Raw genomic sequence first — 57,671 nt, 5'->3', positions numbered from 1 at the left:
GCTGACCGTCACGGAATGCCATCAGTTGCGCTTTCACGTAATCAGCATGCTGACCAGAGATTTTCGGGAAGCCTGACAGTGCAGTACCGTTACCGCGAGGGCCGTGACATGCGATACAAGCCGCGATACCACGCTCTTGGTCACCAGCCATATACAGCTCTCTACCGATTTCGATAGAAGATTCCGGTGTCGTACCCGGCTTCGCTGTTTGTGATGCGTAGTATGCCGCCAAATCTGCCATGTCTTGCTCAGACAGTGCAGCCACCATGCCGGCCATCACGGCATTGTTACGACCTTGCTCTCCGCCAGTCGTCATACCCAGCTTGAACTCTTTGAGCTGCTTAAGAAGGTATTTTTCGTGCTGACCTGCAAGGCTAGGGTTGGCGGGAATGACGCTGTTACCGTCTGCACCGTGACAAGCGGCACAAGTGGCTGATTTTGCTTTACCTGCTTCTGCATCGCCTTGTGCAAAGGCAGTAAAGCTCGCGAATAAAGTGAGTAGTAGCGCTAATCTCTTCATGACATTCCATTTATAATTATCAAGCTTCCAATACCACGATGCCCACGCCATCATGATACAATCATCGAGCAAAAACCGAGCACGGTCATTTTACACAATTTCACATAAAAGTAATCAGTCGACTACATAAAGTCGAGACGGAGTTAACAGTGAATCCTTCACTCAACTATCGAAACACCCACTTTATTACCAGTGCGCCAGATATCAGGGCTTTACCTCATGATACTGGCATCGAGATCGCATTCGCAGGTCGTTCCAATGCTGGTAAATCTAGCTCAATAAACAGGCTTTGTGATCAAAAAAGCTTGGTGAAAACCAGTAAAACGCCAGGTCGCACACAATTAATCAACCTGTTTAAAGTGGATGAGGGATGCCACATTGTTGACTTGCCGGGTTACGGCTACGCGCAAGTGCCGCTGGAAATGAAGCTGAAATGGCAGAAATCTCTGGGCGAATACCTGCAAAAGCGTAACCAGCTTAAAGGCCTCGTCGTGCTGATGGATATCCGCCACCCACTGAAAGAGCTGGATCAGGATTTGATTTTCTGGGCGGTAGACAGCAACTTGCCGGTGCTGGCACTGCTAACCAAGTGTGACAAGCTGAAAAGCGGCGCGCGCAAAGCAGAGCTTTTAAAAGTGCGTGAAGCAGCCAAAGATTTTGGCGGTGATGTAGAAGTCGAGCTTTACTCATCACTAAAGGGTATTGGTGTCGATAAACTGCGTAAAAAGCTGGATGGTTGGTACGCTCCGGCACTCGAAATCCCACAAGAATCTGATCAGCAAGATACTGAAAACGACGACGCTTAATCTGTCAGGACGCTGAAAATAAAGACCCCACCATGTAGGTGGGGTAACGGGAGAGAAATAGGAGGTTTTTTTTAGTCGTTATAAAGCTAGTGTCAGTGATTTTCCCCAACCCCGCAAGTTAGACCCGCCTAAACACCTGTCATATTTGCCTCAAAGATCAGGCACCTGTTCTGTTAAAAATTCCAACACTTTGATTGTTAATCGCTTTATTTTTATTTGCCAAACTTATTTTTTTCATGAAATATCATGAGAATCGTATAAATAACGATCGTTTTCATTCTGGAAGTGAGTTACAGATTTGATTGGATAAAAAAAGACCGAATCGATCGCTCAATTCGGTCAGAAATAACGTGTGAGTTGCCTGTCGTAAGTTGGATTGCAGACAGCTCTGACACATCAAGAACAAGAAGCAGTGGTCATTATAACGCCAACGCCCTCAAATTAAAGTATTTACTCTAATAAACAGTAACAAAATACAAATACATCAATAGAAATTCAGCTAAGACAATGTATTTAAAGTAATTAAAGAGAGATATCCAGAAGAGGTGTTGGATAGGAAAAGTACAATAAAAAATGCCCCGGCTGACATTTGTCAACCGGGGCTGCTGAATCAGCTAAATCCAATAACGTGAAACAAAAGGTCTGAAAGATAGAACATCTTACCTCTGTACCCTACGCCTCTTACTGTATATCAAATGGCCGATTAAGAAAACCCTTTACGTAGTTTTTTTTCATCAAATTATAAAAATCAACACCTGATGTATTCATATTGTTTCATTTCAGAAATAAAAAAGCCCGCAGTAGCGGGCTTTTTTCGCGTTAAATTTTAAGTATTTGTGCGAGTCAGGTCGGAATCAACCGCCTGATTTAATGCGCCTGATCCCAGTTTTCGCCGCAACCAGACTCAGCGACCAGCGGAACTTCCAGCAGCGCAGCAGATTCCATTAACTTACAAACCTGTTGCTCAATGTCAGAAAGGTGTTCGGTATCTACTTCCAGCACCAATTCATCGTGAACCTGCATGATGAGCGCCACACGACCCTCAGGTTGGGTTTGAATCCAGGCATCCACCAAAATCATCGCGCGTTTGATGATATCTGCTGCCGTTCCCTGCATAGGAGCATTGATTGCAGCGCGCTCTGCCCCTTTGCGACGCATGGCATTACTGGATTTGATTTCCGGCAGGTGAAGACGGCGGCCAAAGATAGTTTCTACATAGCCCTGCTCCGCAGCCTGCAGTCGGGTGGTTTCCATGTACTGGCGCACACCAGGGTAGCGCTCGAAGTAGCGTTCCATGTATTGCTGCGCTTCACCACGTGGAATGCCGAGCTGTTTTGCCAAGCCAAACGCACTCATGCCATAGATAAGGCCAAAGTTAATGGCTTTAGCACGACGACGCATTTCTGAGGTCACATCACTGATATCAATCCCCATCACTTCCGCAGCCGTTGCCGCATGGATGTCTTTGCCGTGTCGGAAAGCATCAATCAGCGCTTCATCACCAGACAGGTGCGCCATGATACGAAGTTCGATTTGCGAGTAGTCGACTGCCAGAATGGTCTTACCTGCCGGTGCGATAAACGCCTGACGGATACGACGGCCTTCTTCATTGCGGATAGGAATGTTCTGAAGGTTCGGATCGGTTGATGACAAGCGACCCGTTGCCGTTACTGCCTGATGATAAGAAGTGTGCACACGGCCAGTAGCTGGTTTCACCATCTTCGGCAGTTTATCGGTGTAGGTGGATTTCAGCTTTGCCAGTCCACGGTATTCCAGAATGCGTTTTGGCAGCGGGTAATCCAGCGCCAGCTCCTGAAGCACTTCTTCGTTAGTAGAAGGGGTACCTGATGGCGTCTTCTTCAACACAGGAAGACCCATTTTCTCGAACAGGATCGCCTGAAGCTGCTTGGGTGAACTCAGGTTAAATTCTTCACCGGCAATCTCATAAGTTTCCTTTTCGAGCTCGTCCAAGCGAGTCGCAATTTCCTGAGATTGCTTCGCCAGCATTTCCGCACTGATCAACACACCATGGCGCTCAATACGCGACAGTACTGGCACCAACGGCATTTCATACTGTTCGAAAATAACTTTCAGTTTCTCGTCATTGTCGAGCTGCGCCATCAGGGCATTGTGTAAACGCAGGGTGACATCAGCATCTTCTGCTGCGTAAGGAGCCGCCTGATCCATTTCAATCTGATTGAACGTCAGCTGCTTCTTGCCCTTACCGGCAATCTCTTCAAAGCTGATGCACTTGTGCTGCAGGTAGCGAAGTGCCAGGCTATCCATGTCATGCTTACCTGCCACGCTGTTGAACACGTAAGATTCCAACATGGTGTCGTAAGCAATACCGCGCATCGCGATATCGTAACGTGCCAGCACGCTCGCATCGTATTTCAGGTTCTGGCCAACTTTCAGCGCACCGGCATCTTCGAGCCAGGCTTTCATTTCTGCCAGCACCCAGTCTCTGTCGAGCTGTTTCGGCGCATCCAGATAATCATGAGTCAGCGGCAGGTAAGCCGCTTCACCTTCAGCAACGGCGAAGGAAATGCCTACCAGGTTGGCTTCCATGTAGTCCAGGCTGTCGGTTTCGGTATCGAAAGCCACGACATTGGTTTTCTTCAGCTTCTCCATCCAGCGCTGGAAGTCTTCTTGTGTCAGGATGGTTTCGTATTGGCTGCGATCAATCGCAGCGGCTTCGAATGTCGCTTCTGCTTTGGCAGACGATTTCGCTGATGAAGCGCCAGAAGCTGCGCGCTCTGCGACGGCATCAACACCTGCACTGCCACTTTGGGCTTCTGCCAGCCAGCGCTTGAAGTTCAGTTCTGTGAAAAGCTCAACCAACTTGTCGTTATCTGCCGCGCGGTTAATCAGTTCTTCCGGCTTAAACGGCAGCTCACAATCAAGCTTAATAGTCGCAAGCTGATAAGAGAGGTAAGCATTCTCTTTGTTATCTTCTAGCTTCTTCGCCATGGTTTTTGAGCCACGGAAGCTAAGGTCTACAATCTTATCAAGGTTGTCATACAGCGCATCCAGACCACCGATACCGGCGATCAACGCCGTGGCGGTTTTCTCACCCACACCCGGTACGCCCGGAATGTTATCGACTTTATCGCCCATCAACGCGAGGTAATCGATGATGTGCTCTGGGCCAAAACCGTATTTGTCATGAACGCCTTGTGGCGTCATGATCACGTTGGTCATGGTGTTGATCAGGGTGACGTTTTCATCCACCAACTGCGCCATGTCTTTATCACCGGTGCTGATAAGGATTGGCATGCCTGCCTTAGAACCTTGCACAGCCAGTGTGCCGATAACGTCATCCGCTTCAACGCCTTCAATCACCAGCATCGGGAAACCCATGGCTTCAATGATTTGATGCAGCGGAGCAATTTGGCTGCGCAGATCATCCGGCATTGGCGGACGGTGCGCTTTGTATTCCGCATACATGTCGTCACGGAAGGTCTTGCCTTTGGCGTCGAAAATCACCGCCACATGAGATTGCGGATACTGTTTCACCAAGCTGCGCAGCATGTTCACCACGCCATAAACGGCACCTGTTGGCTCGCCATTGGCATTGGTCAGGTTTGGAGAAGCGTGGTACGCGCGGTAGAGATAAGAAGAGCCGTCGACCAGGATCAACGGGTTATCAGAAGTCGTCGCCATAACGTTATAAGCTAACCGGAAAATGATTGATGGGTAAGGATGCCACGAGTTCCGGAGTCTGTTAACCCGAGATTTCGCTCTTCGGCTCAGGAATGCCAAGGTGATCGCTTTGGATTTACAACATTATTCTTCTCTACTTAGCCGACCTTCCCCACCCTGTGCATAAGCCTTATACACAGCTCATTCACTAAAAATCGCTGTGGATAAGTTTGTTGGTATTTATTTTCAGGTCTGTAGATCAAATTCGGAATGCCATAAGGGAAAGAAATTTACCTTATAATTTTTAGACACTTAACCTTAAGTCATTGATCGTGATCAGGATCGATCGCCGATCATCGACTGTGGAAAAAGAAATTAGTGGCATGATCGAGTTATCCAGAAAAATTTTCTTTTATCGATCTGTAAGGATGTGATCCGGTTAGATTCAAATCCCTACCAGTTTGCTCATAAACTAGCCTAGCATTGATGAGCTGACAGGCTAGGAATGAGTGTTGATTGCCTGTCCCGAATTTATAATGAGGACGCATTTATGAAGAAAGTGGCAGTCATTCTGGCTGGTTGTGGGGTTTACGACGGCGCAGAGATCCATGAATCTGTTTTATCCCTGTTGGCCATTGAACAGGCGGGGGCTTCCTGGCATTGCTTCGCGCCGGATGTTGATCAACACCATGTGATTAATCACGCCGCGGGTGAGGAATCCGGTGAAACACGCAATGTTCTGGTAGAGGCGGCGCGCATTGCCCGCGGTGAAGTAACGCCACTCAGCGAACTTAATGTGAATGAGTTTGATGCCCTGTTGCTACCCGGCGGATTTGGCGTTGCTAAGAACCTGAGCACCTTTGCCACCAGCGACGAAGAAATGGAGATCGAGAAAGAAGTGCTGCGCGTGTGTAAGGCATTCGCCATCGCAGAAAAACCGGCGGGCTATGTCTGTATCTCTCCCGTCTTGATCCCGAAAGTGTATGGCCCCGGTGCGAAAGGGACTATCGGTAACGATCCGCAGACCGCAGCGGCTTTCAACGCCATGGGCGGTGAACACATTGATTGCCCAGTGGATGACTTCGTGCTGGATCAAAGCCGTCGCCTACTCTCAACACCGGCATACATGCTGGCAACCTCTGTCAGTCAGGCAAATGCGGGGATCGCTAAGCTGGTCAGTAAGCTGGTTGAACTGGCGTAGGGTTTAGCTAGGATAAAAAAGAAAAAAGCGACGCTTTTGAGCAAAAGCGTCGCCTGCATCAGGGTCAACTGCACAACGTAAGCAGTTTCATGCAAAAAACATATACTGGAAGCAATGTGAGCAATGTCGTGTGTCCGAAAGTAAGTTTCCCACTTGCCCTCGAACAAGACAAATAATAATCATTCTCATTACCATTTAGCAAGCAGTATTTTTGTTGTTTTTTACCTTCATGCCACAGGTGTGATTTTCTTCACAAAATGAAGGCGATATTGCCCCAATGCCTCTTTCTTCTCCAGATGTTCAATCTGGTAGTGGTTGTTAAGCAGCAAACACAGCATGCCTGCAAAGCAGTTCCGGGACTTCACTCTGAGACTGGTATAGCCATGTTTTGCCACCCAACGTTCCTGCGCATGTAACAGCGCCTGTGCAATACCGCGGCGGCGACCAGTTTTGGTCACGCCACCCAGCCAACTGTAAAAACATTCATCATCTAACTGATAGCCAACTTTGACACCGCAAAGCTCTCCGTCAATATCAGCAACCAATACCAATGAAGGCTTGTCACCGATACGTTTTTTTAGTGACTCGAGGGATTCCTGATGGGCAAATTCATCAATCTGGCTGAGCACGTTCACAGCTTCCGCCAGCGTGCCTTCTCGAATGATCATGGGATAGTCCTTGAAATGATTAGCGCCAAGACGCTCGTGTTTCGATTATAGCGCTTGAAGTTAAGACATAAAAAAAGCCGGTCTTTCGACCGGCTCTCTTTCCCTCAATATTCTGCGTTGATTTCGCTGTTAAACCAGTTTGGTTTCAACCGCTTCGTTCACACGGGTAATACGGCTGACAATATAGTTCAGCAGCACACCGTACATAGGAACGAACAAGCCAAGACTAATCACCAGTTTAAATGCGTAATCGACTAGCGCGATTTCCACCCAGTTCTCCGCCATAAAGGCATCCGGACTGTTGTAGAAAGCAATCGCAAAGAACGCCAGGGTATCAATCGCATTGCCAAACAGCGTTGAACAACTTGGTGCTACCCACCATTGCTTGGTTTGGCGCAGACGGTTGAAAACATGGATATCGAGGATTTGTCCCAGCAGATAAGCCATAAAGCTTGCTGCAGCGATACGCGCAACGAACAGATTAAACTCAGTCAGATGACCCAGCCCTTGATATTCGCCTTGGTAGAAAAGGACCGACAGCACATAGGAGATCAGTAACGACGGTACCATGACCGCGAAAATGATCCGGCGCGCAAGGCCCGCACCAAAGATGCGAACGGTTAGATCGGTTGCCAGAAAAATGAACGGGAAAGTAAACGCACCCCAAGTGGTGTGAAACCCGAAAACGGTAAATGGCAGCTGAACCAGGTAGTTACTGGATGCAATGATAACCAGGTGGAAAACCACCAGGAAAGAGAGGGCTTTGCGCTGTTGCGCGGGCGTAAAAGTGCTCATTGTGAACCTTTTTGTCATTGGGGGTGAGGGAACCCAAATTACCAACTCACCAGATTCTGTGATCTGGCTCCTAAGAAGGTGGCGAATTATACATCAATTCCAGCGAATGCCAACTGCTTCAAATTAGTCGGTTTCTAATGCGGCTTAGCCAAGCTGTTTCGACAGCCAGGTATTCAGAAAGGTAAGCTCTTCATCACCCTCTGCGCCCAGCCTTTCCAGCCAAACACTGGCGCTGTAATGTTCGGCACGCAGCATAAATGGCACGCCTTCAAAGTCGATAAGCCAGCTCAGTAAATCCGCGTCGGTTTGTTTTTCCGTGACCTTAGCGTCAATCAGTTGGCAAAACGCCATCAGATGTTGCTCGGCGTTATCAAAATCCAGCGCATCTGCAGCCAGCACCAACCGACCTGCTTCGCTGTCATGGTGGGAAAGACGGAAAGTAGGGTTATCCATAACTCGGCTCGTCGTCATTAAGGGTGATATGGTCTTCAATCACATCGAGGAATACGTTGCCGTATTTTTCGAGCTTGCGCTGACCGACACCGTTCACCGCCAGCAGCTCACCTTGTGAGGTTGGGATCATCTCTGCCATCTCAATCAAGGTGGCATCGTTGAAGACCACGTATGGTGGAATGTCTTCTTCATCCGCAATCGCTTTACGGAGCTTGCGAAGCTTGGCGAACAGTTTCTTGTCGTAGTTGCGCTTACCAAGCTTGTCAGCTTTGCTACGTGGCGACAGCCCTAATCTCGGTACTGCAAGCTCAAGAGAAATTTCCCCACGAAGCACCGGGCGCGCCTCTTCGGTCAATTGCAGCACAGAGCTTCTAGCGATGTTCTGCACAAGATAACCACGGTGGATAAGCTGACGGAAAATGCTGACCCAGTATTCATGGCTGAACGCTTTCCCCAGACCATAGGTGCTGAGCTTCTCGTGTCCGTATTCCTTGATACGCTGATTCTGCATCCCGCGCAGCACTTCGACCGTGTAGCCCACACCGAAGTTCTGGTTTACGCGGTACACACAGGACAGGGCTTTTTGCGCTTGCTCAGTACCATCAAACAGCGTCGGCGGGTCAAGGCAGATATCGCAGTTGCCGCAAGGCTTCTCGCGATACTCACCAAAGTAATTCAGCAGCACCAGACGGCGGCATGTCAGCGCTTCGGCAAACGCGCCCATGGCATTGAGCTTGTGGCTTTCCACCAGCTTTTGCGGACCATCCGGCTTTTCTTCCAAGCAGCGGTGCAGCCAGCCAATGTCTGACGGGTCATAGAGCATCACCGCTTCTGCTGGCAGGCCATCACGCCCGGCACGGCCGGTTTCCTGATAATAGGATTCGATATTGCGCGGGATGTCGTAGTGCACCACAAAACGCACATTGGGTTTGTTGATGCCCATGCCGAAAGCGACGGTCGCAACGACTATCTGTACATCGTCTCGCTGAAACGCTTCCTGCACCCAGGCGCGCTGCTCGTTCGTCATGCCTGCATGATAAGCTGCGGCGCGGATATTACTGCCAATCAGCTTTTCTGCCACCTGCTCGACACGTTTACGGCTGTTGCAGTAAACAATGCCGCTCTGACCGGACTGGGTTGCCAGAAACTGGGTCAATTGTGCCAGAGGCTTGTGCTTTTCCACCAAGGTGTAGCGGATATTCGGGCGGTCAAAACTACCAAGATAAATATGCGGGTCATTGAGGGCCAGACGCTGGCAGATATCCTGTCGCGTGGTGTCATCAGCCGTCGCAGTCAGCGCCATCACAGGCACATCGAGGAAATGCTGCTTCAGGCTGCCAAGTTGCGCGTATTCAGGGCGAAAATCGTGTCCCCACTGACTAATACAGTGCGCTTCATCGACCGCAATCAGGCCAAGGTTTACCGACTGCAGGCGCTCGATAAAATCACGCATCAGAATGCGCTCTGGCGATACGTACAACAGCTTGAGCGAGCCATTGCGCAGCGATTGCCACGTGGCCGATTGCTCGTCTGGATTCATCGAAGAGTTGAGACATGCTGCCTGCACGCCATTCGCCAGCAATTGGTCGACCTGATCTTTCATCAAGGAGATCAACGGCGAGATCACGACGGTGAGGCCATCGCGCACCAAGGCAGGAATTTGATAACAGAGGCTCTTGCCACCGCCTGTTGGCATGATCACCAATGAGTCACGCCCGCCAACTGCGGCATCAATGATTTCTTTCTGACCGTCGCGGTAACTGTGATAGCCGAACACTTCCTGCAGAACAGTTTCGTCGTGCGCCAGTGGTGGTGTCATTTCGGCCGAATCGGTAACGGTCATAGAGCCTCTCATCATTTAATAGCCGCTCATTCTAAACGCAGCGGAGCATGGATAAAAGGTCAACGACGACGAACTGTCAGTTCAATTTTTCTCAACAGAAAAGGTGTGCTTCAAAAAGGGAAGTCCATATACTGGCCAAAGCAGCAAAAACTTTTATATATGATGTGGATGCCAGGGTCTGTTGACCTTTGGTGATGATTTTTGCAGCAGTTTGTGGCGACTTTATGCAAGGCAGAGGCTTCGACGTGTAGTGGCCTACATGAGAAGCCGATAACGCAGGAGAAAGTCGCCACAAACGCTGCCCGAAGGGTTCTGCCATAAGCGTTTTATGCTTTGTTGAGGTGTATTTGCTTAGAATAACTAGGCGGCACACACCTCGCCGCGCCTAAAACGCTTATGACTAGAACAAAATTTAACCACCAAAGGTCAACAGACCCTAGTCATTCACCGGAAAAATCCACGTCAGACCCTTACTTTTCGCTGCATGCACCGCCATCAGGCGGTTTTTGCTCTTTAGCGTTTTTAGATGTAGAGATTTCGCAGTGAATGATGCGCAACAAACCCGCCGCGGCGTGATGCTGGCACTTGGCGCCTACACCATGTGGGGCGTCGCTCCGCTTTATTTTAAGGCTCTGACCGATGTGCCACCAATGGAAGTGTTGGTGCACCGCGTGATTTGGTCTTTCTTCTTCCTTGCCCTCATTCTTCATGCAAGCGGTGGGCTTGCGCGCGTCAAGTTGCTGCTGAAAGACAAAAAACGTCTTGGCCTTCTGACCATTACTGCCGTGGTGATTGCTGCTAACTGGCTGATTTTTATCTGGGCGGTAAAAAATGACCTGATGCTCGATGCCAGTCTCGGCTACTACATCAACCCGCTTATCAATGTGGTGCTTGGTATGGTCTTCCTTGGTGAGCGCTTTAGAAAGCTACAATGGGTTGCCGTAACCTTGGCATTTCTCGGCGTGGCCATTCAGGTCATCACCTTTGGCTCTCTGCCTTGGGTCGCACTGGTACTGGCGTGTAGTTTCGGCTGCTACGGCCTGCTGCGTAAGAAGATAAACGTCGATGCCGCAACCGGCCTTTTCATCGAAACTCTGGTGTTGATGCCTGTGTCGCTGATTTACCTGATGTTTATCGCCAGCAGCACCACCTCAGACATGATGCAAAACAGCTGGGGATTAAACCTCCTTCTTATCGCTGCCGGTGTAGTGACGACACTGCCACTGCTTTGCTTTAACGGCGCGGCGACGAAATTGCGTCTTTCAACCTTGGGCTTTTTCCAGTACATCGGCCCAACCATCATGTTCATGTTGGCCGTTGGCCTCTACAACGAACCGTTCACGACAGATAAAGCGACCACTTTTGCCTTTATCTGGACCGCGCTGGCAATCTTTACCTTTGATGCTGTCCGGAACCGAAGCAAGCAACGCAGCAAATAAGCTCTCAATACGGCACCGGCAGGTGCCGTTTTCCTTTACGCCCACCAAATCCTCTATCTTGCTGCCATAGCGGAAAAAATCAGCTTTTCTGCCTCGATAATCCGACACTCTTCTCTTCCTTTTGCGGACTATACTCAAAGTCCAACTCTTGGGCGTTAAAAGGAATTACAATGAAAAAGCACCCTACCCCTTTTCTTTCCGCACTGGCACTCAGCCTTGCACTCGCATTTCCTGCTGCCGCCACCACTCAGGGTGAAGCCGCTGACGCCGTTGCGCCGGAGCTTGCGACCGGTAGCGTGATGCGCAAGGCCGTGAAAGGTAAAGAGTGGATGGTGGCCTCTGCCAACCCACACGCCAGTAAAGCCGGTGAAGCCATGTTGCGTGCAGGCGGTAATGCTATTGACGCCATGGTGGCAGTACAAACTGTCCTCGGCTTGGTTGAGCCCCAGAGCTCAGGTATCGGTGGCGGTGCACTGCTGCTGTATTGGGATAGTGATGCGCAGGCGCTCACCACCTTTGATGGACGCGAAACCGCGCCAAAAGATGCGACACCTACCCTGTTCCAAAATGAAAATGGCGAGCCGCTGAAATTCTATGATGCTGTGGTCGGTGGACGCTCTGTGGGCACGCCGGGCACATTACGCCTGATGCACGATACCCACGCCAAATTTGGTAATCTTTCGTGGCGCGCCGTGCTGACGCCGGCCATTGAACTGGCAGAGAGTGGCTTTGAAGTCTCACCACGTTTGGCGGGCCTGATTGAAGGCGATGCCGAAAGACTGCGCCGCTACCCGTCAACCTATCAGTACTTCTTTGACGACAATGGTAATCCGCTCACTGTCGGTCACCGTCTGGTGAATCAGGAGTATGCCGATACTTTAAAACTGGTCGCTCAGGACATTGATAACTTCTACGAAGGTGAGATTGCCGCTGACATCGTGGCGACAGTGCAAAACGCCGCGGGCAACCCGGGCATTCTGAGCAAAGAAGATCTGGCAGATTACCGCATTGTGGAGCGCCAGCCTGTTTGTGCGCCTTACCACCAGTACCGTATTTGTGGCATGGGTCCACCAACATCCGGCGGTATTACAGTGGGGCAAATTCTGGGGGTACTCAGTCACTTCCCGATGAAGTCACTGGGTAAAGACAATCCGGAAAGCTGGCGCTTGATTGGGGATGCCTCTCGGATGGCGTTTGCAGACCGCGGTCGCTACATCGCCGACAGCGATTTTGTGCCGGTTCCAACCGAAGGCCTGCTGGCTCCGGAATACCTCAAAGCCCGCGCAGCGCTGATCCCAGCCGAAGGCGCAATGAAAGAAGTTAGCCCAGGTGAGCCCAAGTTCAGTCACGCCAGCGTTGCGCCAAAACTTGCCGATGACGAGTCTATTGAGTTGCCTTCCACCAGCCATTTCTCGATTGTCGATAAAGATGGCAACATCGTATCCATCACCACCACCATCGAGAACGGGTTTGGCTCACGCCTGATGACACGAGGCTTCTTGCTCAACAACGAGCTCACAGATTTCTCATTCAAAACCCACGCTAACGGGTATCCGATTGCTAACCGTGTTGAACCGGGCAAACGCCCCCGCTCATCCATGTCGCCAACTATCGTGATGCGCGATGGCAAGCCATACATGGCCGTTGGCTCACCGGGCGGCAGCCGCATCATCGGCTACGTGGCGAAAACCTTGGTCGCGCACCTTGATTGGGGACTCGACATCCAATCTGCCATCGACCTGCCTCACCTTGTAAACCGTTTTGGCACCTACGATCTTGAAGCCGGGACGGATGCAGAAAGTTTCAAGCCAGCGCTTGAAGCAATGGGATATGAAGTCAATATTCGTGACTTAACCTCGGGTATACACGGTATTGTTATCGATAGCGGCACCTTGGTAGGCGGAGCTGACCCAAGGCGCGAAGGTTTAGTTGTGGCGGAATAACGCCAGGAGCAAAAGAATGTTGCGTAAAGTGAATATGATTGCGCTGTGCACCCTACTGGGTGCAGCGAGTATCCCGGCGCAGGCAACCGATTTGGATAGCCTGCTTGGCAGTGCAGAGAAACAAGCGTCTAACCTGCTGGAAGGCGTGAGCAGCGAAACAGCCAGCAACCCGCTGACTGAACTGCTTTCCACTGATCTCGGTGTTGACGACAAGCAAGCTGCAGGTGGTGCGGGTGCACTGCTGGCAATGGCTTACGAAACACTGGGTGAAAGCCAAAGCAGCGAACTGCTGAAAATGGTACCGGGTATGGATTCACTGACCAGCATGATCCCGGGTGATTTAGGCAGCAATCTGTCGAACATGGAGTCAGTAGACAAAGTGTTCAACATGCTAGGAATGGACTCAGGTATGGTGCAGAAATTCGCACCTGTGATCTTGAAGCACCTGACAGGCGCTGGCGCGAGTGAATCACTCATCAGCGATCTGGCTAGTGCCTGGGGCACTCCAGCTTAATCCAACATATCGACACGCCAAAAAACAAAAGGGTGGCTCAAAGCCACCCTTTCTTTTTTAAAAAACGAATTACATTGCTTCAAGCTTGGCGTATTGGGTCACCAACCATTTGATGCCTTCCCCGTTAAACGCCACCTGCACACGGCTCTGCTGACCACTGCCTTCAAAGTTGATGATGGTGCCTTCACCGAATTTCGGGTGCTGCACACGCTGACCAAGCGAGAATCCGGTCTGGTTAAAGTTCTCTTGGGTCTGGGTTTGCGAGAAACGCCCCGTTGCTGCAGCAGGACGAGACACTTTCGCGCGCATTCGCACTTCTTCGAGGCAATCTTCCGGCAGTTCGCGGATAAATCGTGACGCTTTGTGGAACATGTCTTTGCCATAAACTCGGCGCATTTCCGCGTGAGTGATGTAGAGCTTTTTCATCGCACGAGTCATGCCGACATAACAAAGGCGGCGCTCTTCTTCCAAACGTCCGGCTTCTTCTGCCGACATCTGGCTTGGGAACATGCCTTCTTCCACACCTACCATGAACACCATGGGGAATTCAAGGCCTTTGGCACTGTGCAATGTCATTAGCTGTGCCGCATCGTCAAACTCATCAGCCTGACCTTCACCGGCTTCAAGCGCGGCATGAGAAAGGAACGCCGACAGTGGCGACATTTCTTCCTGCACCTCTTCCGGCACTTCAAACTGACGAGTAGCGGTGACCAGTTCTTCAAGGTTATCAATACGTGCCTGCGCTTTTTCACCTTTCTCCGCTTCGTACATAGCGCGAAGGCCGGAGTGCTGAATCACGTAGTCCGTTTGCTGGAATAGCGCCATTTCACGGGTGTCGTCTTCCAGTGCATTCACCAGCTCGACAAAACGGCGCAGTGAGTTTGCAGCGCGGCCTGCCAGCACCTGTTCTTCAAGCAGCTGGTTACTTGCTTCCCACATGGTTGCACCACGGTCGCGCGCAGCAAGACGGATGGTTTCTAGCGTGCGATCACCAAGGCCACGCGCTGGCGTATTCACCACGCGCTCAAAAGCCGCGTCATCAAAACGGTTACCAATCATGCGAAGGTACGCCAGCGCATCTTTGATTTCCTGACGTTCGAAGAATCGCATACCACCATAAATGCGGTACGGCAGACCCGCCTGGATCAAGGCCTCTTCAAGCACACGGGATTGGGCGTTGTTTCGGTATAAAATCGCCGTGTCATTCAGCGCGCCGCCTTCGTCCTGCCAGGCTTTGATTTTGCCCACTACGAAGCGGGCTTCATCCAACTCGTTAAACGCACTGTATACAGAAATTAATTCACCTTCCTGACCTTCCGTCCACAGGCTCTTACCCATGCGTTCGGCGTTGTTTTCAATCAGGTGGTTAGACGCTTTCAGGATGTTGCCAGTCGAGCGGTAATTCTGCTCAAGACGGATGGTTTCAGCGCCAGGGAAGTCCTGCAGGAAGCGGGAGATGTTCTCGATTTTCGCGCCGCGCCAACCGTAGATGGACTGATCATCATCACCTACGATCATCACTTTGGCACTGTTGCCCGCCATCATACGCAGCCAGGCATATTGGATGTTGTTGGTATCCTGGAACTCGTCCACCAGAATATGCTGGAAACGCGCTTGATAGTGCTCACGGATATGCTCTTTATCACGCAGCAGCTCGTGGCAACGCAGCAGCAATTCCGCAAAATCCACCAGGCCTGCACGGTCACACGCTTCCTGATAAGCAGCGTAAACACGCAGCCAGGTTTTCTCTACCGGATCAAACTGGGCATCGATGTGATGCGGACGCAGGCCTTCGTCTTTCTTGGCGTTGATATACCAAGACGCTTGACGCGCAGGCCAATGTTTTTCATCCAGATTCTGCGCTTTGATCAGGCGGCGAAGCAGACGCTGTTGATCGTCTGAGTCCAGGATCTGAAAGTCCTGCGGCAGGTTTGCATCCAGATGGTGGGCGCGGAGAATACGGTGACACAAACCGTGGAAAGTGCCGCACCAAAGACCGGAGGCCGTCCCATGCATTAACTGCTCAATACGCCCGCGCATTTCTGCGGCGGCTTTGTTGGTAAAGGTTACCGCCATCACCGAAAACGGCGAGGCATACTCAACCTGCATTAACCAGGCAATACGATGAACCAGCACACGTGTTTTACCACTTCCTGCGCCCGCCAGAACCAGATAGTTGCCAAGCTGAGCAGCCACTGCCTCGCGTTGTTTGTCATTCAGACCGTCAATCAGGTGGGATACGTCCATCGTTCATTCACTGGTTATTTATACACTGGTTGAGGATTATACCCATAAACCGTCGTGAGTTGCAGGTCTCCTTATCGCACTGCGCTTGTTTTTGAATCTGTAACGGCTTCTGCCTCTTTCTGACTTCATGAATCGCTTTAACGTCTACCGTTTCAAGACAAAAAAACACCTGAAAATTAAAATAATAAAATCATACACATAGCGATAATTTTGTTTATTTGAAGAAAAATAAGCTTAAAAAATAACCGTAATAACGAAAGTTTTTATGCCAGAGACCTATCCTTTTGGAAGAGCACTGAATAACCAACAGTGCCATCAGGGACTACCTGAATAACCTATTGATTATCTTGATGACAAAAGTCTGTAAAGAGAGGAACCATCATGAAAAAGACCAATTTTGCTGTCGCTGCTGCTGTTACCAGTCTTCTTGCTGTAGGTGCTACTACCCTGACAGCTGCTCCCGCTCAAGCAGCAGAAAAAGAAAAATGCTACGGCGTGGTGAAAGCCGGTAAAAACGACTGTGCAACGAACAACAGCTCTTGTGCAGGCACCTCAACCAAAGATGCACAAACCGACGCATTCGTCGTTGTTCCAAAAGGTCTGTGTGAGCGTCTGGTTGGCGGTTCAACCACTTCGTCTTAATTGGCACTAAAGGGTTCAGGTATGGAAAAGGTATCTCCTTGGGTGGGCGTTGGACTGAGACAGCCACACCACGATCACTTTCTTAATCATTCCCCGGATATCGGATGGTTAGAAGTACACAGTGAGAACTTTTTCCTGCCGCACTCAAAAGCCTTTGAGGCGCTGCACACCCTGCGGCGCCACTATGACGTCAGTTGCCACGGTGTGGGTTTGTCACTGGGATCTGTCGATCCGGTGAATAAACACCACCTTGGCAAGCTGAAACAACTGGTCGACACCATCGACCCCCTCTTTGTTTCCGACCACTTAAGCTGGAGCTCGGTTGACAGCGAGTACTTCAATGACCTGCTGCCTCTGCCCTACACAGAAGAAGCACTGGAGGTGTTTTGCCGTAATGTCGACGAGACGCAAGATTACCTGAGCCGCCAGATGTTGGTCGAAAACCCATCGAGCTACTTAAGCTTCAGTCACTCCACCATTCCTGAGTGGGAGTTTCTCGCCGAAGTGGCGAGGCGCACTGGCTGTGGTTTATTACTCGATCTGAATAACATTCATGTCAGCGCCTTCAATCATGGCTTTGATACCGACACTTACCTCGCGGCAATTAATCCTGAGTGGGTACAGGAAATTCATCTGGCTGGCTTTACCGTGAAGCAGTTGGACGAAGGGGAAATCTGGATTGATACCCACAGCCAACCCGTGTCTGAGCCTGTGTGGTCGCTGTATGAAAAGTGGATTGCCGAGCATGGCGCGCGCCATACCTTGATTGAATGGGATCGCGATATCCCCACGCCGGACGTTTTACTCGGTGAAGCGGCAAAAGCCGATCGCATCGTCAAAGCCCTCACGCCATCCGTGAAGGAGGCATCATGAGCGCCCCCAGCCTTGCTTCGCTGCAGCATCAATTTCGCGATGCCCTGCATTATGAGTCGCACGATTTACCTGTTGCAGAAGGCGTGACAGAGCCTGAGGCGCTGATACAGGTTTACCGCAACAACTTTGTGATGACCCTGACTGAATGCCTCGAGAACATTTACCCCGTCGCCAATGCTCTGGTGGGTGAAGAGTGCTTTCAGGCCATTGCCCGTCACCACGTACTTGGCACCACCATGGATAACGCCTGCGCCGATCGATATGGCGCCGGGTTTGCTGACACCATTCGCGCGCTGCCCAACATCATCGAAGCCGTGCCGTATCTGGCAGATATCGCTGAGATTGAATGGCATATCCAATGCGTGAACAGAGCGCCATTGCCAGAGGCTTTTCCGGTCGAGGCCTTGTCAGAAGTAACACCGGAAGATTTTCCGCGTATTCAGCTGACGGCTTCTCCCGCATCCGCCGTGATGAAAAGTGACTTTGCTGTCGCCACGCTCTGGCAAGCGGTCAGCAATCAGGATGAGGAGGCATTGAATCAGCTGGATTTGATGCGTCCTGAAGCCCTGCTGGTGCAGAAAGATAACGAAGGGATCAGTGTCACCACTATCAGCGATGAAGAAGCCTCGCTGATCCTCGCTTGTAAAGATTTCGCGTTTGGGGAGATTGACCCCGAGCTTTTGCCTCACATTTCCGGTGCCATGCTACGCGGTGTTTTCAGCAGCTTTGCACTGGCCAGTGATTAACAAGAAAAAGGAAATCGCACATGTTCGCTGTGATCAATAAAATCGACGACTTGATGGAATCTGCGCTGAAGCCTTTGATTCCGGTTCTTCTGCTGGTTAGCCGCCTCTGGGTAGCCTGGGTATTTTTCAAATCCGGTCAAACCAAAGTTGCCAGCTGGGACAGTACCCTGTTCCTGTTTGAATACGAATATCAGGTACCGCTTCTTCCTTGGGAAATGGCGGCCTACCTCGGCACGGCAGCGGAACTCATTTTGCCTATCTTCCTGGCACTTGGTCTTCTCACCCGCCCAGCGGCTTTTGCCCTGTTTGCCTTCAACATTGTTGCCGTGGTGTCTTATCCGGCGCTGTGGCCAAAAGGCTTTTTCGACCACCAGATGTGGGGCGTGATGCTACTTGTCACTATGATTTGGGGTCCTGGCATGGCAGCAGTCGATAACTGGTTGAAGAATCGTAGCTAGTCAAGTAAGAGCAAATCGGAAAGATCGGAAATTTCCACATCCGGCAGTAACGAAGCGCGCCGCTGCAATGTCAGCGGCGTTTTTGTGTCGTTAAACCAACACGCTTTAAAGCCGGCCAGTTTTGCCCCGCGCACATCGGCTTTGAGGTGATCGCCAACATGGAGAATGGTGTCTGCGGGAATATTCAGGATGGATTGCGCCTTGGTAAACAGTGCGCCGTCAGGTTTCGCTGCACCGTCCGGCCCTGCCTGAAGCACCTGCTTGAATAGCGGCGTCAGGCCCAGCTTGTCACAATCAACATTCCCGTTGGTGATCGCCACCATTGGATAGCGCTCAGCCAATTCACTCATGATCTGCATCGCGTCTTCCGGAACCGTAAAATTACTGCGCTCATGAAGGAAAAACGCTACACCATCATCAGCCAGAGATTTGGCGTTAGCCTCACTCAGGCCACAGCGTAAAGCCGCTAAGGTAAGTTGGGCTCGACGGATTTCAGTGACAAAACCCACCAGCGAGGCATCATCTGCAATCACTTCTGCGCGCATCACCTGCCACTGCGGCCAGTCAAAATTAGTCATCGCCGGGCAGCGCGCTTCCAGCCAATCCAGCAACATTTGCTCTGCACGGATAATCACCACCCGGTTGTCATACAGGGTGTCATCCAAATCAAAGGTCATGGCAGAGATAGGTTGCCAGCGGCGATAGAACTTCATGCGCGCTCCTTGCAGTGAGTAGTGCGGTTAGTCGTCGTTTTTACGCTTACGCGCCCTGGGATGCGCGGCGTCGTACACTTTAGCCAAGTGCTGGAAATCGAGGTGGGTATAAACCTGAGTGGTGGAGAGATCTGCATGACCCAGAAGCTCCTGCACCGCCCTCAAATCACCGGAAGATTCCAACATGTGGGTAGCAAAACTATGACGCAATTTGTGAGGATTGATATGGCTGCTGACCGCCTGTTTCTGTCCCCATTCCGCCATACGCTTTTGTACGCTGCGCGGAGAGATACGGTTTCCCAGTTTCGACAGGAAAAGGGCATCTTCCGGCCCTTTAAGCAGTTGGTTACGCACTTTCAGCCAGTTGAACAGCCACTCTTTCGCCATACCGGTAAAAGGCACAACTCGCTCTTTGTCGCCTTTACCGATCACACGCAGGTCGCCCTTTCGCATCGCCACATCGCGAACGTTGAGGCCAATCAGCTCAGACAGACGAAGTCCTGCGCCGTACATCAGCTCCATCATGGCGCGATCGCGCACGGCTAATGGATCGTCGGCATCCACCGACAGCAACTGATTCACTTCATCGACATCAAGGTTTTTTGGCAGCGTGCGACCTTGCTTGGGCGCTGCGACGCCTTTCGCGGGATTCGCCGCCAGTGCGCCGTCTGACACCATAAAATCAAAGAAGCTGCGAAGGGCAGACAGGCGAAGCGCAATACTGCCCGCTTTCAGACGTTCGCGCTTGGCTTGGGCTGCAATCTGGCGCACCCATGCGGCATCGACATCCTGCCATTTGGTCACGCCTGCCCCCACCAGAAACTCAGCACTGGCGGTCAGTTGTTGGCGGTAATTGTTTTCGGTGTGGCGGCTTAAGCCCCGCTCGCGGATCATGTAATCAAAGAATCGCGCCAGCGGTTTTTCGATGCTGGCAGGCAAACTCATTCGTTCGCCTGCCACTTAGTGAGGAGGATGGCGATGTGCTCGGCAATTTGTTCGACGAACAGAGTATCCATGCTTGGCTGGAAGTGACCGCCATCTTGGCTGGCAAAAGTCAGAAAGCCCAGTTCTTTGCCTTTAAACACAGGAACCAACGCATAAGAGCCAAGCTCAGGTGCCTGAGTGACGAACTGGTCGCCGTCGACTTTGCGCAATCTGCCCAGATAGATTCGCTGGCCACAGAAATGCGCCGCTTTAACCGCATCCACACTCTTGCGGTTTAACTGGTGGTGTCCACCGTCATAGAGACGAAGGCTCACCACCAGGTGCAGTGAGTTGGCAAGTTCCAGCAAGGCTTTATGAATATCATCTTCACTTTCTGCCGCAAACAACGCCTTATGCGCGTGGGAGAAAGCACGAAACAGGTTTTCATTGCCTGCCGCGATACTCATCAGTTGGGTAATGTCTTCTTCAAGCTCGGCCACACGCTCACGCAAACGGCCAAGTTGGATTTCGACCAGAGATACCGCACCACGCTCAGTATGAGGCACTCTTAATTGCGCCGCCAGTTGAGGTTGGCGGTGGAAGAAGTCTGGATTGTCTTTCAGAAAAGCGGCCACGGCTTCTTCGGTCAATGCCTCAGCCAGTGGCCCTTCGAGCTTGGAAAGCTCCGTCATACTGTTATCTGTCCATCGTATACGTGTGAAGCCGGACCCGTCATGTAGAGCGGATGCCCTACGCCTTTCCAGCGGATTTTCAGATCGCCGCCCGGCAACTGCACTTTCACCGACTCATCAAGCAAACCCTGCAAAATGCCCACAGCGACTGCTGCACAAGCACCGCTGCCACACGCCTGGGTTTCGCCCGCACCGCGCTCGTAAACGCGAAGACGGATTTCATTGCGCGATACCACCTGCATAAAGCCAGCATTAACACGCTCAGGGAAACGCTCGTGGGATTCCACCAACGGACCCAGGCCTTCCACGTCATAGGTATCGATGTCATCGACCACAGTGACGCAATGCGGATTGCCCATACTGACCGCGCCCACAAACAGGGTTTTATCTTCTACACGTAAAATATAGGTTTTTTCTTCAGCATTTGCGCGGAAGGGGATTTTAGACGGTGCCCAGATAGGCTCACCCATGTTGGCAGTAACCAGCTCGTCACTGTCCATCTTGAGTATCATCTTGCCGCCTTTGGTGCTGACCTGAATTTGGTTTTTGTTGGTCAGCCCTTTCATTCGCACAAAACGGGCAAAGCAGCGCGCACCATTGCCGCACTGCTCCACTTCGCTGCTGTCAGCATTAAATATCCGGTAATGGAAATCACTTTCCGGATCATACGGTGGCTCAACCACCAACAGCTGATCAAACCCCACGCCGGTATTTCTGTCCGCCAGACGGCGGATCATATCCGGAGAGAAGTATGCATTTTGCGTCACGCAATCAACGACCATAAAGTCGTTGCCGAGACCATGCATTTTGGAAAATTGTATCTGCATCCGGATCCTTTTACTCAGGCAGTACCTGTTCTAACTCCCACAGTGATGCCAGCGGCTCACGCTGACGCACCAGGTGGGATTGGTCGCCATCTACCATCACTTCTGCTGCGCGGCAGCGGGTGTTGTAGTTAGACGACATCACAAAGCCATAAGCACCAGATGAACGCACCGCCAGCAGGTCGCCCGCTTCAAGCGCCAGCGCGCGGTCTTTACCAAGGTAATCGCCGGTTTCGCACACAGGCCCAACCAAATCATAAGTTTTGGCTTCACCCTGGCGTGGCTGTACAGGAACAATATCCTGCCAAGCTTGGTAAAGCGCTGGACGCAGTAAGTCGTTCATCGCCGCATCAATGATGGCGAAATTCTTTTCTTCGTTGTGCTTGAGGAACTCAACCTTGGTCAGCAGCACACCGGCATTGGCGGCTATCGCACGGCCCGGCTCAAACACCAGCTCGATATCCTGATGGTTCGACAAACGGTCAAGCAAGGCTTTCGCATAGTCAGACGGCTCTGGCGGTTTCTCATCGCTGTAAGTCACGCCGAGACCACCACCTACATCAAGGTGATCGATAGAGATGCCATCCTGTCCCAGCGCATCAATCAGCGCCAGCAGGCGATCGGTCGACTCGATAAACGGAGCCAGCTCTGTCAGCTGTGAACCAATGTGACAGTCAATACCATGCACAGAAAGGTGTGGCAGGCTGTTCGCGTATTGGTAAACCTCACGGGCTCTGTCAAACGCGATGCCGAATTTGTTTTCTTTCAGACCGGTAGAAATATACGGGTGGGTTTTGGCATCCACGTCCGGGTTGATACGCAGGCTGATTGGCGCCACTTTACCCAGCTCGCCCGCCACTTTGTTCAAGCGGTCCAGCTCGGCTTCTGATTCGACGTTGAAGCATTTAATACCGAGCTCCAGCGCACGCGCCATCTCCGGTTCGGTTTTACCTACGCCAGAGAACACCACTTTTTTCGGATCGCCGCCAGCCGCTAATACGCGCTCCAGTTCACCCTGTGAAACGATGTCAAAACCTGAGCCCAGACGCGCCAATACATTCAGTACGCCAAGGTTACTGTTTGCCTTCACGGCATAACAAATCAGGTGCGGATGGTCACCCACGGCTTTATCAAACGCATGCCAGTGACGCTCCAGCGTCGCACGCGAGTAAACGTAAAGCGGTGTGCCGTATTGCTCTGCAAGCTGCGCCAGTGGCAGATTTTCTGCCCACAGTTGCCCGTCATCCTGATAATTGAAGTAGTCCAACGTTGTCCTTCCCTGTCCAAAGTTTTATGGCTGAGTGGATTCCTGAGTATCCTGCGGCGTTTCCGGATTTGCCTGCTCATTTTGCGCAGGTGCATCTTCTGGAAAGTAGAGAGGTCCTTGCTGACCGCATGCCGAAATCAGGGCTACTGTTGCCAGCGCGGCAAGTTTCAGGGTTAATCGCATCATTTCTGCCAGTGATCTAAAAGTTAATGCCCTCTATAATCGCATCAACGCACTGAAAAGCAATAGGACGACTGAGAATGAACACAAGCCAATACCATGAACTGGTTGACGAGCAATGGATGGCGATTGAAGACGGCATCGACGAGAGTGGCGCGGATATCGATTACGAAACGAATGGTAATGTTCTGACACTGGATTTTGAAGACCGCAGCCAGATCATCATCAACCGTCAGGAACCGATGAAAGAGATCTGGTTGGCATCACGCTCAGGCGGCTTCCATTTCAGCTACCAGGAAGGCCAATGGCTGTGCAGCAAGAGTGGCATGGAATTTATGGATATGGTGAAGCAAGAATGTTCCAAACACGCTGGCGAGAGTGTGGACTGGTAACAAGCTGCTTGATTTAAAGTGTATTGAGAGGGGCTGACAGCATGTGTTGTCAGCCTTTTTTCTGAAATCGGGATTGATCAGCGGGACGCGTATTGGGCGGCGTCAGTATTCGCATCAGCACGTTGCCACTGACGCTCACTCTTGTAGGGGATGACCTGCGCACGACCATCAGCTTGATGGATGATGTCGTAGAACTGTGGCAGGTTGAAATTCACACCTTTACCGGCAAAGTTAGCGGTTTCCTGCGAAGAGGTATAGAAGCGGTTTACGCCCTGCACCATCTCTTCTTTGTCACCGCTGCACTGGCGGTACACTTCCACGCGGTTGTTTTCATCCAGCACATAGATATGGAACCCATCATCGCAATCTTCAAAGAAGAACTGGATAAGACCTTCACTGGCGTAAGCATCGACCACTTCCGGCGGATGGATATCAGCGTCTTTGTCCAATACCACAACCGGTGAACCGTGAACCTTATTGGTCGAAATCGAACGGTAGAACTCGACGGAGTTTTCCAGCTTCTGCACTGACACACCGCGGCGCTCGAAGAACAGGCCGAAGGTTTGGTCTGCCACACGAATCGCTTTAAAGCGGCGGCGTTTTTCCTGATCGACCGGTTTCAGGCGCATGTCGATACACTCTGCCACCAGTTGGTAAACCAGGTTACGAATCAAACCACGCATCTTGCCCGCATAACAGAACACATCCACTGACTCAGGTGGAATGGCATCCTGGTGCATCTTACCCAACAGAGTTTTCAGTACGTCGAGAATCGCGTTCTCACCCTTGAAGTTCAGGGTACGCACTTCGTTCCAGCTGTTGCGGTAAACCAAATCGACACTACCAACCAAACACTGCTGCTCAGCGCCGTAGCTGAAAATGTCTGTGTTTTTGAAATCAAAACGCACCGCAGGCTGTTTAAGCTCTGTGGTCGGGTCGTTTTCAAGGTTGATGAACAGCGCCAGTTTACGTACTTCACAAGGGCTCGACAGCGCCTGCAGAGAAGGCTGCGGACGACGTACCGAGAAGGTGTTTCGAAGGTCACTGACCAATTGGTAAAGCTTGTCGATGTCGACATTGCTGTTACGTGCCACTGAATGCAGGCGGCTGGATTCGGTCAACAGACCATTGAAATACGCCCACGCCACCAGCTTTGACAGGTAACGGTTATGTTCGAGCGGCGAGCGGCCGATAATTTCGACAGGCTTCAATGATTGCTTGTAAAGATACCAACCCGGCGGGTTACTGCGCCCTTCTGGCACCTGAATAAAGCTCAGGTCCGCTTCATGCAAGTCCGGTGACAGTTGCGGGTTAAGCAGGGTCACTTTGCCCGGCAATACCTCAAACGCAGCATAAAGCTTACGTGCCAGAATACTGATGTCTTCAGGGCTAATTGCAGAAGTGATGTCATTGCGGCGCGCGAAACGGATAAGGTTTCGGTAGCTCAACATCAAAGCTTCAAGCAGCTCGTTGTGCGCTTCTTTAACCTCCTCCACTTTCCAGTTACGGCGATTGTCCAGACGCGCGATGTCTTCCTGCGTCCAGCCCCATTCACGGGTCAGGATACACAGCACTTCACGGCGCCATGGCACAGAGCCAGGGCCTGGTTCGCGGGTCAGCTTCTCGTGGGTTTTGAGGTAAAAGCAACGGCGCACCAGATCAAGACGGCGGTGGTCATCGATGCGCTCAAGATAGCGGGTGACCTTCTCCAGCATCAGGTAATACGCGTCAGACTGGTAAACGTCCAACATGCCAGAGAAGAAACGGCGTTTGCCGTCAACGCTCAGAAGCTGGGTTCCTGGGTACTCCCAAGAATAAGCTTCAAGCAAAATCGCTTTCAGTACCGACTTATAAGGCGAATCGATACTTTTATACAGTTGCCAGAGACTGGAGCCGAAGTACTCTTCCGCCGGGATGGATGGCAAACCGCCAAAGTCCACCCAGTCTTCGCGTTTTATCGCGCCACTGGCAATCATCTCTCCAACGTAATCTTCGTAGCAACCTTCCATCTCCGGTGGCACCAAATACCAAAGCAGATGTTGGCCGGCGAGATGTACGGCGGAGCGGTAGAATTCATCGAGCAGCAGGTAGTGCTGAGTAGAGCCACAGTTTTCCGTGGTCATCGCCTGTGCCATGTTCTGGCGGAAGCGCTGCTCGCAAATTACAAAGAAGTTCACTTCCACACCCTGAGACATCGCCCAGTCGGAAATCAGTGAACATTTGGCGTCCAGCATGTCACGTTCGTCGTGCGCCACCCAATCCTGCACACAGACCCAGATATCCAGGTCACTGGTGAGGCTTTGACCCATTGACGCGGTACTGCCCATCGAGAACAGGCCTTTAATAGGATGCTCTTGGGAAAATGGCTTAACCGGTGATGGGGTATTCAGTGCGAGGGCGCAATCGTTGACGAAGTCTTGCTGAACGTCTGAAAGGGAGAAATTGCAGATACCATGGACGACGCTACGTTCGAGGTAGCCAGGGACAGCAGGATGATTAAAGTGCAGCAAGGCAGGCAATACGTTAAAGACATTAACGGCCTGAGAGTGCATAGCGCTTCGTGCGCGCTCCAACCTAACGTGGTTGAAGGCATTAAGACGCTCTAATTGCTGATCAACATAGTTTTGCAAGATAAACATCCAAAGTTGCCGACATCCTAGTCAACGTAACGGGAGCTGAATCTAAAAGACTTCAGTGCCCATGGATAAAAACGTGATCAATCTAACAGTTTTTCTTTGGAGCGTAAAGCGAGCAATGACTCATCATTTCTGCTTCACTTTGCTCACTATATGACCAAAACTGTGAGAGAGACAACGCTTTATCTCAAATTTGATTCGAAATAAGGTGAACCACGTTGGGTTTTACCCCTGTGAATCGCCCCAAAAACATGATCCATATCACATCATCATAGCCGAAGCCGCGTGAATTCGCACCTTTTTATCACCGCTATCACCTTAAGTTCTCAAGGAATAACAAGGGGTGGTACGATTAGCGTAAGCAAATCAAATGGACGCAACTATGACTTCAACACCCATCCGCATCGCCACCCGCCAGAGCCCACTTGCCCTGTGGCAGGCTGAATTTGTCAAAGCCGCTCTGGAAGAAACCCACCCGGGTTTGGTTGTGGAGCTGGTTCCTATGGTGACCAAAGGCGACATCATTCTCGACACTCCACTGGCCAAAGTTGGCGGCAAAGGATTGTTCGTGAAAGAGCTGGAGCAAGCAATGTTGGATGGTCGTGCAGACATTGCGGTCCATTCCATGAAAGACGTGCCTGTAGAGTTTCCTGAAGGGCTCGGGCTGGTCACTATCTGTGAGCGTGAAGACCCTCGTGACGCCTTTGTTTCCAACAATTATGCAAGTATCGATGCACTGCCAGAAGGTGCGGTTGTCGGTACATCAAGCCTTCGCCGCCAATGTCAGGTTCGTGCCAAGCGCCCTGATTTGGTGGTGAAAGATCTGCGCGGCAACGTCGGCACCCGTCTGGGTAAGCTCGATAACGGTGAATACGACGCCATTATTCTTGCATCGGCAGGTCTGAAACGTCTCAATCTTCACGACCGTATCCGCAATGAAATTGAACCGGAAGAAATTCTGCCAGCGGTTGGCCAAGGCGCAGTTGGTATTGAGTGCCGTGTGGATGATGAACGCGTCCGTGCGCTGCTGGAACCATTGGCCGATGCCAACACCACTTACCGCGTGCTGTGTGAGCGTGCGATGAACAACCGCCTGATGGGCGGGTGTCAGGTACCGATTGGCAGCTACGCAGAAATCCACGGCGACCAAATCCATCTGCGCGCACTGGTAGGCGAGCCGGATGGCAGCAAAATCGTCAGCGGTGAAGTGACGGGCCCACTTGAAAAAGCGGAAGAGCTGGGAACTGGCCTTGCTGAACAGCTGCTTGAAGATGGTGCGCGCGTGATTCTGGAAAAACTGTATCAGGACGAAGTATGATCGTACTGGTGGTGCGCCCCGCACCTGCCTGCTATGAACTTGCTGAAACGCTGAACCAATCAGGAATAAAGGCGCTTCCCGCGCCTTTATTGTCTTTTTCCGCTGGAAACGATCTTGCCTCTCTGACTCAATGCCTTAATACACTCCCTCCACACAGCGTTGTCGTGGCAGTGAGTCCCCGCGCGATTGAATACGCCCATCAACAACTTCAGGACGAAAACGCCACCTGGCGTGACGATCTGCATTATGTGGCAGTCGGAGAAAAAACAGCACAAGTCTGGAAAGCCAAAAGCGGTGTGGATGCGATTCAGCCATCGACAGAAGACAGCGAAGGCATGGTGTCCTTGTCTGTTTTCGAAAAGCCGGAAAGTCTTCAGGTCGTGATCTTGCGTGGCAACGGCGGACGGGCACTTTTGGGCGATACCCTGACAAATCACGGCGCCAAGGTGCGCTATTTTGAAGCCTATCAACGACATTGGACCAGTGAGTCCCTATCATCACTGGCTATGCAATGGCGGGCGGAAAATGTCGATACCTTGGTCATCACCAGTGGCGAACAACTTTCGCTTTTGTGCCAGACAATCTCAGAGTGTGACCAGCAATGGTTACGAGAATGCCATATACTGGTGCCAAGCAAACGGATTTACAATCAAGCAATTGGCCTTGGTTTTAATGCAATCAGCTGCGTAAACAGCGCCTCCAATCACGCCCTGTTTCACGCGTTAAACGAGATGATTAACTCGGGACATTCGGATGACAGACAACAATAAGACTTCAGGCACGGATAAAGACACGTCGGCGCCAGCATCCCCTACCGGCAAGGAAACGCCATCGTCTTCCAAGCAAAGCGGTAAGCCTTCTGCGACCGACAAATCCGCTGCCAAGTCCACGCCTGCTGATACGCCGGCCAGTGACAAAAACGCGGCAACGCCGCCCCCTGCCACCCAAGAGAAAAAAGGTGGCAACAAACTTTCTGTGGTTGCCATTGTGTTGGTGATTGCCCTCGGCGGCGGCCTGTACTATCACGGCCACCAGCAAAGCCAACAGCTCACAGCCAACATCTCTGCATTGACGGATGAAATTAGCTCACTGAAATCGGCGCTGGCTGACAGCGAAAAGCAAAGCCAGGAAGCCGTGAAAAAAGCCGTGCAGGATACTCAAGTGCTGATTGAACAGCAGGACACCACCATTCAGAGCCTGCAATCAGCGCTGGCTGATGTGAAAGGCCGTCGTCCCAATGACTGGCTGTTAGCAGAAGCGGATTACCTGGTGAATCAGGCCGCACGTAAGCTTTGGCTGGAACACGATGTACTGACAGCCACCACACTGATGCAAAATGCCGATCAGCGCATTGCTGAGCTTAATGACCCGTCGCTGACACCTGTTCGTCAGGCGATGGCAAAAGACATCCAGCAATTGAAAGCCGTGAAGCGCATTGACCGCGACGGTATCGTGCTTCGCCTGAACTCGCTTCAACAGGAAGTCGACAAACTGCCGCTGGCTAACGCCATCATGCCAGAAGCAGAGGAAGTGGCGCCGCAGCAGGTTTCTGGCAATGTCGACGACTGGCAGCAAAACCTGAAAGCCTCTTTCAGTGATTTCGTCGGTCAGTTCATCACCTACCGCAAGCGCGAAGGCGATGTGGTACCACTGCTGACACCGGCACAAACTTTCTACCTGCAGGAAAACCTCAAGGCAAAACTGGATCAGGCGGTAACCTCGGTATATCGCGAGAATGGCCGCCTGTATGCGGAGTCACTGAAAACTGCGAAGGAGTGGGCAGAGCGTTTCTACAATCAAGACGCTGACATTACCAAGAGCTTCGTTGCGACCCTGACCAACCTCAGCCAGCAGACTATTGAAGTCAGCTACCCTGAGGCACTGGAGAGCCAAGCACTGATTAGTGACATGCTGGCTGACCGTCTGCGCCGCGATTTAGCGCCACTGCAAACCGGGGAGAATAACTAATGATTAAAATTCTCCTGCTGGTTATCGCGCTGATTGCAGGCCTGATTGTCGGGCCGGATCTGGCGGGTAATCAGGGTTATGTGCTGATTTCTGCGGCCAACCAAACCATCGAGATGAGTGTATCCACGCTCATTATTCTGGTGGTGTTCGCTTTTGCTGCACTGTTCATCCTTGAATGGCTCATTCGCAAAATCTTCTCGCTTTCAAGCTCCACCCGCGGCTGGTTTTCCGGCCGTAAGAGTAAGAAAGCACGCGCGCTGACCAATGATGGCTTGCTGAAACTGCTAGAAGGTGACTGGAAGCAATCTGAAAAGCTGGTGATGAAAGGTGCAACCCACAGCGATGCCCCTTTACTGAACTACCTGGCGGCAGCAGAAGCAGCGCAAGGCCGTGGCGACGTGGACAGCCGTGACCGTTACTTGCAACAAGCATCGGATTTCGGGACTGATCGTCTGGCAACCTCACTGACCCGCGCCAAGCTGCAATTCCGCCAAGGCCAATATGAAGAAGCGCTCGCGAGCCTTCAAGGGTTGGTCGATGCCAATCCACGCAACCCGATTCTGCTGAATTTACTGAAAGATACCTACCTACAGCTTCAGGACTGGCAAGCTCTGCTGCGTTTGATGCCATCACTGAAACGTGTGAAAGCCGTAACTGAAACGGAAGCAGAAAAGCTGGAACAGAAAGCCGAATGTGGCCTGATGGCTCACATCGCGACACAGAAAGGCAGCGACGGCCTTCTGGCGCACTGGAACAGCCTAAGCCGCGCAGCACGTCAACAACCTAAGCTGATCGCTTGCTTGGTCAAACAGCTGATTTCACGTCATGCCGATTCAGAGGCTTACATCATTCTGCGTGAAAACCTGAAAAAGCATCCTGATGAAACCTTGATTTCTCTGGTGCCTGAACTGAAGCTGCCTGATTACCATCCGGCTATTCTCAAACTTCAGGAGCTGCTGCGCTACAACGAGAATAACCCGGTGACACACAGCGCATTGGGTCAGCTCTACTTCCGTGAAGGAAAATGGACAGAGGCTCGTACTCACTTTGAAAAAGCGTTGGAAATTCGCCCCGATGTGACCGATTACGCTTGGCTAGTCGATACGTTAGAAAAACTTAACGAATCCGGCGCAGCCAACAGCCTTTCCCGCGAAGCCCTCAAGCTTGCGCTGCCTCACAAAGAGTGAAACATTTCGCGCACAAAAAACGCCCAAAAGGGCGTTTTTTTATTCACGATTTTCGCACTCAGACTCAAAAACAACCCAAGTTGTTTCAAGCTGTTAATAATGATTAACTGCTATTTACCAGCCATTGTTAAGACAAAGTAGCTGTTATCAAATAGGGGCGTAACAAATTATATTTTGCCGGTTTCAGTTGTTAATCAATTCGTAGGCTTTCATCAGCCAGAGTGATCAACAAATGGCATCGGCTTTGCCAATCCCTTTTGAAAGTGAGCCCGCCCATCATGGATATGTTACCTTGGATCCTGGTGTCAGGCCTGTTGGTTTCAGTTGTTACTGGTCTACTGACAGTTCTGCTGGTTAAAGGTATGGAGTAATCCTACCCTTTGCACCCCACGCCTCCGCTTCGGAGGCGTTTTGGTTTCTGGCGGAGAGGAATCTGGGTCTGTTGACCTTTGGTGATGGAGACTATCGCATCGCGGCTTTCACATAGACGTCAAAGCGGTTCTTCTTGGTTTCAATTTGAGTCGACGGCGTTTTGCCAGCCAGAAACTCGGCATAATCCGGACGCTTGACCACCACACGTTTGGTCGCCAGTGTATAAGCTGGCTCATACAGACCATCTGCGTCATCATCTGCGCCTACCAGCGACTGGAAAACACGCATCTCTTTTTTCACTAATGCTGACTTTTTCTTGTGCGGGTACATGGGGTCGAGATACACCACATCCGGGCGTTCCAGATTTTCGTCGTTAACAAGCTTCACCAGTGCGTCGTGGCTTGAAGCATGCAGAAGCGACATGCGCTCGCTCACCCAACCGCCGATTTCCGGATCCACTTTGGCACGGGCAAGGCCATCATCCAACAATGCCGCAACCACAGGATGACGCTCAACCATCTGTACCTTACAGCCAAGAGAAGCCAACACAAAAGCATCGCGCCCCAATCCTGCTGTGGCATCCAATACCGTTGGCGTTGCCCCTTTGTTGAGTCCGACTGCTTTAGCAATCGACTGCCCTTTTCCGCCCCCGAATTTACGGCGATGACCAACAGCACCGCCAACCAAATCGACGAAAACCGCGCCGAGCTTTGGCTCGTCCAGCTTTCGAAGCTCCAATTGATTTTCGGTCAGTACCAACGCAAACAGGGCGTTCTCATCGTGGGTCAGTCCCCAACGGTTAGCAATCTGGTTAAGGATGTCAGCGCGTTCTGGCGCTTCGCAGGTTAAAGCTATCTGCACCTGGGTTCTCCGGCGTAATATTCGCCGTGAGTATATAACGAAAGGATGAGGTTTGAGGAGAAATAGAAAGCTGGGCGCGGCCCTTGTAGAGGCTGTTGACCTTTGGTGGTTAAATTTTGTTCTCGCTATAAGCGTTTTAGGCGCGGCGAGGTGTGTGCCGCCTAGTCATTCTAAGCAAATACACCTCAACAAAGCATAAAACGCTTAGAGTACGGGACGCGCAGTCGAACCCTTCGGGCAGCGTTTGTGGGGAATTTCTGCTGCGTTATCGGCTTCTCATGTAGGCTAGCTACATATCGAAGCCTCTGCCTTGCATAAAATCCCCACAAACTGCTGCAAAAATCATCACCAAAGGTCAACAGCCCCTAGAGCGCCGCTTCTTTTTCATCGGCCGCCGCTTCGAGGATAAGCTGCTCCATCGGCTTCGGCACACTGAAATAATAACCTTGGGCATAATCCACACCGAGGGAACGCAGACGCATCAAGATGGCATCATTTTCGACAAACTCTGCCACGGTTTTCTTGCCCATCTGGGTCGCCAATTGGTGAATCGCCCGTACCATCACATAGTCAGTTTCATCTTCAGCAATGTCCCGCACAAACTGACCATCAATCTTGATGATGTCGACTGGAAGGCGCTTGAGATAACCAAATGATGAAAGCCCAGAGCCAAAATCATCCAGCGCAATGGTACAGCCCAGCTGTTTAAGCTTTTTGAAAAGCTCAATCGCATCACTGAGGTTGCCGATCGCCGCCGTTTCCGTGATTTCGAGACTGATAGATGTACTTGGAATGGTGCTGGTTTTCAGCGCCTCAATCAGGAACTGGATAAAACCTTCATCGCTCATGGAGCGGCCGGAAAGGTTAATCGATACCATCCCCACAGAATCGACATATTCAGGGTAACGCTCAAACCACCCCAAAGTTTTCTCAATCACCCGCTTATCAATCAAATGCGCCATGTTATAGCGCTCAGCAGCCGGAATGAATTGCCCCGGCGCCACGTTCTCCCCTTTGGTGTCGCGCATCCGCACCAAGACTTCGAAATAGAGTTTTTCTTTCAGACGGGACGTCACGCTGACAATCGGCTGGGCATAAACTTCAAATCGGTCTTCCGCCAGTGCCGCATGAATTTTGCTGACAAAGGACATTTCCCGCTCATGACGGCGCAGCTCCTGATCATCTGGGCGATAGAGGTGAACCCGGCTGCGGCCATCATGCTTGGCGGCATAACAGGCTGTATCAGCCTGAGCATGCACCTGCTGAGGCGTGCCCGCGGTTTTATCCAGCATGCGGATGCCAACAGAACATCCCAACGCAAGACGGGTATTCTTCCAATAGAAATCAAGCTCACTCAGCGTATCGAGTATTTTCCTGCCCTGATCCAGCGCATCCTGCTCATTGCAGTCATAACAAATCACCGCAAACTCATCACCACCAAGACGTGCCAACGTCGCACCAATAGGCAGCAACTCACGCAGAACCTGCGCCGTTTGTTTGAGCGCTTCATCACCTGCTTCATGACCCACGGTGTCGTTAATCACGCGGAACTGATCCAGGTCGATGTAGAACATGGCGTGCGTGGCACCGTTTTCAGTCAAAGTGCCCAGCACATCAACCAATCTGGCTTCAAAGTAGTTCCGGTTCAGCAAGCCCGTCAGGAAATCATGTTGCGCCTGATAACGAAGCTGTTGCTCCATTCGGCGGTTTTCCGTGATGTCCTCTCCCACTAATAAAAGCTGGGATTGCACCTGGGTCGAGCGGATGCTTTCACGAATCCAACGTTCTTTTCCATCACTGGTACGGTAGCGGATCTCACGGCGACGGATCCCGAACCGCTCCCGATCTTTCCCGTTCAAAAGGCTTCTCGGCGGTAAGCTGCCGTCGGCATAAAAGTCTGTCACTTTGTGCCCGAGCATATGGCGTTTAGAAAAGCCTAGCCACTCCGTGGTGCACTGGTTCACGGATTGAATGCGCGATTGCTGATCAATGGTCAGCAGCATTACAGGCTGCTGTTCATAGAGCATGCGGTATTCCACCTCACTGCGCTGAAGCTTCTGCTCTGCCAGTTTTCGCTGGCTGATATCGCGGGCCTCAAACAGAATTTGCGCGTCGGCATGGCTGTGATCCGGCAAGGCTTTGAGCGCCACGTCCAGAATCACTTCGTTTTGCTGCTCGGACAAAAGACAAACTTCAAAGCGGCTCGCCTGCCCTTCAATCAAGGATTCAAGGTGAAGCTTAAGTCTGTCAGCACTGAGCCACTCCGACCAACGCCACAGTGGCAAGAAGCCGCGATTGCCAAACTCAGGAAACAAACGCTGGAATGCACCGTTGGCAGAAATCACACGCCCTTGATAATCCAGCAAAGCAATGTATTGATGGCTTTGATCAAACACACCTTTGAACAGTGCCCGGCTTTGCGCCAGCGCCCGCTCACCCTGTTTCTGGCGGTTCATGTGCTTGGTGAGAATGCCAATGATCACCATGGCAATAAACATGATGGCGAGGCTACTTAGCACTGCATCTCGGTTGGCTTGCCAAAAAGAAGGAGGCTGGTTGTTGATGGTGGCTTGAGGAAATTGTCTTATGTCGATATGACGCTTTTTGGCGACATCGTATTCAAAGATAAGCTGATTGGCGTCAGAAATAATCTTTGGCATTTCTCCACTGTTTAGCGCTTCAATCAGCAAACCTGCCTGCACCTTTCCATGGTGTTCGCCATCCACCATGATGCCGCCAACAATACCGTAAGGCAGCATAAAACTGTTCGCACCGTAAACCGGCACCGTGGTCGCTTGCGTGACCTTGGTGAGCAAGTCGCCATGCTCCATAAAATCGCCATTGGCATCTTTGAAGAAGGAGACAAACAGAATCACATCGCCCTCTTCCAGCGCAGCGCTCTGCTCAACCAACTGCTCAAAGCTCACTTTGTGCATGCGGCGAATGTCGACACCCAGCTCAGGGGCGCTGTCCAACTGACGTGAGATAGCCTGCCAGTACTGGCGGCTGGAATAAGCATCATCCAGTGCGAGCCAAACACGCTCAGTGTCAGGGTGAAGGTTTTTGATCAACGACACGTTGGCCGGCACGTTAATCAATTCTTCAACACCACCGAGCATATTAATGTTCTGATACGGCTCGAGACTAGCACTGTTCAAACCGGAAAACACCACGGGCACATTGCCAATTTCATCAGAGAGTTCGTTGACTAGCCAGAGCGCGGCATTATCTGTGGTCAGCACGGCATCGTATTGATGCTCTTCAAGGCGGGTAAGATAGAGACGTTTCAGCTCTTCATGATAATCAGGGGATTGGATTCTCTTGGTATCAAGATAGGTATGCTCAACAACAATGTCCTGCCCTTCAACACCCTTCTCGATTCCACGTACAATGGATTCCGTCCAGAAAAAGTCCGGATGGTAGGAATGAATGGCGAGAACCTGATAGGCTGCTAGTGCTGCGCCGCTTTGAAGAAAGAGAACAGTAACAAAAAGCCACTTAAATATTTGGCGCATAGAATGAAGTTGAGCTGTCTTAATTCTGTATCAGTTGTACCACACGGTATTGGGAAGGCTATCAATTGGTCAAGTTTCATGCACGGAAACTGCGGGTAACATGGAGTTTAGTGAATCGCTATGAATGAAATTGCAAAATTAGATGATTTAGATCGCCAAATTCTACGAACCCTGATGGCGGATGCCAAAGTGCCCTACGCGGAGATGGGGAAACGTTTTTCTGTCAGCCCGGCCACAGTGCACGTGCGGGTTGAAAAGATGAAATCGGCGGGCATCATCACCGGCACCGAAGTTTTGGTGAACACCAAAGCACTGGGCTATGACGTGTGCTGTTTTATCGGCATAAATCTCTATGCCGCGCGGGACTACCACTCGGCGCTGGAAAAGCTTCAACAGCTCGATGAAGTGGTGGAAGCTTATTACACTACGGGCGCCTATAACATCTTCGTCAAACTGATGTGCCGTTCAATTGAAGAGTTGCAATACGTGCTGATTGATAAGCTTCAGGCGATTGATGAGGTGCAATCAACAGAAACCCTGATTTCCCTGCAAAATCCGATTAAGCGAAATGTCGCGCCTTAATGAAAAACTCCATCGTCCAGAGACAAAAATGCCAGCAAGTCGCTGGCATTTTTTCATTGGAGGCAGGCTTATTCAGCCTCTTCCTGATTAGGCAGATCAGGAATTTCCATCTGCTGCTCTTCGGCCAGCCAACGTGCTACGTCTTTGGCAAAGTACGTCAGGATGCCGTCTGCACCAGCGCGCTTGAAACACATCAAGGATTCCATCACGGTTTTACGCTCATCAAGCCAACCATTCATGGACGCCGCTTTGTGCATCGCGTACTCGCCAGAAACCTGGTACGCAAACGTCGGCACCTTAAGCTCCGTCTTCACACGGCGAACCACGTCAAGGTAAGGCATGCCAGGTTTGACCATCACCATGTCTGCGCCTTCATTCACGTCCATTGCCACTTCATGGATCGCTTCATCGCTGTTGGCCGGATCCATCTGATAGGTTTTCTTGTCGCCGCCTTTGAGGTTAGCCGCCGAGCCGACCGCATCACGGAATGGGCCGTAGTAAGCCGACGCATACTTCGCCGAGTACGCCATGATTTGGGTGTGAATGTAACCCGCTTCCTCCAGCGCTTCACGGATAGCACCGATGCGGCCGTCCATCATATCTGACGGTGCCACGATATCAGCGCCAGCTTCCGCATGGGACAAGGCCTGCTGGATAAGCACCTGAGTGGTTTCGTCATTAAGCACATAACCGTCTTCGTCGGTCAGACCATCCTGGCCCGACAAGGTGTATGGGTCGAGTGCGACATCAGTGATCACGCCCATTTGTGGTACGTGTTCTTTCAGCAAACGCACGGCGCGCTGCACCAAACCTTCCGGGTTATGCGCCTCGTCAGCAGTGGCTGATTTGAATTCTTTCGGCACAACAGGGAACAAGGCAATCGCAGGTACGCCCAGTTTTGCCAGATATTCTGCTTCGTACAGCATGAGATCGATGGACAAACGCTCAATGCCCGGCATCGACTCTATCGCTTCACGACGGTTTTTCCCCATCAAAATGAACATCGGGTAAATCAGATCGCTGGCGGAAAGCTGGTTTTCCGCCATCAGGCGGCGGCTGAAATCATGCTTGCGCAGACGGCGCATACGACGGGCCGGAAACGCGCCCTGAATGGATACGGTCACGGTATCCTCCTTAATCCAAGTGCTTGAGCTTTGACAGCATCATAGCGGTTACAGTCCAAAGAATCGACGGGTGTTGAGGGTGGTTTGTGTGATCAACTGCTCAGTGTCCTGCTGACGTAATGCAGCAATTTCTGATGCAATATGAGGCAAATAGCAGGGTTCATTTCGACGGGATTTGGGTTTTGGCTTGAGATCCCGCGGCAAAAGATACGGTGCATCGGTTTCAATCATCAGCTTGTCGTCCGGGATGAGTGGCACAATGGCACGCAAGGCTTCACCGCGCCTTTCATCGCACACCCAGCCGGTAATGCCGATATAAAGCCCAGCTTCCAAGCATGCTTTTAGCTCATCCTCAGAGCCCGTAAAGCAGTGCAGCACGGCGCCAGGCAATTTATCGAGGTAAGGCATCAGAATCGCCATAAAGCGCTCATGGGCGTCACGGCAATGAAGAAACACTGGCATGTTAAGCTCAACGGCGAGTTTAAGATGCGCTTCAAACACCGCTTCTTGCTGCGGCCTTGGTGAAAAGTCGCGGTTAAAGTCGAGCCCGCACTCTCCAATGGCTACCACCTGAGGCTCATTGGCTAAAGCGCGGATAGACGGCAGCGTCAAATCGTCCACGGTTTTGGCATCGTGGGGATGAACCCCGGCAGTGGAAAACGCAAAACCCGGCATAGATGCGGCCATAGCGGCAGCCTCTGGGCTGGATTCCAGATCCGTCCCTGTCAGCACCATGGCACTGATACCGGCTTCTTTAGCGCGCGACACAACGTCTTCTCTGTCTTTGTCGAACTGGCTGCTGGTGAGGTTCACCCCAATATCAATCACGCTCAATCCTTTTCATTTTGATATGAATAAGAAAAAAGCCAGTGTATCACTGGCTTTCTGGTTCAGCACTCGCTCAGATTAATCCTGGCTTTGCTCTTCATTCTCTTCGTTTTCCTCGCCGCGCGGTTTGTAGAAGCGGGAGAAGAAAAGACCGACTTCAAACAGCAGACACATAGGGATCGCCAGAAGCGTCTGTGAAATGATGTCTGGTGGTGTCAGCAGCATACCGACCACAAACGCCGCGACGACGATGTATGGGCGCTTCTTGCGCAGATCATCAGGCTCTACCGCACCCGTCCAGGTCAGCAGCAAAATCGCTACCGGGATCTCAAACGCCAGGCCGAAGGCCATAAACAGTGCCAGAATGAAATCCAGATAGCTGGCAATGTCTGTGGCTATCTGAACATCTACCGGGGCAATCGAGGTAAAAAAGCCAAACACCAGCGGGAAAACCACGAAGTAGGCAAATGCCACACCGCAGTAAAACAGCAGTGAGCTGGAGGCTAACAGCGGGAATATCAGGCGCTTTTCATGTTTGTACAGACCCGGGGCAATAAATGCCCAAACCTGATAGAGGATCATCGGCACTGCAACAAACACCGACACCACCAAGGTCAGCTTGATGGGCGTGAAGAAGGGCGAGGCCACATCCGTCGCAATCATGCTGGTACCTTCCGGCAACTGGGAAACCAGTGGCTCGGAAATGAAGGTATAGATGTCGTTGGCAAAGTAAACCAGCGCCAGGAACACCACCAGCACAGCCAGCAATGCACGCAGCAGACGATCTCTCAGCTCGGTAAGATGGCTGATGAGCGGTTGGGTATCTTCAACAGATGACATAGTTTCTCGACAAAAACTGAAGCCCGGATAAAACCTTACTCGGTTTTATCCTTGGTTGGGCTGGAAGCATTGGCAGCGTCTGCAGCAGGCTCACTTTCGCTTTTCGGGGCGTAAGGGCGCTGAACATCTTCCGCTGCTTTTTTTAGCTCATCTACAGACTGTTGCAGATCTGGTGACAGGTTTTGCATACCCATCTGCTCGGCTTTTTTCAGGTTCTCCTGAAGCTCCTGGATTTTCAGCTCTTGTTCGAGCTCATCTCTCACGGAGCCTGCCATTCTACGCGCCGCACCCACCCATCGGGACACATTGCGGATGGCCACAGGTAAACGTTCGGGGCCGAGCACCACCAGACCGACAACGGCGATCAGGATCAGCTCCCAAAAACCGATATCAAACACGGATTATGCCTGCTCTTTGTCTTTCGCTTCGCTTTTTTGAGCTGTGTTGCTGCCTTTCTCTTCCAGTTTTTCCTGGCCGAAATCAGCATCTTTTTTGTCTTCATCAGACATGGCTTTCTTGAAGCCTTTTACCGCCGAACCCAAGTCGCCACCGATGTTACGCAGCTTTTTGGTTCCGAACAGAAGAATAACGATGACTGCTACGATCAGCAGTTGCCAAATACTAATACCACCCATGCTAGTGTTACCTCTGCGTTATGTGGTGAATAAAAAAGTAACCGGAGTTTATCCCCTCAATGTTACAACTTATTTCTTTAATTTCACTTATTAAATGCGCGCCATGCAAATAACCAGCTAAACAGCGCGGTGCCACCGGTCAACTGAGGTAAAAGTTCTACCTGATTGCTATACAGTATGGCAGAAGTCACCAGCAGCGTAGCGCCAACGCCCATCAGGAAACGGGCTCGGTTTTGCTGCTTACGCGCCAGCATAAATTCGCGGTACATGGCATCCATTCGTTGGTTAACCTGACGGCCTTGCTTGAGGCTGTCGTAAACCAGCTCTGGCAGCTCGGGCAGTTTCTCCGCCCAGAACGGCGCTCTTTCTTTGATGGCGTTGATCACAGCCTGAGGGCCTACCTGACGTGACATCCAATCTTCAAGGAACGGCTTAGCGGTATCCCACAAATCCAGTTGCGGATAAAGTTGGCGCCCCAACCCTTCCACATAAAGCAGTGTTTTTTGCAGCAGAACCAACTGAGGCTGAACTTCCATGTTGAAGCGGCGCGCAGTATTAAACAAGTTCAGCAGCACATGCCCAAATGAAATATCGCACAATGGCTTTTCGAAAATTGGCTCACACACGGTACGGATAGCAAATTCGAACTCATCGACATTGGTATCGTGCGGCACCCAGCCTGAATCGACGTGCAGTTCGGCCACTTTGCGGTAGTCACGGTTGAAGAAGGCGAGGAAGTTTTCCGCCAGATAACGCTTATCTTCACGGTTCAGCGTACCAACAATACCGCAATCCAGACCAATCCACTGCGGGTCTTCCGGGTGCTCATAGGAAACGAACACATTGCCCGGGTGCATGTCTGCGTGGAAGAAGCTGTCTCGGAACACCTGGGTGAAGAAGACTTGCACGCCGCGCTCAGCCAGAAGCTTGAGATCGGTACCGTTGGCTTTCAACCCTTCAATATCAGACACCTGAATACCATAGATGCGCTCAGACACCATCAGGCTTGAGCGGCAGTAATCGCTGAACACTTCCGGCACATAGAGAATATGGTCGTTTTCAAAGTTGCGGCGAAGCTGAATCGCATTGGCCGCTTCACGCATCAAGTCCAGCTCGTCGAGCAAGGTCTTTTCATACTCTCGTACCACTTCCACTGGCTTTAACCGTCTTGCTTCCGGCAGGAAACGTGCGACCATACGCGCCATGCGGTACATGAGTTTGATGTCGGCCTGAATGACAGGAAGGATGTCGGGGCGAATCACTTTGAGCACGACTTCCCGGCCGTTTTCCTTCAAGGTCGCAGTGTGGACCTGTGCAATCGAGGCAGATGCCAGCGGGGTTTCGCTGAAATCGTCAAACCAGTTTTCCAGCGGCCCCCCAAGGGCTTTTTCCATTTGCGCTTTGGCAAGCTTGCCATCAAACGGTTCAACCTGATCCTGCAGCAAAGCAAGCTGGTCAGCAATCGCAGGCGGAAAAAGATCTCGGCGGGTCGACATCATCTGGCCGAACTTGATCCACACCGGGCCCAACTCTTGAAGCGCCAAACGCAGGCGCTCACCGAGTTGCTTGTCAGAATGTTGATTCTTCATCCAGAACAGCATTTTGCGCATCAATTGCGGGCCACGGGTTATCGGCTGGTCCGGCAACAGCTCATCCAGCCCGTAACTGAGCTGGACTTGGGTAATTTTGTAGAGGCGGCGGATTTCGCTGGGTGTCATGCGCTCTCCACCTCAGCCAATTTCTTTTCGAACGCTTCAAGTCGGGCTGACAGGCGGGAGGCCTGACTCTGAACATCATCGACTTGATCGGCAAAGTAGGCCACTTCCAGCGCACCCGGGGCCAGTCGCCACTCTTCGACCACCAGCTCACCAACATAGCGCTGGTTACGCTCGGTCATCTGCTTGAGAAATGCCAATCCTTGCTGGGCACCTCGAACCAGGGTGTGAGCAACCACATCTCCGGTGTAATGCGAGAGCCACTCTGCGATATCCGGGTTAAGGCCGTTCAGAAGATTGGAAAATTGCTGGGCGACATCAATATCACCGTCCAGATGCAATTTGTCTTCTTTGATGAGTTTGGTCAGGTTGGCTTTGTCTTTCAGCTGCGGCGCAACGGAAATGGCCAACGCCAAGTCGCAATCTGCGTCACCTTCATAATCCGCCAGTACATCGATTTGCTGACTGAACACAAACACCAACTGCTTGTTGATGTCTGTCAGGCGCACACGCAGCACTTTGCCTTTGAGTCTCGCTAAGCGACGTTGGCTCTCTACATCCTGCTTGAGCAGAGTGTTTAAGCTGGTCTCAACAACGGCGGTGACTAATGGGTCTAATGGCATTCCCAACCCCTTAGAATTTGTAGCCGCGGTGCAAGGCAACAATACCACCGGTCAGGTTGAAGTATTTGGTTTGCTCGAAACCTGCTTCTTCCATCATGCCTTTCAGAGTGTCCTGATCGGGGTGCATGCGGATAGATTCAGCCAAATAACGGTAGCTTTCGCCGTCATTCGCGATGATTTCGCCCATTTTCGGCAACAGATGGAAAGAGTAAGCATCATAGACTTTTGACAGCGGCTCAACGATTGGCTTGGAGAATTCCAGCACCAGCAGACGGCCACCCGGCTTCAGTACGCGGTACATTGAGCGCAGTGCTTTGTCTTTGTCAGTGACGTTACGAAGACCAAAGCCAATGGTGATGCAATCAAAGTGGTTATCAGGGAATGGCAGCTCTTCTGCGTTCGCCTGCACGTAATTCACGTTGCCGACGATACCCAGATCGCGCAGTTTGTCGCGACCGACATTCAACATGGAGTTGTTGATGTCTGCCAACACCACCTGACCTTTCTCACCCACGATGCGGGAGAATTTAGCCGTCAGATCGCCAGTACCGCCAGCTAGGTCGAGGACACGATGGCCTGGGCGCACACCACTGCAATCAATGGTAAAGCGTTTCCAGATACGGTGAATACCCATGGACATCACATCGTTCATGATGTCGTACTTTGCCGCCACATTGTGGAAGACGTTGGCAACCATACCGGCTTTCTCATCTTTAGCGACGGTCTTGAAGCCAAAGTGGGTGGTATTCTGTTCCGCGTCTTGCGTCACGCCCTGTGTCATATCTGTCATTATTAACCCCTGAGTAACACCGGGCTGGAAAAGAAGAAAACGCCCGATATTTTTGCGCTTAGTGTACTTTATACGCAGAGCATGCTCAAAGCGCTTAGTGCGCCAAGTGACTGTCCGTTTAATCCTTTGAGACGGGTAAGGTCACAACATCATCATTCTCTTCCGTCGTATCTCTTTTCAGCATAGCCGGACTGATATCACGCTTCACTTCCACACCCAGCGTTTTAAAGCTCTCGGCCTGACGCAGAATATTGCCACGCCCGCTGGAAAGCTTATTCACGGCGTTTTGATAGCTGTCTGACGCTTTATCGAGCGCCGAACCCATGGCTTCCATGTCCGATACAAACAGACGAATTTTGTCGTAAAGCTTACCGGCCTTTTCTGCAATCACACGGGCATTCTGGTTCTGATGTTCAAAGCGCCACAGATTATTAATGGTACGGAGCGCCACCAGCAGAGTAGTTGGGCTCACCAACATGATGTTGTGGTCCAGCGCTTCTCGGATAAGAGAGGGCTCTGCCTCGATAGCAATCTGGAACGCGGGCTCAACAGGAATAAACATCAGTACATAATCGAGGCTTTGAATGCCATGAAGCTGATGATAGTCCTTGCGGCCAAGGCCTCGGATATGACCGCGAATGGCGGCAATGTGCTCGCGCAGTGCATTGTCTTTATCCACCAGCGATTCGGCGTGGTAATAACGTTCATACGCCACCAGTGCCATCTTGGCATCAATCACCACATCCTTTCCTTGCGGCAGGCGTACGATGACATCCGGCTGGTAGCGTTTACCCTGCTCGTTTTCAAGGCTGACCTGAGTCTCGTATTCATACCCTTCACGAAGGCCGGATTCTTCCAGCACACGGGCAAGAACCACTTCCCCCCAGTTGCCTTGCTGCTTGTTGTCGCCTTTGAGCGCCTGAGTCAGGTTAACCGCTTCTCGGGTCATCACCTCATTAAGCTGTTGGAGGTTTTTAATTTCATGCACCAGAGTGTGGCGCTCTTTGGCCTGTTCGCCAAAGCTGTCACTGACTTGCTTACGGAAACCTTCCAGCTCGTTTTTCAAAGGACTCAAGAGAGATTCAAGACTCTGGCGATTTTGTTCATCCACAGTGCGGGTTTTGTGGTCAAAAACTTTGTTGGCGAGCGCTTCGAACTGAATACGAAGACGCTCCTCCGCGCCTTCCAGCAGTTTGATTTTCTCTTCTGCAGCTTCGAGCTGCTCTTCGGTACGGGTTTGCTGCTCGCGCAAGGTCAGTTCCAGTGCCGCTTTGGTATCACGAAGGTTCTCAACGGTATCGGCCAATTGGGCTTTTTCAGCGCGTAGGGTTTCCATCTGGCGCAGCTTTTCCGCCGCCGCCGCGAGCTTGCCATATTGAGTGCGAAGCTCAGAGCTTAAGCGATCACGTTCCAGATCCATGCCATCAAGCTCATCCTGCAAGGTCTGGTTTTCGCCTTTCAGCCGACCAATCTCAGACTGGCTGTGCTTTTCATCAGCTTCCCGCAATTGCTCATGCAGGGCCTGAAGGTTTTGTTTTGCCATACGATGGTAAAGCGCCGCCAATAACGCCGTGACAACTGCGCCAGCTCCTGCTGCCATCCATACCAGACTGTCTGAAAACAGCGCTTCAAGCTGCATGCCGATACCCTTTTATTTCCAATACGCTAACTGTATTGAAGGCTAATCAGACACTGGATAAATGTCCAGCTTTTCTATTGAGCAGATCTTGCTCTAGACTGCCGCATTCTCTCCCTCATTTTTTATAAGTGATTCTCCTATGAACGACCGCCTTGCGATTGGCTACGGATTGGCTGCGGTGCTCCTTTGGTCGACGTCGCGACGGCTTTTAAAATCACCCTGAGCTATATGACTCCGATCCAGATGCTGGCCGCCGCCAGTGTGGTGTCGGCAATTTCTCTGGCTGCGGTGGCAGGCTTTCAGGGCAAATTGCACCTGTTGACGTCTACCTTTGCCAAACGACCGCTGTATTACCTGCTGCTCGGGCTTATCAACCCGCTGGTTTATTATCTGGTGCTGTTCAAAGCTTATGATTTGTTGCCCGCTTCTCTCGCGCAGCCATTGAACTACAGCTGGGCGATCACCCTGACACTGATGGCAGCGGTATTCCTAGGCCAGAAAATTCGTAAACAGGATTGGATTGCGGCGGCACTGGGTTATGCAGGTGTGGTGGTCATTGCCACCAAAGGAGATATCTTCGGCCTGCAATTCGACAGCCCATTGGGTGTCGGATTGGCGCTGCTTTCCACGGTTTTGTGGGCGGGTTACTGGATTCTGAACGCAAAAAACCAAGCCGACCCGGTGATTGGGCTGCTGCTTGGTTTCTTACTTTCTTTGCCGTTTTCCATTGGACTTAGCCTGTACACCAGCGACTGGAGTGGCATTCCATGGCAAGGCTGGGCGGCGGTGACCTATGTCGGCCTGTTCGAGATGGGCATTACTTTTGTGCTTTGGCTTAATGCCATGAAGCTTGCCACCAATACCGCCAAGATCAGTAACCTGATCTTTATTTCACCTTTTATTTCGCTGATCTTGCTGTCGCAAATTATTGGAGAACAAATTCATCCTACGACCTTAATCGGTCTTGTGATGATTGTTGTCGGTTTGCTGATTCAGCAGCGAAAAGGGAAAGCGAAATAATCAGGCGCTGCGCTGCGCGAGATAGTCGCGCAGCTCATCGACAGAAATACCGTCGTTTGCCAGCTCTTGCGCCAATTCCAGCACACGCTCACCTTTGCGCTCATCAATCACTTTATTGAACTGGTGTACCAGCTCGCGAAGACCACTGATTGGCACCTGACGCGCGGCGCTTTTTACGCGTTCTTCACTCATGCCGCTCAATTCAGTGAGCAATTTACCGAACATCATTTTTCCGGAGATTCTTCTAGCATCTCCAGATGACGAGCTAATTCAATTGTCGACATCGACATAATATTTAACTGCCTGTGTATGTATTTACGAAGGAGTGTGCGAACAGCCTTTGATTTGGCTGGCACCCCGAAATCGGGAAGATCTGAGAAATTCGCACACTAAATATACTTCCCAAGCCAAATAAGCAACAAAAAATACCCGCTAATGAGCAATTAACGGGTAAATGGTGGAATAACGGTTGTCGAGACCGTCGCGCTTTTCGCGTCTTATTAGTGAATTCGCTAAGTTTTACGCTTCTGCGGTATGCCAGCGTTTACCTTTCGACGACCACAACAGCAAAAGGCCTGGAGCCAGCAGCAACATATGAAAGACCAGAAGGTGTGGCTCAGAAAGACCTGCGCGTTGTGTCAGGCTGACCAATACACCTGCACCACTCATCTGGAAAAGACCCAGCAGAGCGGCTGCCGTACCCGCACGTTGACCAAACGGCTCCAGCGCTTTGCCCGCCGCTGAGCCAAGAATCCAGGCGAAACCAAATGATGACAGGAAGACAGGGACCATAAATGCCCAAGCCGCTTGTGTTGTGCTGAGTGCAGCCATCAGGCCACCTGCAAACACTAGCAGCAACATGCCGGCATTCAGGGTTTTACGGCTGCCAAATTTATCCATGACTTTTGGCGCCGTCATGGATGCCGTGATGTTCAGCACCGCATTGACACCAAACCACAGGGTGAATTGCTCCATGGTAAGACCAAGACCATTAATCAGGCGAACCGGCGCTGAGGTGACGTAAGCCAAAATAACCGACATAGCCAACATGCAAAGCACCGCGTGATACACAAACACTGGCTCTTTCAAAACCTGCCAGTAACGCGAAGGGCTCAGCAGTTTGCCGCTGCTGTCCGTGTCTGCTGGACGGGTTTCGCGGAACAGGGTCAATACCAGCACTAAGGCCACCAGCGCATAGGCCATCATAAAGCTGAAATTTGAACGCCAGCCAAACTGCGCCGTCAACCATGCGCCCAAAAGCGGAGCCAGTGCGGGAATGAAACAGATAGCGCCGTTAAGGTAGCTGATCATCTGGCCGCTGCGCTTACCGCCAAAACTGTCACGCACGGCAGCGAATGCACACACAGAAGTTGCACAAGCGCCTGCACCTTGCATCAGACGGGCAAAAAGCAGCGCATCCAGCGAGCTTGCCACCCAGGCAAAGCCCGAGCTCAAGCTGTAAATCACGATACCGGCTATCGCCACTGGACGGCGACCATAACGATCTGCCAAAGGTCCAGCTAGAAGCTGACCAAGACCCAAACTCACCATAAACCAGGAAATGGTGTCCTGAATTCGGGTAGAGGCTACATCAAACTCTGCCGCCATCAGTGGCATCGCAGGCAAGTAAATATCGATTGCCAGTGGGCTGAACAGCACCAGCAGGACCATGAGCGCCACAAGTCGGCTATCAGGCTTGGAAGAAGGGGTAGACATAAAGAACTCCTGATGATTTGAGGCGGAGTGTAGTGGGATTTTGATATGAACAAAAATGGTTTATATTCAGGTCAGACATTCCCATCAGGAATAATGCTTAATGAACCTCAACCAACTGCTGCGTTACGATCTCAGCCTGCTTATCTGTCTTCATGTCTTACTGGAAGAGAGCAACGTCACCCGGGCTGCGCAGCGGCTGCACCTTAGCCAGTCTGCGGTCAGTAAAAACCTTGCCAAGCTTCGCGAACAGTTTGATGATCCCTTGTTCAACCGCACTTCCCGTGGCCTTTACCCAACACCGAAAGCCTTGTCCTTAAAACCGGGACTGAAAAGCCTGCTAGTACACATCGAAGGGTTAACTGTCTCGGATGAATTCAACCCGGCAACCAGCGATCGCCGTTTTCACTTCTCACTGGTCGAAAGTGCCTATCCCCTGCTTCTTCCCCGATTTTTAGGTGAAATCCTCGACGCAGCTCCCTCAATCACGCTGGATACTCAGGCATGGAGCGGGCAAACTTTCGACGCCATGGCACGTGGTGAGGTAGATTTTGGCATTACGGGAAAAGACCTTAACCCTGCTGACGCCATGCTGACGATGATGCCGCCGAAAGGCATCATCTATGAGGAGCTCTATCAGGATGAACAACGGGTGATAGTGAGAAAAGATCACCCCGTGCTAAATGAAGCAAAATGGGATTTGGATACCTACCTGAAACAGCGACACGTTCAGGTCAGGTGTGATGGCAGCGATCGCTGGCTGCTTGATTATAAACTTGCAGAGCGGGGCATTGAACGTGATATCGCCATGTATGTGCCGGATTTCAACAGTGCGGCGAGCCTTTGCACCCATACCGACTTGGTGTTTACCGCGCCGGCGCATTTTGCAGCAGCCGTCGCTAAGCAACTCAATTTACACGTGTTGTCATTGCCAACACCTCTACCGCCCATGGCATATACCCTGTTCTGGCATCAAAGTCAGCAATCCGATCCTGGTCATAGCTGGTTACGGCAGCTGATTATTTCACGTTGTCGACATATGACAGAAATTGCAGCGGCAGATGAAAACAGATAGCTTAGACAACCAAAGACCCCTATACGATCACCCAAATAAGGACGAAGAATGCACGCCATTATTGCGCAGCGCGTCGATGCATTGAGACGCTGGCTGGAAGAACAGGCACTGGACGCTCTGATCATTCCTCACGAAGACGAATTTCTCGGCGAATACATCCCCGAGCACAATGAACGGCTCCACTGGGCGACAGGTTTTACTGGCTCAGCGGGCGCGGCTGTTATCGCGCGAGACAAAGCCGCGATGTTTGTTGATGGCCGCTACACGGTACAGGTACGCAAGCAAGTGCCTGGTGACATCTTCGAATACCGTCATCTGATTGAAGAGCCTGCCCTGCAATGGCTGCAAGATAACCTGCCTAAAGGCAGCAAAGTGGCCGTTGACCCACGCCTTCACAGCGCCAGCTGGCTGGCATCTGCCGAGAAACTGGTCGAGGGTAAGCTGGACTTGGTTTGTGTAGATACCAACCCGGTCGATAATGCATGGCACGATCGTCCTGCCCCCCTGCTGACCGATGCAAGGCTGATGGGTACCAACACTGTGGGTCAAAGCAGCGAAGATAAACGCCGTGAAATCGGTACTGCGATTGCTAAATCCGGCGCTGATGCCGCGCTTTTAAGTCAGCTCGACAGCATCTGTTGGCTTCTGAATATCCGTGGTGGCGATGTATCACGTCTGCCTGTGGTGCTGGCCAGCGCCATCGTCAATGCCAAAGGCGAAGTCACCCTGTTTATCGACCCTGCGCGCCTGCCAGAAGGTTTCTCAACACATGTGGGCGAAGGCGTATCGGTCAAAGCCCCAGAAGCACTGGAGTCGGTTCTGGCTGCACTCTCCGGCCAATCTGTGTTGGTCGACCCGCAAACCAGCAATGCCTGGGCAAGCCAGGTACTGAATCAAAACGGTGCCATTATCGTTCACGCTGCCGACCCATGCATGCTGCCAAAAGCGGCCAAAAACGCGGTAGAAGTCGCGGGTATGAAAGCAAGCCATGTCCGCGATGGCGTGGCAGTCAGTCGCTTCCTTGCCTGGCTGGATAAAGAAGTCGCGGCGGGCAACCTGCCAAACGAAGCTGAGCTTTCAGACAAGCTATACAGCTTCCGTGAACTGGATAAAACACTCGCTGATTTGAGCTTCGATACTATCTCAGCAGCAGGTGGCAATGCAGCTATGTGCCATTACAACCACCTGAATCAGCCTGAGCCGGGCGAGCTTGAACTCAACAATGTCTATCTGGTGGACTCAGGCGGTCAATATCCGGATGGCACGACCGATATTACTCGTACTGTTGCGATTGGTGAGTGCACCGACGAAGTGAAGCAAGCTTTCACTCTGGTACTGAAAGGCCATATCTCTCTAGCAACTGCACGTTTTCCGAAGGGCACCGCTGGTAGCCAACTGGATGCGCTGGCGCGTCAACACCTGTGGGCTAACGGCTTCGACTACGACCATGGCACAGGCCACGGCGTAGGTCACTTCCTGAGTGTCCATGAAGGCCCTCAGCGTATTTCCAAAGCCCCTAGCACAGTAGCACTGCTGCCGGGCATGGTTCTGTCAAATGAGCCAGGTTATTACCGCGCCGATGCCTTTGGCATTCGTATCGAAAACCTGGAGTTGGTGGTAGAAGTGCCAACTCAAGGCGACATGACTGTGCTTGGTTTTGAGTCATTAACCCGCGCGCCAATCGATCGCCGCTTGGTGGACGTATCACTGCTGACTGACACCGAGATTGCCTGGTGGAACGATTACCATCAGAAAGTGTGGCAGGATGTTAGCCCATCACTGGAAGGGGAAGACTTGGCATGGCTTGAGCAGGCGACGGCTCCGCTTTCACGCTAAATCGTTAAACATCAAAGAGAAGAGCGCCGATTGGCGCTCTTTGTTTATACAATAACTCTGTTTATTACCCAGAGTATCCCTGCTCCCAATCCTTCCAAACCACTTCAAAGCCCGCTGCTTTTACTGCATTAGCTACAGCACTCGCGCTACGTTCGTCCGAAACCGAAAACTGCTCCAGTTCAGGCTCATCATCGGCGTAACCACCAGGCTGGGTTTTCGAAGCTGCTGACATCGAAGTGATCCCAAGCGGCAATACTTTATCCCGAAATTCAGGCGACTCTCGGGTCGATAGAGAAAGCTCCACTTCTGAGTTAAGCAACCTATAGGCACAGATAAGTTGAACCAGCTGCCTATCCGTCATCACCGACTTTGGCTGCACAGCACCTTCACAAGGACGGAGCCTTGGAAAGGAAATCGAGTAACGGCTTCGCCAGTAGGTGCGCTCCATGTACTCAAGGTGGCTGGCGACAAAGAAGCAATCAGTTCGCCACTCATCCAGTCCAATCAGAGCCCCAATGCCAATCTTGTCGATCCCTGCCTGGGCAAGCCTATCAGGGGTATCAAGACGGAAAGCAAAATCCGTCTTGTTACCACGCAGATGATGTTCGGCATAGGTCGAGCGATTATAGGTTTCCTGATAGACCATCACTGCATCCAAGCCTAATGCTTTCAATTCAGCATAATCCGCAGTTTCCATCGGCTGGACTTCCATAGCGAGGTAGCTGAAATGCTGCTTAATGGCAGGCACTGAGGTTCGAAAATAGTCCATCCCCACCTTGGTTTGATGCTCACCCGTTACCAAAAGGATGCTGTCGAAGTTCATTGCTTTAATCGCTTCGCACTCGCGCTCAATGTCACCCAACGATAGGGTACGGCGCTTGATACGGTTTTCCATTGAAAAGCCGCAATAGGTACAAGCATTGGCGCAAAGGTTCGACAGATAAAGCGGCACGTAGAAATTGACCGTATAGCCAAAACGGCGGCGTGTGAGTGCGGCAGCTTGCTGCGCCATCGCTTCAAGGAAGGGCTCCGCAGCGGGCGAGATCAACGCTTTGAAGTCCTCCAAATTCCGCTTTGGCTTAGCCAGTGCCCGCTGAACATCCGCTTCCGTTTTGCTGTAAATCGAGAGACGGATATCATCCCAATTGAGCGTCTGCCAATGATCAGAAAAAGCCATATCTCCTCCCGTCACGCCAGCTCATCAAGAAAAGCAGTGAGCGGGCTGGAGGCGACAGCTTGTTTTACCTGACCTGCTAAGCCTGACTCATACGCCATGCGTCCTGCTTCTACGGCTAACTTGAAGGCCTTAGCCATCGCGACAGGGTCGGCTGCCGCAGCAATGGCTGTATTCACCAGCACCGCATCTGCACCTTTTTCCATCGCTTCAGCAGCATGGGAAGGCGCGCCAATCCCGGCATCTACCACGACTGGCACTTTGGCCTGATCGATGATGATGTCGAGAAAGTCCCTTGATGCCAGACCCTTATTGCTGCCAATGGGCGCACCAAGGGGCATCACGGCCGCACAACCGGCTTCTTCCAAATGCTTACAAAGCACAGGATCGGCATGGCAATATGGCAGCACCACAAACCCCTCTTTGACCAGTGCTTCAGCCGCTTTCAAGGTTTCAATCGGGTCAGGCATCAGGTATTTGGGATCAGGATGAATTTCGAGCTTCAGCCAGTTCGTTCCCAGTGCCTCACGGGCAAGTCTTGCCGCAAAATGGCTTCTTTCGCGGTTTTTGCACCCGACGTGTTAGGCAACAGATTCATACCCGACGCAATCAGCGGCGTCAGAATATCATCATCACGCTTTTGGACATCGACACGTTTTAGCGCCATGGTAACTAACTCGGAGCCACTTTCGACGATACTCTCTGCCATCACCTGGGTGCTTGAGAACTTTCCTGTTCCGGTAAACAGGCGTGAGGAAAAAGTTTTATCAGCGATCTTTAACATCATTAACCTCCGGCAATGGCCTGAAACATAGCAATCTGAACACCCTCAGTCAGTGGTGTAGATTGCCACTGGCTACGGGGGATAATTTCACCGTTCAGAGCGATCGCCACCGACTGTTCAGGCAGAGATAATTCACTCACCAATGCCAGCAAATCGCTGGCAGTTTTTGGCGAATAGGCTTCATCATTAAGCCAGATCTGCATGTGAAATCTCCTTATTTAGAAGTGCGCGAGGCTGACAAATGGCGCACTCAGGATCGCGATGAACCAGCATCTTTCTGAGCGAAAATGACAGGCCATCAAACTGATAAAAGTTCGCAGGTAGAGATTCGCCTAGCAGCAGCTTCAGCGCTTCTAAAGCCTGAAAGTTGCCAATAATGCCCACTACTGGCCCCACTACACCTGCACTCTGACAATTCCTCGATTGAGGGTCCTGATGGGAGGGAAATAGGCAGTGATAACAAGGCGAGGAAGAGGTTCTGAAATCGAAAGTCATCAGTTGACCTTGCCAACCAATACCTGCACCCGCAATCAACGGTTTGCCCAGTTTCACACAGGCGGCATTCACCGCCTGCCTGGTTGCCATGTTGTCGCTGCAATCAAGCACGATATCAGCAAGGGAAGCTTCAAGCTCCAACGCCATTCCATCAAGCTGACGAATGACAGGGCGACATTGGATTAGGCTATTCAACGCGTTGAGTTGTTCACTCAGCGCTTTCGCCTTACCTTTACCCAGGTCCTTTTCGCGATAAGCAATTTGCCTCGGCAAGTTTGAACGCTCCAGCACATCGCCATCAGCCAGCACTAACTGTCCGACTCCTGCCCCGGCCAAATACTGCGAAGCCGCAGTTCCAAGACCACCACATCCCACTATCAGTACTTTGGCTTGGGAAAGTTTCAGTTGCGCCTCTTCGCCCCAGTTATCCAACATGATTTGGCGACTGTAACGGTCAAATTCATTGTCTGACAGACTAGCTTTGTTCGACGACGATACGCTCATTTCTTGCCTCCTCTGTCAGCACCTCAGCGAACGATTGAAGCGTTGCCGCCAAGTCACAGGACTGGGTGACCGCCCGAACAACAGCAATCGCATTCACGCCGCTTTGCCAAACTTCTGGGGCTTTAGCGAGATCAATACCACCAATAGCCACTGTCGGTACTTTCCCTGCTACTGTCGCTAAATGCTTCGACAACTGCGCTACGCCCTGGGGAGGCGTCGGCATCTGTTTGGTTGGTGTTGGGAAAATATGGCCGATAGCTAAATAGCTCGGGTTAAGAGACAAGGCTAAATCCAGTTCATCAGACGTTCGGGTGGACACTCCAAGGCGAATACCGGCACGGGCTATCGCATCCAGATCAGCCGATTTCAAATCGTCCTGCCCCAGATGGATCCCATATGCACCGGCATCGAGAGCCTTTTCCCAGTGATCGTTGATAAATACCTGAGCCTGACAGAGACGGCCGCAAGCGACAGCCTCTTTGATCATGGCATCAAGATTAGGATGGTTAGCGTCTTTAACCCTAAGCTGAACAGTACGCACACCAAACGCCAGCAAACGCTTCAACAGGGCAATATCATCAACCACCGGATAGAGAGGGCCAATGCCCCCGTCCATCCGCGGAAACACGGGAGAGGTGTTCATAGCACCTCCTACGCTTTCTGGTGGTAGAGTTCGCTGCCTTTAGCGAGAAATTCCGCCGATTTTTGCTTCATGCCTTCAAGGGGATCTTCCAGCATTTTCACTTCGATGCCTTCGCCTAGCTCAAGGCCTTTTGCGCTTTCTTCTTTTGCAAAAGCGCGAACTTCATGACTGATTTTCATTGAGCAGAATTTAGGGCCACACATGGAGCAGAAGTGCGCCACTTTGCCCGACTCCTGTGGGAGAGTCTCATCGTGATAAGCGCGCGCAGTATCTGGGTCGAGCGCCAGATTGAACTGATCTTCCCAACGGAATTCGAAGCGCGCTTTAGACAGGGCATTGTCACGTACCTGAGCACCAGGATGTCCTTTCGCCAAATCAGCCGCGTGAGCACAGAGCTTGTAGGTAATCAGGCCGACTTTCACGTCATCTTTATTCGGAAGCCCTAAATGTTCTTTCGGTGTCACATAGCAAAGCATGGCACAGCCAAACCAGCCGATCATCGCCGCACCAATACCTGAAGTGATGTGGTCATAGCCAGGAGCAACGTCTGTCGTCAAAGGTCCAAGCGTATAGAAAGGCGCTTCGTGGCAATGCTCTAACTGCTCTTCCATATTTTCTTTGATCATGTGCATTGGCACGTGACCCGGGCCTTCAATCATCACCTGAACATCGTACTCCCAAGCTACCTTGGTCAACTCACCAAGAGTACGAAGTTCTGAGAACTGAGCTTCGTCGTTAGCATCGGCAATAGATCCCGGACGCAGACCATCGCCCAACGACAATGCCACGTCATACTTCGCACAGATTTCACAAATCTCACGGAAGTGGGTGTAGAGGAAACTTTCCTGATGGTGCGCTAAACACCACTTGGCGATGATGGAGCCACCTCGGGAGACAATGCCGGTGACACGCTTAGCGGTCATTGGTACGTAGCGCAGCAGCACACCAGCGTGGATAGTGAAGTAATCAACACCCTGCTCTGCCTGTTCAATAAGAGTGTCGCGCATCACTTCCCACGTCAGGTTTTCAGCGATACCATTTACCTTCTCAAGTGCCTGGTACATAGGAACAGTACCGATTGGCACAGGGCTGTTTCTCAAGATCCACTCGCGGGTTTCATGGATGTTTCGACCGGTCGACAAATCCATGACCGTATCTGCGCCCCAGCGGGTAGACCACACCAACTTCTCGGTTTCCTCTTCAATCGATGAGGTGACTGATGAGTTACCGATATTAGCGTTCACTTTCACCAGAAAATTGCGGCCAATGATCATTGGCTCAGATTCAGGGTGGTTAATATTGGAAGGGATGATCGCGCGGCCTTCCGCAACTTCTTTGCGAACAAATTCCGGCGTAATTTCTTTTGGAAGGTTAGCACCAAAGTTCTGACCCGGATGCTGACGATTCAGTTGCTCATCTGCATATTGCTGGCGACCCATGTTTTCACGAATCGCGATGTACTCCATTTCAGGCGTGATAATGCCCTGACGTGCATAGTGTAGCTGGGTAACACACTGCCCATTTTTAGCTCGACGCACGGACGGTAGATTACCAAAGCGAAGCTCATCCAGCGTGTCATCATCAAACGTGTCTTGGCAAAGTCTGACGTCACACCATCAAGGAGTTCAGTATCACTGCGCTCTTCTATCCAGCGCTCACGCAGCTTTGGTAGACCCGCGTAAATATCAATTTCGTAGTCTGGATCGGTATACACACCTGAGGTGTCGTAAACACGAACTGGCTCATTTTCTTCAAACTGGGGGTTATCTTTAGTGCCACCAATGAGGCTTGGTGCTAGGGAGATTTCACGCATACCCACCCGAATATCTGGACGGGAGCCTTCTACATGAACTTTAAGAGAATTAGGAAAGGGTTGTACCGACAGGTTGTCGATAAAGGCTTTTGCTTCGTTTCTAGCTTGTTTACGGTTCGACATAGCATTACTCCAATATATTTTTGGGAATAAATGCTTGCCGGATTTGCTGAGCAAGAGGTGTGGCGAAACTTATAGATATGACTATCTCTGAACACCACAATTGTTGTTCTCTTGTTCCCTTCGCAGGTATTAGCCTGATCAGGTTCAACGGATCCTGCTTTCGCAGTCTCAGCCAAATGGCACTCCGACAAGTATCAGCGAACGAGTATAGGGAATGCTTTCCGTTATCTCAACCACTCAAAGTGATTAACCGCGCATTAACAACTGAAAGCCTGCCCAAGCAGCAAAGATACAGATAACGACATTCAGCACAACATTCAGGCCCATTTTGAACCACTCACCCTGTTGAAGCAGCAAAACGTTATCCATAGAAAACGTGGAAAAGGTGGTTAGTGCCCCAAGAAAACCTAGCCCGATGAGATGACGCCAAGGACCTGGAGAAAAGACTTCTTGCTCCAAGGCTGCAACTAATAGCCCCATGATAAATGAGCCCACGACATTAACGGTCAAAGTGCCATAAGGAAAGCCGCGCCCTAGCATCACAGCGCATAGCTCGGAGATCAGGTAACGAGAACAGGCACCAAACGCACCACCAATCGCAATATAGAAGAGTAAAGCCGCTTGATTCATGGCGTTAAAACCCATGCTATCGAAAAAACCAAGCTGACATGATACGCCTTAAAGAACGTATTCGCTAAGGCGATTTCCTAGCCAATTCAAATGTTGAACTGAATGAGGGAACAGTAGATACAAAAAAGCCCCAGCATCTCTGATGAGACTTCAAATTTGGCAGGCGGAGGTATTCGACGGGGCTTGCCATCAAGCGGACTGGCGACCCAGCCCCCCCAACAATTGGCTCGCAGAGCCAAAAACCATATATAAAAAAGCCCCAGCATCTCTGCTGAGGCTTCGAATATGGCAGGGGTGGAGGGATTCGAACCCCCAACACGCGGATTTGGAATCCGCTGCTCTGCCAATTGGAGCTACACCCCTATACGCAAGCTATTTTAATGGTTATTAGTTAAATAGCCAGTGTTGATTGGGGAAAGCTAAACCAAGTGGACAGAATTCATACAAGGTTATGATTCTTCAGCAAGATTCTTTTGCTTATACTTGTTAAAGACCAACAAGGCAATCACTGCAGGCCCTGCAACCAAAGCTGCAATTGCACTACATAGCAATGTCATTTGAAGTAAAGCTGACAAATCATTCATCTGGTGATCCCTTTATCCCTGTTAGATAAGCTGATAATACCGCGATGGTATATAAAAATAGTCTCAGTGATAAGAACCACTGGCAAGTATTCCATTCATTGCATAAATAAAAGTGAGAGAAGTTAACAATGATCACTCTGTGTATGCTTTTTAATACATTAGATGTAGGCGTTGTATCCCTATAAATCAAATTATTAGCATTTAACCACTCATTAATTGTGGACAGGTTTGTGTTTTGAGTTCCAGACAGGGAATGTGAAAAGTTCAAGGCAGATAAGCACCGAAAGAAGACTCTTTGTGAATAGGCGCAAAAAGACAACAAACGCAACGCTAGGATAGCTCTACCTTTGAAAGCTTAGTAAGCTGATTGTCTTGGAGTAATTTCAGTGAGTTAACTCGGCGTTTTCAGAAATTGAAGAAGGCTAGTATCTCGCTCTAAAGTGCGAAGCACTTTTCCGGGTCGCACATAGCAAAAACCTCAGCCTTTCGACTGAGGTTTCTCTAAGAAGTGGCGGAGCGGACGGGACTCGAACCCGCGACCCCCGGCGTGACAGGCCGGTATTCTAACCAACTGAACTACCGCTCCACACTTAAATTGGAAGCCTGGCGATGTCCTACTCTCACATGGGGAGACCCCACACTACCATCGGCGCTGTTACGTTTCACTACTGAGTTCGGCATGGAGTCAGGTGGGTCCATAACGCTATGGTCGCCAAGCAAATTCGTTAAAATCTTGGAAAGTGACTTTGTTTGTTCTCGTTCTTACACATTCAATGTTCTCTTCGAGTCCGTCAAAACCCCTTGGGTGTTGTATGGTTAAGCCTCACGGGCAATTAGTATCAGTTAGCTCAACGCCTCGCAG

50 protein-coding genes, 2 tRNA genes, 1 rRNA gene, 4 pseudogenes and 1 riboswitch (1 of these 58 running past the window's edge) are annotated in these 57,671 nt (G+C 51.3%); of the genes and pseudogenes, 18 read left to right on the top strand and 39 right to left on the bottom strand.

Annotated features, from left to right (window positions below):
* A protein-coding gene (locus G5S52_RS19190) for a c-type cytochrome (protein WP_165017514.1) crosses the window boundary here: on the bottom strand, window positions 1-520 show its 5' portion. Its footprint begins 98 nt before the window's first position; the window shows 520 of its 618 coding nt (coding positions 1-520); it begins with the start codon at window positions 518-520; its stop codon lies off the left edge, out of view.
* A gap of 149 nt (window positions 521-669) precedes the next feature.
* Between G5S52_RS19190 and yihA the strand changes: the two genes are divergently transcribed.
* The gene (gene yihA / locus G5S52_RS19185) at window positions 670-1,326 is read left to right on the top strand and encodes a ribosome biogenesis GTP-binding protein YihA/YsxC (RefSeq protein ID WP_046305105.1); all 657 of its coding nucleotides are present in this window, start codon (window positions 670-672) and stop codon (window positions 1,324-1,326) included.
* Between the two features lie 610 nt (window positions 1,327-1,936).
* On the opposite strand, the gene spfP is transcribed toward yihA, so the two are convergent.
* Together spfP and polA are read right to left on the bottom strand one after the other, a co-directional pair.
* Complete coding sequence (gene spfP, locus G5S52_RS24475; RefSeq protein WP_438356882.1) at window positions 1,937-1,984, bottom strand: small protein SpfP; 48 nt, start codon at window positions 1,982-1,984, stop codon at window positions 1,937-1,939.
* Window positions 1,985-2,193: 209 nt separating this feature from the next.
* Window positions 2,194-4,989 carry a DNA polymerase I gene (gene polA / locus G5S52_RS19180; RefSeq protein ID WP_165017511.1) on the bottom strand — a complete coding sequence of 932 codons (2,796 nt, stop codon included), beginning with the start codon at window positions 4,987-4,989 and terminating at the stop codon, window positions 2,194-2,196.
* 529 nt (window positions 4,990-5,518) lie between these two features.
* Between polA and elbB the strand changes: the two genes are divergently transcribed.
* Window positions 5,519-6,169, top strand: a complete 651-nt coding sequence (elbB, locus tag G5S52_RS19175) for an isoprenoid biosynthesis glyoxalase ElbB (protein WP_165017508.1) — start codon at window positions 5,519-5,521, stop codon at window positions 6,167-6,169.
* 227 nt (window positions 6,170-6,396) lie between these two features.
* On the opposite strand, the gene G5S52_RS19170 is transcribed toward elbB, so the two are convergent.
* The 4 genes from G5S52_RS19170 to recQ all read right to left on the bottom strand — a co-directional run bounded on the left by G5S52_RS19170 (window position 6,397) and on the right by recQ (window position 9,928).
* The gene (locus tag G5S52_RS19170) at window positions 6,397-6,837 is read right to left on the bottom strand and encodes a GNAT family N-acetyltransferase (protein WP_165017505.1); all 441 of its coding nucleotides are present in this window, start codon (window positions 6,835-6,837) and stop codon (window positions 6,397-6,399) included.
* A 129-nt stretch (window positions 6,838-6,966) separates the two neighbouring features.
* On the bottom strand, window positions 6,967-7,632 hold the full coding sequence (locus G5S52_RS19165) for a 7-cyano-7-deazaguanine/7-aminomethyl-7-deazaguanine transporter (protein ID WP_002539687.1): 666 nt from the start codon (window positions 7,630-7,632) through the stop codon (window positions 6,967-6,969).
* 144 nt (window positions 7,633-7,776) lie between these two features.
* Window positions 7,777-8,085 carry a DUF3630 family protein gene (locus G5S52_RS19160; RefSeq protein WP_165017502.1) on the bottom strand — a complete coding sequence of 103 codons (309 nt, stop codon included), beginning with the start codon at window positions 8,083-8,085 and terminating at the stop codon, window positions 7,777-7,779.
* Window positions 8,078-9,928: an ATP-dependent DNA helicase RecQ gene (gene recQ / locus G5S52_RS19155; RefSeq protein WP_165017499.1), complete on the bottom strand. Its 1,851-nt coding sequence runs from the start codon at window positions 9,926-9,928 to the stop codon at window positions 8,078-8,080. The genes G5S52_RS19160 and recQ overlap by 8 nt, the downstream gene beginning before the upstream one ends.
* A 542-nt stretch (window positions 9,929-10,470) precedes the next feature.
* On the opposite strand from recQ, the gene rarD reads away from it, so the two are divergent.
* From rarD to G5S52_RS19140, 3 genes are all read left to right on the top strand, one after another.
* Window positions 10,471-11,367, top strand: coding sequence for an EamA family transporter RarD (gene rarD, locus G5S52_RS19150; protein WP_165017496.1), 897 nt, complete (start codon window positions 10,471-10,473; stop codon window positions 11,365-11,367).
* A gap of 170 nt (window positions 11,368-11,537) precedes the next feature.
* Window positions 11,538-13,310, top strand: a complete 1,773-nt coding sequence (gene ggt / locus G5S52_RS19145; protein WP_165017492.1) for a gamma-glutamyltransferase — start codon at window positions 11,538-11,540, stop codon at window positions 13,308-13,310.
* A 16-nt stretch (window positions 13,311-13,326) separates the two neighbouring features.
* Entirely contained in the window at window positions 13,327-13,824 is a 498-nt protein-coding gene (locus G5S52_RS19140) for a DUF2780 domain-containing protein (protein ID WP_165017489.1), read from the top strand.
* Window positions 13,825-13,893: 69 nt separating this feature from the next.
* Here the strand turns inward: G5S52_RS19140 and uvrD are convergent, their stop codons facing one another.
* On the bottom strand, window positions 13,894-16,071 hold the full coding sequence (uvrD, locus tag G5S52_RS19135; RefSeq protein ID WP_165017470.1) for a DNA helicase II: 2,178 nt from the start codon (window positions 16,069-16,071) through the stop codon (window positions 13,894-13,896).
* Window positions 16,072-16,452: 381 nt separating this feature from the next.
* Here uvrD and G5S52_RS19130 point away from each other — a divergent pair, with 381 nt between their 5' ends.
* Genes G5S52_RS19130 through G5S52_RS19115 form a run of 4 tightly spaced genes read left to right on the top strand, consistent with a single transcriptional unit; the run spans window position 16,453 to window position 18,790 of the window.
* Window positions 16,453-16,713: a BufA1 family periplasmic bufferin-type metallophore gene (locus tag G5S52_RS19130; protein ID WP_002539675.1), complete on the top strand. Its 261-nt coding sequence runs from the start codon at window positions 16,453-16,455 to the stop codon at window positions 16,711-16,713.
* A gap of 21 nt (window positions 16,714-16,734) precedes the next feature.
* Complete coding sequence (gene bufB, locus G5S52_RS19125; protein ID WP_165017468.1) at window positions 16,735-17,586, top strand: MNIO family bufferin maturase; 852 nt, start codon at window positions 16,735-16,737, stop codon at window positions 17,584-17,586.
* Window positions 17,583-18,332 carry an HvfC/BufC N-terminal domain-containing protein gene (locus tag G5S52_RS19120; protein ID WP_165017467.1) on the top strand — a complete coding sequence of 250 codons (750 nt, stop codon included), beginning with the start codon at window positions 17,583-17,585 and terminating at the stop codon, window positions 18,330-18,332. The genes bufB and G5S52_RS19120 overlap by 4 nt, the downstream gene beginning before the upstream one ends.
* Before the next feature lie 20 nt (window positions 18,333-18,352).
* Entirely contained in the window at window positions 18,353-18,790 is a 438-nt protein-coding gene (locus tag G5S52_RS19115) for a DoxX family protein (protein ID WP_165017464.1), read from the top strand.
* Here G5S52_RS19115 and G5S52_RS19110 read toward each other — a convergent pair.
* The 6 genes from G5S52_RS19110 to lptM are packed head-to-tail and all read right to left on the bottom strand — an operon-like array spanning window position 18,787 to window position 23,396.
* Window positions 18,787-19,503 (bottom strand): HAD-IA family hydrolase, encoded by a 717-nt coding sequence (locus G5S52_RS19110; RefSeq protein WP_165017461.1) that lies wholly within the window; start codon window positions 19,501-19,503, stop codon window positions 18,787-18,789. The two genes, G5S52_RS19115 and G5S52_RS19110, sit on opposite strands and share 4 nt — an antisense overlap.
* Window positions 19,504-19,530: 27 nt before the next feature.
* Window positions 19,531-20,448 (bottom strand): tyrosine recombinase XerC, encoded by a 918-nt coding sequence (xerC, locus tag G5S52_RS19105; RefSeq protein ID WP_046305546.1) that lies wholly within the window; start codon window positions 20,446-20,448, stop codon window positions 19,531-19,533.
* Window positions 20,445-21,119 carry a DUF484 family protein gene (locus G5S52_RS19100; protein WP_165017458.1) on the bottom strand — a complete coding sequence of 225 codons (675 nt, stop codon included), beginning with the start codon at window positions 21,117-21,119 and terminating at the stop codon, window positions 20,445-20,447. The genes xerC and G5S52_RS19100 overlap by 4 nt, the downstream gene beginning before the upstream one ends.
* The gene (dapF, locus tag G5S52_RS19095; protein WP_165017454.1) at window positions 21,116-21,946 is read right to left on the bottom strand and encodes a diaminopimelate epimerase; all 831 of its coding nucleotides are present in this window, start codon (window positions 21,944-21,946) and stop codon (window positions 21,116-21,118) included. Before dapF ends, G5S52_RS19100 begins: the two co-directional genes overlap by 4 nt.
* 10 nt (window positions 21,947-21,956) lie before the next feature.
* Window positions 21,957-23,210 carry a diaminopimelate decarboxylase gene (gene lysA / locus G5S52_RS19090; protein WP_165017451.1) on the bottom strand — a complete coding sequence of 418 codons (1,254 nt, stop codon included), beginning with the start codon at window positions 23,208-23,210 and terminating at the stop codon, window positions 21,957-21,959.
* 24 nt (window positions 23,211-23,234) lie between these two features.
* Window positions 23,235-23,396 carry an LPS translocon maturation chaperone LptM gene (gene lptM, locus G5S52_RS19085; protein WP_165017448.1) on the bottom strand — a complete coding sequence of 54 codons (162 nt, stop codon included), beginning with the start codon at window positions 23,394-23,396 and terminating at the stop codon, window positions 23,235-23,237.
* Between the two features lie 74 nt (window positions 23,397-23,470).
* On the opposite strand from lptM, the gene cyaY reads away from it, so the two are divergent.
* Window positions 23,471-23,782 (top strand): iron donor protein CyaY, encoded by a 312-nt coding sequence (gene cyaY / locus G5S52_RS19080; RefSeq protein WP_165017445.1) that lies wholly within the window; start codon window positions 23,471-23,473, stop codon window positions 23,780-23,782.
* A gap of 77 nt (window positions 23,783-23,859) precedes the next feature.
* On the opposite strand, the gene G5S52_RS19075 is transcribed toward cyaY, so the two are convergent.
* On the bottom strand, window positions 23,860-26,412 hold the full coding sequence (locus G5S52_RS19075; protein ID WP_497707159.1) for a class I adenylate cyclase: 2,553 nt from the start codon (window positions 26,410-26,412) through the stop codon (window positions 23,860-23,862).
* 388 nt (window positions 26,413-26,800) lie between these two features.
* Between G5S52_RS19075 and hemC the strand changes: the two genes are divergently transcribed.
* Genes hemC through G5S52_RS19055 form a run of 4 tightly spaced genes read left to right on the top strand, consistent with a single transcriptional unit; the run spans window position 26,801 to window position 30,891 of the window.
* Window positions 26,801-27,736, top strand: a complete 936-nt coding sequence (gene hemC, locus G5S52_RS19070; protein WP_165017439.1) for a hydroxymethylbilane synthase — start codon at window positions 26,801-26,803, stop codon at window positions 27,734-27,736.
* Window positions 27,733-28,506 carry a uroporphyrinogen-III synthase gene (locus G5S52_RS19065; protein ID WP_165017436.1) on the top strand — a complete coding sequence of 258 codons (774 nt, stop codon included), beginning with the start codon at window positions 27,733-27,735 and terminating at the stop codon, window positions 28,504-28,506. The genes hemC and G5S52_RS19065 overlap by 4 nt, the downstream gene beginning before the upstream one ends.
* Entirely contained in the window at window positions 28,490-29,704 is a 1,215-nt protein-coding gene (locus G5S52_RS19060; RefSeq protein ID WP_165017433.1) for a uroporphyrinogen-III C-methyltransferase, read from the top strand. Before G5S52_RS19065 ends, G5S52_RS19060 begins: the two co-directional genes overlap by 17 nt.
* Window positions 29,704-30,891: a heme biosynthesis HemY N-terminal domain-containing protein gene (locus tag G5S52_RS19055; RefSeq protein WP_165017430.1), complete on the top strand. Its 1,188-nt coding sequence runs from the start codon at window positions 29,704-29,706 to the stop codon at window positions 30,889-30,891. Before G5S52_RS19060 ends, G5S52_RS19055 begins: the two co-directional genes overlap by 1 nt.
* Before the next feature lie 462 nt (window positions 30,892-31,353).
* Here the strand turns inward: G5S52_RS19055 and G5S52_RS19050 are convergent, their stop codons facing one another.
* Both G5S52_RS19050 and G5S52_RS19045 read right to left on the bottom strand, forming a co-directional pair.
* On the bottom strand, window positions 31,354-32,124 hold the full coding sequence (locus tag G5S52_RS19050) for a class I SAM-dependent methyltransferase (RefSeq protein ID WP_165017427.1): 771 nt from the start codon (window positions 32,122-32,124) through the stop codon (window positions 31,354-31,356).
* Between the two features lie 365 nt (window positions 32,125-32,489).
* On the bottom strand, window positions 32,490-35,639 hold the full coding sequence (locus G5S52_RS19045) for an EAL domain-containing protein (protein ID WP_165017424.1): 3,150 nt from the start codon (window positions 35,637-35,639) through the stop codon (window positions 32,490-32,492).
* Between the two features lie 120 nt (window positions 35,640-35,759).
* On the opposite strand from G5S52_RS19045, the gene asnC reads away from it, so the two are divergent.
* The gene (asnC, locus tag G5S52_RS19040) at window positions 35,760-36,221 is read left to right on the top strand and encodes a transcriptional regulator AsnC (protein WP_002541578.1); all 462 of its coding nucleotides are present in this window, start codon (window positions 35,760-35,762) and stop codon (window positions 36,219-36,221) included.
* Window positions 36,222-36,289: 68 nt separating this feature from the next.
* Here asnC and hemB read toward each other — a convergent pair whose 3' ends face one another.
* From hemB to rmuC, 9 genes are all read right to left on the bottom strand, one after another.
* Window positions 36,290-37,345: a porphobilinogen synthase gene (hemB, locus tag G5S52_RS19035; protein WP_002541579.1), complete on the bottom strand. Its 1,056-nt coding sequence runs from the start codon at window positions 37,343-37,345 to the stop codon at window positions 36,290-36,292.
* Between the two features lie 48 nt (window positions 37,346-37,393).
* Window positions 37,394-38,173, bottom strand: coding sequence for a 3'-5' ssDNA/RNA exonuclease TatD (gene tatD / locus G5S52_RS19030; RefSeq protein ID WP_165017421.1), 780 nt, complete (start codon window positions 38,171-38,173; stop codon window positions 37,394-37,396).
* A 78-nt stretch (window positions 38,174-38,251) separates the two neighbouring features.
* A complete protein-coding gene (gene tatC / locus G5S52_RS19025; RefSeq protein WP_165017419.1) occupies window positions 38,252-39,013 on the bottom strand; it encodes a Sec-independent protein translocase subunit TatC in 762 nt (253 codons plus the stop codon).
* Window positions 39,014-39,048: 35 nt separating this feature from the next.
* The gene (gene tatB, locus G5S52_RS19020; protein ID WP_002541582.1) at window positions 39,049-39,411 is read right to left on the bottom strand and encodes a Sec-independent protein translocase protein TatB; all 363 of its coding nucleotides are present in this window, start codon (window positions 39,409-39,411) and stop codon (window positions 39,049-39,051) included.
* Window positions 39,412-39,414: 3 nt separating this feature from the next.
* Window positions 39,415-39,648: a Sec-independent protein translocase subunit TatA gene (gene tatA, locus G5S52_RS19015; protein WP_002541584.1), complete on the bottom strand. Its 234-nt coding sequence runs from the start codon at window positions 39,646-39,648 to the stop codon at window positions 39,415-39,417.
* 83 nt (window positions 39,649-39,731) lie between these two features.
* Window positions 39,732-41,366, bottom strand: a complete 1,635-nt coding sequence (gene ubiB / locus G5S52_RS19010) for a ubiquinone biosynthesis regulatory protein kinase UbiB (RefSeq protein ID WP_165017414.1) — start codon at window positions 41,364-41,366, stop codon at window positions 39,732-39,734.
* Window positions 41,363-41,986, bottom strand: a complete 624-nt coding sequence (locus G5S52_RS19005; protein WP_165017411.1) for a ubiquinone biosynthesis accessory factor UbiJ — start codon at window positions 41,984-41,986, stop codon at window positions 41,363-41,365. Before G5S52_RS19005 ends, ubiB begins: the two co-directional genes overlap by 4 nt.
* 10 nt (window positions 41,987-41,996) lie before the next feature.
* Complete coding sequence (gene ubiE / locus G5S52_RS19000) at window positions 41,997-42,776, bottom strand: bifunctional demethylmenaquinone methyltransferase/2-methoxy-6-polyprenyl-1,4-benzoquinol methylase UbiE (protein WP_039850464.1); 780 nt, start codon at window positions 42,774-42,776, stop codon at window positions 41,997-41,999.
* A gap of 118 nt (window positions 42,777-42,894) precedes the next feature.
* A complete protein-coding gene (gene rmuC, locus G5S52_RS18995; RefSeq protein ID WP_165017407.1) occupies window positions 42,895-44,415 on the bottom strand; it encodes a DNA recombination protein RmuC in 1,521 nt (506 codons plus the stop codon).
* Window positions 44,416-44,554: 139 nt separating this feature from the next.
* On the opposite strand from rmuC, the pseudogene G5S52_RS18990 reads away from it, so the two are divergent.
* Window positions 44,555-45,435: pseudogene (locus G5S52_RS18990) on the top strand (DMT family transporter).
* On the opposite strand, the pseudogene tsrA reads toward G5S52_RS18990, so the two are convergent.
* Window positions 45,436-45,725: pseudogene (gene tsrA, locus G5S52_RS18985) on the bottom strand (H-NS-like global regulator TsrA). It abuts the pseudogene before it with no gap.
* Between the two features lie 229 nt (window positions 45,726-45,954).
* Complete coding sequence (locus G5S52_RS18980; RefSeq protein ID WP_165017403.1) at window positions 45,955-47,151, bottom strand: multidrug effflux MFS transporter; 1,197 nt, start codon at window positions 47,149-47,151, stop codon at window positions 45,955-45,957.
* Window positions 47,152-47,251: 100 nt separating this feature from the next.
* Here G5S52_RS18980 and G5S52_RS18975 point away from each other — a divergent pair, with 100 nt between their 5' ends.
* Entirely contained in the window at window positions 47,252-48,223 is a 972-nt protein-coding gene (locus G5S52_RS18975; protein WP_165017400.1) for a LysR substrate-binding domain-containing protein, read from the top strand.
* 48 nt (window positions 48,224-48,271) lie between these two features.
* On the top strand, window positions 48,272-50,059 hold the full coding sequence (locus tag G5S52_RS18970; protein WP_165017397.1) for an aminopeptidase P family protein: 1,788 nt from the start codon (window positions 48,272-48,274) through the stop codon (window positions 50,057-50,059).
* 64 nt (window positions 50,060-50,123) lie between these two features.
* On the opposite strand, the gene thiH is transcribed toward G5S52_RS18970, so the two are convergent.
* The 11 genes and pseudogenes from thiH to rrf form a co-directional block, all read right to left on the bottom strand.
* The gene (gene thiH, locus G5S52_RS18965) at window positions 50,124-51,236 is read right to left on the bottom strand and encodes a 2-iminoacetate synthase ThiH (protein ID WP_165017394.1); all 1,113 of its coding nucleotides are present in this window, start codon (window positions 51,234-51,236) and stop codon (window positions 50,124-50,126) included.
* Window positions 51,237-51,247: 11 nt separating this feature from the next.
* A pseudogene (locus G5S52_RS18960) lies at window positions 51,248-52,017 on the bottom strand (thiazole synthase).
* A 2-nt stretch (window positions 52,018-52,019) separates the two neighbouring features.
* Entirely contained in the window at window positions 52,020-52,220 is a 201-nt protein-coding gene (gene thiS, locus G5S52_RS18955; RefSeq protein WP_165017391.1) for a sulfur carrier protein ThiS, read from the bottom strand.
* The gene (locus tag G5S52_RS18950; RefSeq protein WP_165017388.1) at window positions 52,204-53,016 is read right to left on the bottom strand and encodes a HesA/MoeB/ThiF family protein; all 813 of its coding nucleotides are present in this window, start codon (window positions 53,014-53,016) and stop codon (window positions 52,204-52,206) included. Before G5S52_RS18950 ends, thiS begins: the two co-directional genes overlap by 17 nt.
* Window positions 52,988-53,659 (bottom strand): thiamine phosphate synthase, encoded by a 672-nt coding sequence (gene thiE, locus G5S52_RS18945; protein WP_165017385.1) that lies wholly within the window; start codon window positions 53,657-53,659, stop codon window positions 52,988-52,990. The genes G5S52_RS18950 and thiE overlap by 29 nt, the downstream gene beginning before the upstream one ends.
* A gap of 8 nt (window positions 53,660-53,667) precedes the next feature.
* Window positions 53,668-55,595 (bottom strand): annotated as a pseudogene (thiC, locus tag G5S52_RS18940) (phosphomethylpyrimidine synthase ThiC).
* Between the two features lie 98 nt (window positions 55,596-55,693).
* Window positions 55,694-55,792: riboswitch (TPP riboswitch) on the bottom strand.
* 49 nt (window positions 55,793-55,841) lie between these two features.
* Window positions 55,842-56,225 (bottom strand): fluoride efflux transporter CrcB, encoded by a 384-nt coding sequence (gene crcB / locus G5S52_RS18935; protein ID WP_046305573.1) that lies wholly within the window; start codon window positions 56,223-56,225, stop codon window positions 55,842-55,844.
* A gap of 286 nt (window positions 56,226-56,511) precedes the next feature.
* A tRNA-Trp gene (locus G5S52_RS18930) sits at window positions 56,512-56,588 on the bottom strand.
* An 86-nt stretch (window positions 56,589-56,674) separates the two neighbouring features.
* Window positions 56,675-56,809 (bottom strand): hypothetical protein, encoded by a 135-nt coding sequence (locus tag G5S52_RS24245; protein ID WP_002541604.1) that lies wholly within the window; start codon window positions 56,807-56,809, stop codon window positions 56,675-56,677.
* Between the two features lie 509 nt (window positions 56,810-57,318).
* Window positions 57,319-57,395: transfer RNA gene (locus tag G5S52_RS18925), tRNA-Asp, on the bottom strand.
* Between the two features lie 15 nt (window positions 57,396-57,410).
* A 5S ribosomal RNA gene (gene rrf / locus G5S52_RS18920) occupies window positions 57,411-57,526 on the bottom strand.
* Window positions 57,527-57,671: the final 145 nt, after the last annotated feature.

It is taken from the genome of Grimontia sedimenti (genome assembly GCF_011045095.1).
Taxonomy (GTDB): Bacteria; Pseudomonadota; Gammaproteobacteria; order Enterobacterales; family Vibrionaceae; genus Enterovibrio; species Enterovibrio sedimenti.
This window is presented reverse-complemented; position numbering and strand designations above follow the sequence as displayed.

Coding starts and splice junctions, on each gene's coding strand:
- polA (WP_165017511.1), bottom strand. CDS start 4,989: ATGGCGACGACTTCTGATAACCCGTTGATCCTGGTCGACGGCTCTTCT.
- elbB (WP_165017508.1), top strand. CDS start 5,519: ATGAAGAAAGTGGCAGTCATTCTGGCTGGTTGTGGGGTTTACGACGGC.
- G5S52_RS19170 (WP_165017505.1), bottom strand. CDS start 6,837: ATGATCATTCGAGAAGGCACGCTGGCGGAAGCTGTGAACGTGCTCAGC.
- G5S52_RS19165 (WP_002539687.1), bottom strand. CDS start 7,632: ATGAGCACTTTTACGCCCGCGCAACAGCGCAAAGCCCTCTCTTTCCTG.
- G5S52_RS19160 (WP_165017502.1), bottom strand. CDS start 8,085: ATGGATAACCCTACTTTCCGTCTTTCCCACCATGACAGCGAAGCAGGT.
- recQ (WP_165017499.1), bottom strand. CDS start 9,928: ATGACCGTTACCGATTCGGCCGAAATGACACCACCACTGGCGCACGAC.
- ggt (WP_165017492.1), top strand. CDS start 11,538: ATGAAAAAGCACCCTACCCCTTTTCTTTCCGCACTGGCACTCAGCCTT.
- G5S52_RS19140 (WP_165017489.1), top strand. CDS start 13,327: ATGTTGCGTAAAGTGAATATGATTGCGCTGTGCACCCTACTGGGTGCA.
- uvrD (WP_165017470.1), bottom strand. CDS start 16,071: ATGGACGTATCCCACCTGATTGACGGTCTGAATGACAAACAACGCGAG.
- G5S52_RS19130 (WP_002539675.1), top strand. CDS start 16,453: ATGAAAAAGACCAATTTTGCTGTCGCTGCTGCTGTTACCAGTCTTCTT.
- bufB (WP_165017468.1), top strand. CDS start 16,735: ATGGAAAAGGTATCTCCTTGGGTGGGCGTTGGACTGAGACAGCCACAC.
- G5S52_RS19120 (WP_165017467.1), top strand. CDS start 17,583: ATGAGCGCCCCCAGCCTTGCTTCGCTGCAGCATCAATTTCGCGATGCC.
- G5S52_RS19115 (WP_165017464.1), top strand. CDS start 18,353: ATGTTCGCTGTGATCAATAAAATCGACGACTTGATGGAATCTGCGCTG.
- G5S52_RS19110 (WP_165017461.1), bottom strand. CDS start 19,503: ATGAAGTTCTATCGCCGCTGGCAACCTATCTCTGCCATGACCTTTGAT.
- xerC (WP_046305546.1), bottom strand. CDS start 20,448: ATGAGTTTGCCTGCCAGCATCGAAAAACCGCTGGCGCGATTCTTTGAT.
- G5S52_RS19100 (WP_165017458.1), bottom strand. CDS start 21,119: ATGACGGAGCTTTCCAAGCTCGAAGGGCCACTGGCTGAGGCATTGACC.
- dapF (WP_165017454.1), bottom strand. CDS start 21,946: ATGCAGATACAATTTTCCAAAATGCATGGTCTCGGCAACGACTTTATG.
- lptM (WP_165017448.1), bottom strand. CDS start 23,396: ATGATGCGATTAACCCTGAAACTTGCCGCGCTGGCAACAGTAGCCCTG.
- cyaY (WP_165017445.1), top strand. CDS start 23,471: ATGAACACAAGCCAATACCATGAACTGGTTGACGAGCAATGGATGGCG.
- hemC (WP_165017439.1), top strand. CDS start 26,801: ATGACTTCAACACCCATCCGCATCGCCACCCGCCAGAGCCCACTTGCC.
- G5S52_RS19065 (WP_165017436.1), top strand. CDS start 27,733: ATGATCGTACTGGTGGTGCGCCCCGCACCTGCCTGCTATGAACTTGCT.
- G5S52_RS19060 (WP_165017433.1), top strand. CDS start 28,490: ATGACAGACAACAATAAGACTTCAGGCACGGATAAAGACACGTCGGCG.
- G5S52_RS19055 (WP_165017430.1), top strand. CDS start 29,704: ATGATTAAAATTCTCCTGCTGGTTATCGCGCTGATTGCAGGCCTGATT.
- G5S52_RS19045 (WP_165017424.1), bottom strand. CDS start 35,639: ATGCGCCAAATATTTAAGTGGCTTTTTGTTACTGTTCTCTTTCTTCAA.
- asnC (WP_002541578.1), top strand. CDS start 35,760: ATGAATGAAATTGCAAAATTAGATGATTTAGATCGCCAAATTCTACGA.
- tatC (WP_165017419.1), bottom strand. CDS start 39,013: ATGTCATCTGTTGAAGATACCCAACCGCTCATCAGCCATCTTACCGAG.
- tatA (WP_002541584.1), bottom strand. CDS start 39,648: ATGGGTGGTATTAGTATTTGGCAACTGCTGATCGTAGCAGTCATCGTT.
- ubiB (WP_165017414.1), bottom strand. CDS start 41,366: ATGACACCCAGCGAAATCCGCCGCCTCTACAAAATTACCCAAGTCCAG.
- G5S52_RS19005 (WP_165017411.1), bottom strand. CDS start 41,986: ATGCCATTAGACCCATTAGTCACCGCCGTTGTTGAGACCAGCTTAAAC.
- ubiE (WP_039850464.1), bottom strand. CDS start 42,776: ATGACAGATATGACACAGGGCGTGACGCAAGACGCGGAACAGAATACC.
- rmuC (WP_165017407.1), bottom strand. CDS start 44,415: ATGCAGCTTGAAGCGCTGTTTTCAGACAGTCTGGTATGGATGGCAGCA.
- G5S52_RS18980 (WP_165017403.1), bottom strand. CDS start 47,151: ATGTCTACCCCTTCTTCCAAGCCTGATAGCCGACTTGTGGCGCTCATG.
- G5S52_RS18975 (WP_165017400.1), top strand. CDS start 47,252: ATGAACCTCAACCAACTGCTGCGTTACGATCTCAGCCTGCTTATCTGT.
- G5S52_RS18970 (WP_165017397.1), top strand. CDS start 48,272: ATGCACGCCATTATTGCGCAGCGCGTCGATGCATTGAGACGCTGGCTG.
- thiH (WP_165017394.1), bottom strand. CDS start 51,236: ATGGCTTTTTCTGATCATTGGCAGACGCTCAATTGGGATGATATCCGT.
- thiS (WP_165017391.1), bottom strand. CDS start 52,220: ATGCAGATCTGGCTTAATGATGAAGCCTATTCGCCAAAAACTGCCAGC.
- G5S52_RS18950 (WP_165017388.1), bottom strand. CDS start 53,016: ATGAGCGTATCGTCGTCGAACAAAGCTAGTCTGTCAGACAATGAATTT.
- thiE (WP_165017385.1), bottom strand. CDS start 53,659: ATGAACACCTCTCCCGTGTTTCCGCGGATGGACGGGGGCATTGGCCCT.
- crcB (WP_046305573.1), bottom strand. CDS start 56,225: ATGAATCAAGCGGCTTTACTCTTCTATATTGCGATTGGTGGTGCGTTT.
- G5S52_RS24245 (WP_002541604.1), bottom strand. CDS start 56,809: ATGAATGATTTGTCAGCTTTACTTCAAATGACATTGCTATGTAGTGCA.